Source organism: Maritimibacter harenae, from assembly GCF_009882975.1.
Taxonomy (GTDB): Bacteria; Pseudomonadota; Alphaproteobacteria; order Rhodobacterales; family Rhodobacteraceae; genus Maritimibacter; species Maritimibacter harenae.
In genome coordinates this window covers 1-53,032 of sequence record NZ_WTUX01000019.1, presented here as the reverse complement: position 1 = coordinate 53,032, position 53,032 = coordinate 1, and the positions used below count along the sequence as shown (strand labels likewise).

66 protein-coding genes and 2 tRNA genes (1 of these 68 cut by a window edge) are annotated in these 53,032 nt (G+C 63.8%); 25 read left to right on the top strand and 43 right to left on the bottom strand.

The window, feature by feature from the left end:
- A protein-coding gene (locus GQE99_RS15000) for a plasmid recombination protein (protein WP_161352457.1) crosses the window boundary here: on the bottom strand, positions 1 to 1,588 show its 5' portion. 65 nt of this gene lie to the left of the window's left edge; the window shows 1,588 of its 1,653 coding nt (coding positions 1-1,588); its start codon is at positions 1,586 to 1,588; its stop codon lies beyond the left edge, outside the window.
- 514 nt (positions 1,589 to 2,102) lie between these two features.
- On the opposite strand from GQE99_RS15000, the gene GQE99_RS14995 reads away from it, so the two are divergent.
- The 4 genes from GQE99_RS14995 (at position 2,103) to GQE99_RS14980 (ending at position 4,392) form a co-directional block, all read left to right on the top strand.
- On the top strand, positions 2,103 to 2,480 hold the full coding sequence (locus tag GQE99_RS14995) for a hypothetical protein (protein WP_161352456.1): 378 nt from the start codon (positions 2,103 to 2,105) through the stop codon (positions 2,478 to 2,480).
- Between the two features lie 89 nt (positions 2,481 to 2,569).
- The gene (locus GQE99_RS14990; RefSeq protein WP_161352455.1) at positions 2,570 to 2,896 is read left to right on the top strand and encodes a hypothetical protein; all 327 of its coding nucleotides are present in this window, start codon (positions 2,570 to 2,572) and stop codon (positions 2,894 to 2,896) included.
- 201 nt (positions 2,897 to 3,097) lie between these two features.
- Positions 3,098 to 3,337, top strand: coding sequence for a DNA-binding protein (locus GQE99_RS14985; RefSeq protein ID WP_161352454.1), 240 nt, complete (start codon positions 3,098 to 3,100; stop codon positions 3,335 to 3,337).
- On the top strand, positions 3,334 to 4,392 hold the full coding sequence (locus tag GQE99_RS14980) for a tyrosine-type recombinase/integrase (RefSeq protein WP_161352453.1): 1,059 nt from the start codon (positions 3,334 to 3,336) through the stop codon (positions 4,390 to 4,392). Before GQE99_RS14985 ends, GQE99_RS14980 begins: the two co-directional genes overlap by 4 nt.
- A 211-nt stretch (positions 4,393 to 4,603) precedes the next feature.
- Here the strand turns inward: GQE99_RS14980 and GQE99_RS14975 are convergent.
- The 4 genes from GQE99_RS14975 to GQE99_RS14960 form a co-directional block, all read right to left on the bottom strand.
- Positions 4,604 to 4,680, bottom strand: a tRNA-Arg gene (locus GQE99_RS14975).
- Between the two features lie 56 nt (positions 4,681 to 4,736).
- Complete coding sequence (locus GQE99_RS14970) at positions 4,737 to 6,158, bottom strand: sensor histidine kinase (RefSeq protein WP_161352452.1); 1,422 nt, start codon at positions 6,156 to 6,158, stop codon at positions 4,737 to 4,739.
- Between the two features lie 15 nt (positions 6,159 to 6,173).
- The gene (locus GQE99_RS14965) at positions 6,174 to 7,541 is read right to left on the bottom strand and encodes a dihydrolipoyl dehydrogenase family protein (RefSeq protein ID WP_161352451.1); all 1,368 of its coding nucleotides are present in this window, start codon (positions 7,539 to 7,541) and stop codon (positions 6,174 to 6,176) included.
- A complete protein-coding gene (locus tag GQE99_RS14960) occupies positions 7,538 to 8,251 on the bottom strand; it encodes a TVP38/TMEM64 family protein (protein ID WP_235917256.1) in 714 nt (237 codons plus the stop codon). The genes GQE99_RS14965 and GQE99_RS14960 overlap by 4 nt, the downstream gene beginning before the upstream one ends.
- Positions 8,252 to 8,488: 237 nt before the next feature.
- Between GQE99_RS14960 and rpmH the strand changes: the two genes are divergently transcribed.
- The 11 genes from rpmH to GQE99_RS14905 all read left to right on the top strand — a co-directional run bounded on the left by rpmH (position 8,489) and on the right by GQE99_RS14905 (position 18,194).
- Complete coding sequence (gene rpmH, locus GQE99_RS14955; RefSeq protein WP_161352449.1) at positions 8,489 to 8,623, top strand: 50S ribosomal protein L34; 135 nt, start codon at positions 8,489 to 8,491, stop codon at positions 8,621 to 8,623.
- Between the two features lie 26 nt (positions 8,624 to 8,649).
- Positions 8,650 to 9,072, top strand: a complete 423-nt coding sequence (rnpA, locus tag GQE99_RS14950) for a ribonuclease P protein component (protein ID WP_161352448.1) — start codon at positions 8,650 to 8,652, stop codon at positions 9,070 to 9,072.
- Positions 9,073 to 9,104: 32 nt separating this feature from the next.
- Positions 9,105 to 9,350, top strand: coding sequence for a membrane protein insertion efficiency factor YidD (yidD, locus tag GQE99_RS14945; protein ID WP_161352447.1), 246 nt, complete (start codon positions 9,105 to 9,107; stop codon positions 9,348 to 9,350).
- A 12-nt stretch (positions 9,351 to 9,362) separates the two neighbouring features.
- The gene (locus GQE99_RS14940; protein ID WP_161352446.1) at positions 9,363 to 10,187 is read left to right on the top strand and encodes a hypothetical protein; all 825 of its coding nucleotides are present in this window, start codon (positions 9,363 to 9,365) and stop codon (positions 10,185 to 10,187) included.
- A 102-nt stretch (positions 10,188 to 10,289) separates the two neighbouring features.
- A complete protein-coding gene (locus GQE99_RS14935; RefSeq protein WP_161352445.1) occupies positions 10,290 to 11,111 on the top strand; it encodes a LytTR family DNA-binding domain-containing protein in 822 nt (273 codons plus the stop codon).
- 337 nt (positions 11,112 to 11,448) lie between these two features.
- The gene (ttcA, locus tag GQE99_RS14930) at positions 11,449 to 12,312 is read left to right on the top strand and encodes a tRNA 2-thiocytidine(32) synthetase TtcA (RefSeq protein ID WP_161352444.1); all 864 of its coding nucleotides are present in this window, start codon (positions 11,449 to 11,451) and stop codon (positions 12,310 to 12,312) included.
- A 145-nt stretch (positions 12,313 to 12,457) separates the two neighbouring features.
- Positions 12,458 to 13,960, top strand: coding sequence for a GGDEF domain-containing phosphodiesterase (locus GQE99_RS14925; RefSeq protein WP_235917255.1), 1,503 nt, complete (start codon positions 12,458 to 12,460; stop codon positions 13,958 to 13,960).
- A gap of 152 nt (positions 13,961 to 14,112) precedes the next feature.
- Positions 14,113 to 15,951 (top strand): membrane protein insertase YidC, encoded by a 1,839-nt coding sequence (gene yidC, locus GQE99_RS14920; RefSeq protein WP_161352442.1) that lies wholly within the window; start codon positions 14,113 to 14,115, stop codon positions 15,949 to 15,951.
- The gene (yihA, locus tag GQE99_RS14915) at positions 15,948 to 16,604 is read left to right on the top strand and encodes a ribosome biogenesis GTP-binding protein YihA/YsxC (protein WP_161352441.1); all 657 of its coding nucleotides are present in this window, start codon (positions 15,948 to 15,950) and stop codon (positions 16,602 to 16,604) included. Before yidC ends, yihA begins: the two co-directional genes overlap by 4 nt.
- 84 nt (positions 16,605 to 16,688) lie before the next feature.
- Positions 16,689 to 17,552, top strand: coding sequence for an acetylglutamate kinase (gene argB / locus GQE99_RS14910; protein WP_161352440.1), 864 nt, complete (start codon positions 16,689 to 16,691; stop codon positions 17,550 to 17,552).
- Between the two features lie 93 nt (positions 17,553 to 17,645).
- Positions 17,646 to 18,194 carry a SixA phosphatase family protein gene (locus tag GQE99_RS14905; protein ID WP_161352439.1) on the top strand — a complete coding sequence of 183 codons (549 nt, stop codon included), beginning with the start codon at positions 17,646 to 17,648 and terminating at the stop codon, positions 18,192 to 18,194.
- A gap of 72 nt (positions 18,195 to 18,266) precedes the next feature.
- Here the strand turns inward: GQE99_RS14905 and GQE99_RS14900 are convergent, their stop codons facing one another.
- The 9 genes from GQE99_RS14900 to GQE99_RS14860 form a co-directional block, all read right to left on the bottom strand.
- The gene (locus GQE99_RS14900; protein ID WP_161352438.1) at positions 18,267 to 19,058 is read right to left on the bottom strand and encodes an amino acid ABC transporter ATP-binding protein; all 792 of its coding nucleotides are present in this window, start codon (positions 19,056 to 19,058) and stop codon (positions 18,267 to 18,269) included.
- A 12-nt stretch (positions 19,059 to 19,070) separates the two neighbouring features.
- Positions 19,071 to 20,372, bottom strand: coding sequence for an amino acid ABC transporter permease (locus tag GQE99_RS14895; RefSeq protein WP_161352437.1), 1,302 nt, complete (start codon positions 20,370 to 20,372; stop codon positions 19,071 to 19,073).
- A gap of 1 nt (position 20,373) precedes the next feature.
- Complete coding sequence (locus GQE99_RS14890) at positions 20,374 to 21,678, bottom strand: amino acid ABC transporter permease (RefSeq protein ID WP_161352436.1); 1,305 nt, start codon at positions 21,676 to 21,678, stop codon at positions 20,374 to 20,376.
- Positions 21,679 to 21,798: 120 nt separating this feature from the next.
- Positions 21,799 to 22,833 carry an amino acid ABC transporter substrate-binding protein gene (locus GQE99_RS14885; RefSeq protein ID WP_161352435.1) on the bottom strand — a complete coding sequence of 345 codons (1,035 nt, stop codon included), beginning with the start codon at positions 22,831 to 22,833 and terminating at the stop codon, positions 21,799 to 21,801.
- Positions 22,834 to 23,045: 212 nt separating this feature from the next.
- On the bottom strand, positions 23,046 to 23,762 hold the full coding sequence (locus GQE99_RS14880; RefSeq protein WP_161352434.1) for an ATP12 family chaperone protein: 717 nt from the start codon (positions 23,760 to 23,762) through the stop codon (positions 23,046 to 23,048).
- A complete protein-coding gene (locus GQE99_RS14875; protein WP_161352433.1) occupies positions 23,759 to 24,433 on the bottom strand; it encodes an HAD-IA family hydrolase in 675 nt (224 codons plus the stop codon). The genes GQE99_RS14880 and GQE99_RS14875 overlap by 4 nt, the downstream gene beginning before the upstream one ends.
- Positions 24,421 to 25,470 (bottom strand): RluA family pseudouridine synthase, encoded by a 1,050-nt coding sequence (locus GQE99_RS14870; protein ID WP_161352432.1) that lies wholly within the window; start codon positions 25,468 to 25,470, stop codon positions 24,421 to 24,423. The genes GQE99_RS14875 and GQE99_RS14870 overlap by 13 nt, the downstream gene beginning before the upstream one ends.
- Positions 25,467 to 25,844: a fluoride efflux transporter CrcB gene (crcB, locus tag GQE99_RS14865; protein ID WP_161352431.1), complete on the bottom strand. Its 378-nt coding sequence runs from the start codon at positions 25,842 to 25,844 to the stop codon at positions 25,467 to 25,469. The genes GQE99_RS14870 and crcB overlap by 4 nt, the downstream gene beginning before the upstream one ends.
- Before the next feature lie 31 nt (positions 25,845 to 25,875).
- On the bottom strand, positions 25,876 to 27,186 hold the full coding sequence (locus GQE99_RS14860; RefSeq protein WP_161352430.1) for a replication-associated recombination protein A: 1,311 nt from the start codon (positions 27,184 to 27,186) through the stop codon (positions 25,876 to 25,878).
- Positions 27,187 to 27,362: 176 nt separating this feature from the next.
- Here GQE99_RS14860 and GQE99_RS14855 point away from each other — a divergent pair, with 176 nt between their 5' ends.
- Positions 27,363 to 27,551 (top strand): hypothetical protein, encoded by a 189-nt coding sequence (locus GQE99_RS14855; protein WP_161352429.1) that lies wholly within the window; start codon positions 27,363 to 27,365, stop codon positions 27,549 to 27,551.
- Between the two features lie 95 nt (positions 27,552 to 27,646).
- On the opposite strand, the gene rplQ is transcribed toward GQE99_RS14855, so the two are convergent.
- The 20 genes from rplQ to GQE99_RS14755 form a co-directional block, all read right to left on the bottom strand.
- A complete protein-coding gene (gene rplQ, locus GQE99_RS14850) occupies positions 27,647 to 28,075 on the bottom strand; it encodes a 50S ribosomal protein L17 (RefSeq protein WP_161352428.1) in 429 nt (142 codons plus the stop codon).
- A 135-nt stretch (positions 28,076 to 28,210) separates the two neighbouring features.
- Entirely contained in the window at positions 28,211 to 29,227 is a 1,017-nt protein-coding gene (locus tag GQE99_RS14845) for a DNA-directed RNA polymerase subunit alpha (RefSeq protein ID WP_161352427.1), read from the bottom strand.
- 112 nt (positions 29,228 to 29,339) lie between these two features.
- A complete protein-coding gene (gene rpsK / locus GQE99_RS14840; protein ID WP_161352426.1) occupies positions 29,340 to 29,732 on the bottom strand; it encodes a 30S ribosomal protein S11 in 393 nt (130 codons plus the stop codon).
- A 14-nt stretch (positions 29,733 to 29,746) separates the two neighbouring features.
- Positions 29,747 to 30,115, bottom strand: coding sequence for a 30S ribosomal protein S13 (gene rpsM, locus GQE99_RS14835; protein WP_161352425.1), 369 nt, complete (start codon positions 30,113 to 30,115; stop codon positions 29,747 to 29,749).
- Positions 30,116 to 30,427: 312 nt separating this feature from the next.
- The gene (locus GQE99_RS14830) at positions 30,428 to 31,069 is read right to left on the bottom strand and encodes an adenylate kinase (protein WP_161352424.1); all 642 of its coding nucleotides are present in this window, start codon (positions 31,067 to 31,069) and stop codon (positions 30,428 to 30,430) included.
- Positions 31,066 to 32,442 carry a preprotein translocase subunit SecY gene (secY, locus tag GQE99_RS14825; RefSeq protein ID WP_161352423.1) on the bottom strand — a complete coding sequence of 459 codons (1,377 nt, stop codon included), beginning with the start codon at positions 32,440 to 32,442 and terminating at the stop codon, positions 31,066 to 31,068. Before secY ends, GQE99_RS14830 begins: the two co-directional genes overlap by 4 nt.
- Before the next feature lie 100 nt (positions 32,443 to 32,542).
- Positions 32,543 to 33,004: a 50S ribosomal protein L15 gene (gene rplO, locus GQE99_RS14820; RefSeq protein ID WP_161352422.1), complete on the bottom strand. Its 462-nt coding sequence runs from the start codon at positions 33,002 to 33,004 to the stop codon at positions 32,543 to 32,545.
- A gap of 235 nt (positions 33,005 to 33,239) precedes the next feature.
- The gene (locus GQE99_RS14815) at positions 33,240 to 34,028 is read right to left on the bottom strand and encodes an MBL fold metallo-hydrolase (RefSeq protein ID WP_161352421.1); all 789 of its coding nucleotides are present in this window, start codon (positions 34,026 to 34,028) and stop codon (positions 33,240 to 33,242) included.
- A 281-nt stretch (positions 34,029 to 34,309) separates the two neighbouring features.
- Positions 34,310 to 34,498, bottom strand: coding sequence for a 50S ribosomal protein L30 (rpmD, locus tag GQE99_RS14810; RefSeq protein ID WP_161352420.1), 189 nt, complete (start codon positions 34,496 to 34,498; stop codon positions 34,310 to 34,312).
- Positions 34,499 to 34,503: 5 nt separating this feature from the next.
- Positions 34,504 to 35,079 carry a 30S ribosomal protein S5 gene (gene rpsE / locus GQE99_RS14805; protein WP_161352419.1) on the bottom strand — a complete coding sequence of 192 codons (576 nt, stop codon included), beginning with the start codon at positions 35,077 to 35,079 and terminating at the stop codon, positions 34,504 to 34,506.
- 113 nt (positions 35,080 to 35,192) lie between these two features.
- Positions 35,193 to 35,552, bottom strand: a complete 360-nt coding sequence (gene rplR / locus GQE99_RS14800) for a 50S ribosomal protein L18 (RefSeq protein WP_161352418.1) — start codon at positions 35,550 to 35,552, stop codon at positions 35,193 to 35,195.
- An 11-nt stretch (positions 35,553 to 35,563) separates the two neighbouring features.
- The gene (gene rplF, locus GQE99_RS14795) at positions 35,564 to 36,097 is read right to left on the bottom strand and encodes a 50S ribosomal protein L6 (RefSeq protein WP_161352417.1); all 534 of its coding nucleotides are present in this window, start codon (positions 36,095 to 36,097) and stop codon (positions 35,564 to 35,566) included.
- A 12-nt stretch (positions 36,098 to 36,109) separates the two neighbouring features.
- Positions 36,110 to 36,502, bottom strand: coding sequence for a 30S ribosomal protein S8 (gene rpsH, locus GQE99_RS14790; protein ID WP_161352416.1), 393 nt, complete (start codon positions 36,500 to 36,502; stop codon positions 36,110 to 36,112).
- Positions 36,503 to 36,515: 13 nt separating this feature from the next.
- Positions 36,516 to 36,821 carry a 30S ribosomal protein S14 gene (gene rpsN / locus GQE99_RS14785; protein ID WP_161352415.1) on the bottom strand — a complete coding sequence of 102 codons (306 nt, stop codon included), beginning with the start codon at positions 36,819 to 36,821 and terminating at the stop codon, positions 36,516 to 36,518.
- Positions 36,822 to 36,838: 17 nt separating this feature from the next.
- On the bottom strand, positions 36,839 to 37,402 hold the full coding sequence (rplE, locus tag GQE99_RS14780) for a 50S ribosomal protein L5 (RefSeq protein ID WP_161352414.1): 564 nt from the start codon (positions 37,400 to 37,402) through the stop codon (positions 36,839 to 36,841).
- Positions 37,402 to 37,707, bottom strand: coding sequence for a 50S ribosomal protein L24 (gene rplX / locus GQE99_RS14775; RefSeq protein WP_161352413.1), 306 nt, complete (start codon positions 37,705 to 37,707; stop codon positions 37,402 to 37,404). The genes rplE and rplX overlap by 1 nt, the downstream gene beginning before the upstream one ends.
- Complete coding sequence (gene rplN, locus GQE99_RS14770) at positions 37,707 to 38,075, bottom strand: 50S ribosomal protein L14 (RefSeq protein WP_005621870.1); 369 nt, start codon at positions 38,073 to 38,075, stop codon at positions 37,707 to 37,709. Before rplN ends, rplX begins: the two co-directional genes overlap by 1 nt.
- 67 nt (positions 38,076 to 38,142) lie before the next feature.
- Positions 38,143 to 38,373, bottom strand: coding sequence for a 30S ribosomal protein S17 (gene rpsQ, locus GQE99_RS14765; protein ID WP_161352412.1), 231 nt, complete (start codon positions 38,371 to 38,373; stop codon positions 38,143 to 38,145).
- A 14-nt stretch (positions 38,374 to 38,387) separates the two neighbouring features.
- The gene (rpmC, locus tag GQE99_RS14760) at positions 38,388 to 38,591 is read right to left on the bottom strand and encodes a 50S ribosomal protein L29 (RefSeq protein ID WP_161352411.1); all 204 of its coding nucleotides are present in this window, start codon (positions 38,589 to 38,591) and stop codon (positions 38,388 to 38,390) included.
- A 161-nt stretch (positions 38,592 to 38,752) separates the two neighbouring features.
- Entirely contained in the window at positions 38,753 to 39,364 is a 612-nt protein-coding gene (locus GQE99_RS14755) for a cyclic nucleotide-binding domain-containing protein (RefSeq protein ID WP_235917254.1), read from the bottom strand.
- Positions 39,365 to 39,475: 111 nt separating this feature from the next.
- Between GQE99_RS14755 and GQE99_RS14750 the strand changes: the two genes are divergently transcribed.
- Positions 39,476 to 40,099: a TIGR02466 family protein gene (locus GQE99_RS14750; protein WP_161352410.1), complete on the top strand. Its 624-nt coding sequence runs from the start codon at positions 39,476 to 39,478 to the stop codon at positions 40,097 to 40,099.
- A 36-nt stretch (positions 40,100 to 40,135) separates the two neighbouring features.
- Here GQE99_RS14750 and GQE99_RS14745 read toward each other — a convergent pair whose 3' ends face one another.
- From GQE99_RS14745 to rplB, 6 genes are all read right to left on the bottom strand, one after another.
- Positions 40,136 to 40,621, bottom strand: a complete 486-nt coding sequence (locus GQE99_RS14745; protein WP_161352409.1) for a RidA family protein — start codon at positions 40,619 to 40,621, stop codon at positions 40,136 to 40,138.
- A 116-nt stretch (positions 40,622 to 40,737) separates the two neighbouring features.
- Positions 40,738 to 41,151: a 50S ribosomal protein L16 gene (rplP, locus tag GQE99_RS14740; protein WP_161352408.1), complete on the bottom strand. Its 414-nt coding sequence runs from the start codon at positions 41,149 to 41,151 to the stop codon at positions 40,738 to 40,740.
- Between the two features lie 12 nt (positions 41,152 to 41,163).
- Positions 41,164 to 41,871, bottom strand: a complete 708-nt coding sequence (rpsC, locus tag GQE99_RS14735; protein WP_161352407.1) for a 30S ribosomal protein S3 — start codon at positions 41,869 to 41,871, stop codon at positions 41,164 to 41,166.
- Complete coding sequence (rplV, locus tag GQE99_RS14730; RefSeq protein ID WP_161352406.1) at positions 41,871 to 42,251, bottom strand: 50S ribosomal protein L22; 381 nt, start codon at positions 42,249 to 42,251, stop codon at positions 41,871 to 41,873. Before rplV ends, rpsC begins: the two co-directional genes overlap by 1 nt.
- Positions 42,252 to 42,254: 3 nt before the next feature.
- A complete protein-coding gene (rpsS, locus tag GQE99_RS14725; protein WP_161352405.1) occupies positions 42,255 to 42,533 on the bottom strand; it encodes a 30S ribosomal protein S19 in 279 nt (92 codons plus the stop codon).
- A 3-nt stretch (positions 42,534 to 42,536) separates the two neighbouring features.
- Positions 42,537 to 43,379, bottom strand: coding sequence for a 50S ribosomal protein L2 (rplB, locus tag GQE99_RS14720; protein WP_161352404.1), 843 nt, complete (start codon positions 43,377 to 43,379; stop codon positions 42,537 to 42,539).
- Between the two features lie 277 nt (positions 43,380 to 43,656).
- On the opposite strand from rplB, the gene GQE99_RS14715 reads away from it, so the two are divergent.
- From GQE99_RS14715 to GQE99_RS21740, 4 genes are all read left to right on the top strand, one after another.
- Positions 43,657 to 43,730, top strand: a tRNA-Gly gene (locus GQE99_RS14715).
- A 162-nt stretch (positions 43,731 to 43,892) separates the two neighbouring features.
- The gene (locus tag GQE99_RS14710; RefSeq protein ID WP_161352403.1) at positions 43,893 to 45,077 is read left to right on the top strand and encodes a tyrosine-type recombinase/integrase; all 1,185 of its coding nucleotides are present in this window, start codon (positions 43,893 to 43,895) and stop codon (positions 45,075 to 45,077) included.
- A gap of 191 nt (positions 45,078 to 45,268) precedes the next feature.
- Entirely contained in the window at positions 45,269 to 45,724 is a 456-nt protein-coding gene (locus GQE99_RS21745) for a chorismate-binding protein (protein WP_268892751.1), read from the top strand.
- Positions 45,725 to 45,837: 113 nt separating this feature from the next.
- The gene (locus tag GQE99_RS21740) at positions 45,838 to 46,023 is read left to right on the top strand and encodes a chorismate-binding protein (protein ID WP_268892746.1); all 186 of its coding nucleotides are present in this window, start codon (positions 45,838 to 45,840) and stop codon (positions 46,021 to 46,023) included.
- Between the two features lie 147 nt (positions 46,024 to 46,170).
- On the opposite strand, the gene GQE99_RS14700 is transcribed toward GQE99_RS21740, so the two are convergent.
- The gene (locus GQE99_RS14700; protein ID WP_161352402.1) at positions 46,171 to 47,070 is read right to left on the bottom strand and encodes an HNH endonuclease; all 900 of its coding nucleotides are present in this window, start codon (positions 47,068 to 47,070) and stop codon (positions 46,171 to 46,173) included.
- 209 nt (positions 47,071 to 47,279) lie between these two features.
- On the opposite strand from GQE99_RS14700, the gene GQE99_RS14695 reads away from it, so the two are divergent.
- A complete protein-coding gene (locus GQE99_RS14695; protein ID WP_161352401.1) occupies positions 47,280 to 47,642 on the top strand; it encodes an H-NS histone family protein in 363 nt (120 codons plus the stop codon).
- Positions 47,643 to 48,126: 484 nt separating this feature from the next.
- Entirely contained in the window at positions 48,127 to 48,579 is a 453-nt protein-coding gene (locus tag GQE99_RS21975; RefSeq protein ID WP_407943799.1) for a thermonuclease family protein, read from the top strand.
- A 180-nt stretch (positions 48,580 to 48,759) separates the two neighbouring features.
- Here the strand turns inward: GQE99_RS21975 and GQE99_RS14685 are convergent, their stop codons facing one another.
- Both GQE99_RS14685 and GQE99_RS14680 read right to left on the bottom strand, forming a co-directional pair.
- Positions 48,760 to 49,191: a hypothetical protein gene (locus tag GQE99_RS14685; RefSeq protein ID WP_161352399.1), complete on the bottom strand. Its 432-nt coding sequence runs from the start codon at positions 49,189 to 49,191 to the stop codon at positions 48,760 to 48,762.
- A 194-nt stretch (positions 49,192 to 49,385) separates the two neighbouring features.
- Positions 49,386 to 49,985, bottom strand: coding sequence for a hypothetical protein (locus GQE99_RS14680; protein ID WP_161352398.1), 600 nt, complete (start codon positions 49,983 to 49,985; stop codon positions 49,386 to 49,388).
- A 779-nt stretch (positions 49,986 to 50,764) separates the two neighbouring features.
- Between GQE99_RS14680 and GQE99_RS14675 the strand changes: the two genes are divergently transcribed.
- On the top strand, positions 50,765 to 51,685 hold the full coding sequence (locus tag GQE99_RS14675) for a restriction endonuclease (protein ID WP_161352397.1): 921 nt from the start codon (positions 50,765 to 50,767) through the stop codon (positions 51,683 to 51,685).
- 3 nt (positions 51,686 to 51,688) lie between these two features.
- Positions 51,689 to 52,639 carry a hypothetical protein gene (locus tag GQE99_RS14670; RefSeq protein ID WP_161352396.1) on the top strand — a complete coding sequence of 317 codons (951 nt, stop codon included), beginning with the start codon at positions 51,689 to 51,691 and terminating at the stop codon, positions 52,637 to 52,639.
- The last annotated feature ends 393 nt before the right edge of the window (positions 52,640 to 53,032 follow it).

Below are 53,032 nucleotides of genomic sequence, written 5' to 3'. Positions count from 1 at the left end.
TGTGCTGGTGAGCCAGGGCCGGGTCTGTCGCCTTGTCGGGATCATGCCGCCCGGTCTCGAGGTCGAACCCGCGCATACCGGCGACAAGCCCGATGGCCTGCGCTCCGCGCCGGTATTCGAGTGCGAGGTCGGGATCGTCCTCAGTGAGTCTTGCCGCGTCGAAGGAGGCGCCGTGCCGCCGCTTGAGCTCCCGGTTGGACATGTTGGCCAACGTCTTTCTCAGGGCTTGATCCGTCATATTGAGCGGCACGCGGAACGCGTCAGGGAAGTCGTCGCCCGTATACTGGTCCGGCCGCAAGCCTTTCGTGATCCGTTCGAGCACGTTCGAGTGCTGTCCGCGAACCCGACGATCCTCGGCCGCCAGCTCCGCGGCCACCCGGCGGTTCTCGGCTTCTTGCATCTCGACGGCTGACATGCGCTCGAACAATTTCCGAGCGAACCCGACGAGCCGTTCGTAGGCCGGTCGGATCGTCTCACGCAGAGCCTTCCGAGCCCGCTCTTCTTTCGGCGCCTTCGGGCCATATGTGAGCCCATCACGGCGTGACTTGGACGCGGGCTTGTAGGCGATCTCCTCTTGCTCGAGGGCCTCCAGGCCGCGGGTCATGCCCAACATCAGCGCGTTCGCCTCTCGCTCTTTCCGCTGGGCCTCGGCGACCTTGTCCTCGGCTTTTCGATCCTTCGCCTTGGCGGCCGCTTCCAACTCCTCCGCCTCGAACAAGAGCTTCGCGCTCTCATCCGTCGCGTCAGCGACAAGCATCGCCGCGAGATCGCGGCCCCGCGATGGCCGCGTGTTCCTGCGCTTCGAAACCGCCTCGCCGCGCGCGATCTGTTCGCGCTCTCCGGCGACGCGGTTTTCACCCCGGCGCAGGTCAATGTCGAACGCCTCCGCAAAGTTCGCGACACGATCCTGAAACAGCTCGTAGCTCCGCTTCCGCCAGAGGTTTTCGTTCTCGGCCTCGTCTTTGCCTTCGATCGTCTCGATCTGGCCGAAAAGGCGATGTTGATGGTGGCTCAGCATCGGGTTGCCGGTTCGCCGCTCTTCGTGCTCCGGGGCGACGACGAAATGGACATGAGGGGTCTTCTCGTCGAGATCCGCCCGCGCGTAGAGCACTTCGCTGCCGAACTCGGTCTCGAGATATGCTTTCGCGAACGACAGGAACTCCTCGGTCTTTGCCGGGTCGACGCCCCCGCCCGCGTTCTGGAAGAACTCGTGGGAGGCCGAGAGAACGCCTTGCGTCCATGGTTTGACGTTCTTCGCGTCCCACGGCAGGCCGACGAGTTCCGCGAGCGCGTGCTTGTCGCCACCGGCGGCGTCGAGAGCCGCTTCGAGATCCTTCCGCTTTTTCGTATGCCGAGATTTTCTGAGCGACTCGATGCGTCGCCTGACGATCTTTTTCTGAAGCTCGACGATCCTTTCGTCGCACAGCGCGCGCAGATCTGGGTGACCGATGAGAAACCGGTTCTCATCGGTGCGCTCGCGGTCAACGTTGGGCACTTTGCCCTTCCGCTTGCCATGCGCCGCGATGCCACCGATTCCGTAATCGGAAGTCCGCTCGAAGCGCAGCACGATATAGCGAGAGCCGTCCATAGCGTGGACGTAGTCCCCGCTGATCCACCCCAGAAAAGGCTGAGCCAACCCGGGCGGAAGGAGCCGCCCAAACTCCCGAATCCAGGGATGCGGGAGGGTGTTCACTCACTATAGAGCCGCCCGCACCGGCGTTGCCTCCTTGCGGGCGGCTCTTCGTTCGCCCGGGGCGCTGCCCCGGGACCCCGCGCCTTCCGCGGGATCAGGAGGGCGCTCCGCCGCTCCTGAACCTCCCCGGCCAAGGGGGCGCTCGCCGCCCCCTCCTGGACTACCCCCGGCGTCTCTCGGGGCGGTCGTTCCGCACTCCTCCCCGCCGACAGCTCCCCCACCTGCTCGCGATCCTCGCGGCGAGGAAAGGGACGCCCTCTCCTCGACCTCTCCCAAAAAAGAAAACCGCGGGGTCTTCACGCCGGGGCCGGGTCCTCTGAGCGAGACCCGGCCCGGCCCGAAGACCGGGAACGCGGCAAGAAGCTTGACCCGGGCATCGACCCGGACCCCAGACCCAAGGACATGTGCCATGAACATGATGATGAACGTTCCGACATCTGCGACGCCGCTCCACGCGTTCTGCGCGAACCAGGCGGATGCACTTCGAAACGCAGCGACCCTCCTGGCCGGGCCACGCGGCGATCGACTCGTTGAGGATATCGCCGAGGCTCTCGCGCGATCGGGAACGCTCAGCCGGCGCACGCTCCGAAATCTCCTCGCACTCCATCGTTTGCTTACGCTGCAAGGCACGGAGGATCCCACATCGGATCAGGCCGCTCGCTTCGCGATGGTCGAGCCCGATGACCCGGTCGTGGCGGAAATCTGTCTCGTCAGCGACGGCCTTCTCGACGCGTTGCGCGCCTACGCCGACCTCGAACCGGATTTCGAGCTCGACGTCGCCGCATGACATTCCCCGCCGCCGCTCGGCGGCGGTCTTGACGAGCCGGGTCGAACAATTCGCGGCAAACGCCGCAGCCCGTGCTCATGAGGTCACTCATGAACCAGTTTTCTCCCGTGCGCACGCAGACCGAAAATCCGCTTTCGGCCTTCCTGGATCAGCATGGCGCGGGCCTCGCGCGCCTGCTCGAGCACATTTACGGCCCGCTCGGTGCGGCCGCGTTCCGAGAGCTGTCGCGCTTTGGATCAGCACCACCGCAGGCGCGCGACGCTTCGCTGGTCACTGCCCTGGAGGAGGCGACCGGGTTGCTCCTCGATTTCGTCGGGATGCCGCTCAGGGCGCCGGACAACATTCGCCCGCAGGAATTCGACCAGGCGCTGCGGTGGTATGCGGCGCGGCTCCGGGATCTTCGGCTCCGGGGCTGAGGTCCGTCCAAGGTAGTTCCCGCGCTGGGGCTGTGCGAGCGGGAAGACTGGGCGCCCCCGCCTCTACAGAGGTGGGGGCTAAAAAATTCACATGAAATCAGTGCCTTGAAAAATTTGTGTTGTATTTCCGCACCAGCGTTTCTTTCGCGACGCGGATCGCAACACGTTCCCGGAGAACAGCAACACGAACCCCGGACGCACATGTCGAAGAATTTCGCTTTCGCACCTCGGATGATGCAGGAAACCGCTGCGGCGTATTACATCGGGGTTTCCCCGAGCAAACTGCGCACGCTCGGGATTCCGCGGAAGATTTCCGGCGGAAACTTTCTCTTCGACATTCGCGATCTGGACGCCTGGGCGGATGCGCTCGATTATGAAGGAGACGAGGGATGGGAAGACACAAGCGAAGTGGACAGGGCCTTCGGGATCGCGGCGGAGTGAAGAAGTTAAAGGGGCTCAAGCGCTATCGCGTCGGCGGCAAATACTACGTCTACCACCGCGCGACGAACACACCCCTGCCCGGCCATTTGCCGGAAGATCATCCGGATTTCCTCGATGCATACTTCGCCGCCCAACACGGCCTCGCGAACATGCAGCCGAAGACAATCGTTGCAAAGAATTCGGTGGAGGATGTGGCCCGGCAATACCTGAACTCGCACACGTTCCTTGGGCTCTCAAAGAGCTATCAGGGGGTCCGCCGCAACGACATCCTGCGGCTCCTCCGGGACAAAGATGGTGCGATCGCACGAGCCCCCTTTCGCAAAGTTCGAAGCATCCACATCAAGGCGCAGATGCGGGCGATGGCGCCGAATCCTGCAAATGAACGGCTGAAGACGTGGCGCGCGCTCGGCGCTTTCGCCGTCGACGACCTCGAACTGATCCAGTCGAACCCGAGTGTCGATGTGAAAAAGGTGAAGGCACCGAAAACGGACGGACACACGCCGTGGACCACCGCGCAGATCCAACAGTTCCGAAACCACTGGGCGATCGGCACGAAGCAGCGGCTCGCGTTCGAGCTGTGCTTCTGGCTTGGCTGCCGGATTTCGGATGCGGTGCATCTCGGCAGGAAAGACATCAGCGACGATGGCTGGCTCGAATACGTGCAGCAGAAGACCAAGGGGCAGGTCGCTGTCCCGGTCAACCGCGCGCTGCCGCGGTTTGCCGTGGCGAGCGACCTCGAGCACTTCAGACGCGCGATCAATGCGATGAACCAGCCCGGTGAGACTTTTCTCGAAACGGAACTCGGCGAGCAACGGTCTGCAAAGGCCGCCCCGGGCTGGTTCTCGGAGGCCGCGCGGGCAGCCGGGCTGCCCCCCGGGCTGACATCGCATGGTCTGCGAAAGAGCCGCATGATCCTGCATGCCGAGAACGGCGCGACCGTGCACCAGATCGCAGCTTGGAGCGGACATGAGAGCCTGAAGGAGGTCGAGCGCTACACGCGCAAAGCCGACCAGAAGAAGATCCTGTCCGTCCTGGACACCGGCAACTTCTACTGAGGTCACGGCACCGGAAAGAAAGGCCAACGGCCCCGCGCGCACGCGTGGGGCCGTTGCGCATGCGCAACCCCCAAGCAGATTTTTCCGGCGGAATCGGCAGGCATCGCGGTCACGGGAAAAATTCCGCGCGGACCGGAATTGTCTAACACCCCGATTTCTTAGACAGGAAATCGGCCGATACCCTGCATAGCAAGAGTTTCTGGAGGAGATGTGGCGCTCTGGGGAGGATTCGAACCCCCGACCCCTTGATTCGTAGTCAAGTGCTCTATCCAGCTGAGCTACCAGAGCGCGGTAGGACGCGATCTACCGTCTGTGTCGGGGCGATGCAAGAGGCATTCGGGGAATTATTGTGCCGCTTCCGCGGTTGCCGTCGGGTCGGCCAGGGTTTCCAGCCCACGGGGCAGGTGGATCGCGAAGGTCGTGCCCTCCGGCCCGGTACGTTCGAGCTCCAGCCGGCCGCCGTGGCCGCGCACCAGTTCGGCCGCGATGGCAAGGCCCAGGCCCGAGCCGCCCTTGCGCCCGCCGGCCGCGAAAGGCTGGAACAAGAGCTCCTGTGCCTTGGGCGGCAGGCCCGGGCCGGTGTCCTCGACGCGGATCGTCCATTCGTCGGGCGCCTCGAAGGCCGAAACCATGATCTCGCCCCCCTTTCCCGTGCCCTGGATCGCCTGGCGGGCGTTGCGCACGAGGTTGCGCAGGATGCGGTAGAGTTGCTCGGGATCGGCGCGCACGGAGAGGTTGGCCGGCACGTCCTCGGAATAGGACAGGTCGTCCTCGCCGGAGGCCAGCCGTTCGCTGTCCATCACGTCTGCGACGACGTTGGCCAAGGGGAATCGGTCGAGCCGCGGCGCGGGCTCCTCGGCGCGGCCGAAGGCGAGGGTCGATTCGCACAGGTTCACGGCGCGGTTGATCGAGCCCATGAGCTTTGGCACCGCCTTCTGCACGCCCGGGTCTTCGCTCATCTCCACCCGGTCGGCGAAGAGCTGTGCGGTCGTGAGGATGTTGCGCAGGTCATGGCTGATGCGTGCCACGGCACCGCCCAGCGCGGCCAGCCGTTCGCGTTGTTTGAGGGCGCCGGAGAGCTGCTCCTGCAGGTCGTGAAGCGCCTCCTCCGCCTCGCGCAGCTCGCGCACGTTCGACGACGGCGCGATGATCTGGCGGGCATCCTCCGGCGCGCGGGCGAAGCCCATCATGTTGTGCACGACCTTCTTGATCGGCCGCACCATGAGCCGACGCACGGCGAGGAACAGGAGGAGCGCCGTCGCGACCGAGATCAGGGCCGACAGCAGAAGGATCCGCTGGCCGTACTCCAGCATTGCCGCGCGCAGCGGCGCGGTCTCCATCGTGACCTCGATCACGAGCCCGCCCTCGCGCACCGGGTCGCCGATCACGCGGATCACCTCGTTGTCCGGGTTGATCAGGCGGGCGAGCGCATCGCGCATCATCATCACCGCGCTCTCGTCGCGCAGGTCGATGCTCATCGCAACGGGGCCGGGCACCGGCGAGGACAGCATGAGTTCGCGCGCCTCGTCGCGGCGCAGGACGACGTTGAACACCTCGGCGTTCTGCAGAAGCTCCTGTTCGAGCTCCGCGTCGATCATGTCGTCGGCAAGCAGGACGAGCGACGCGATCTGCGCGCGTTCCAGCCGGTTCTGCAGGTAGTCGTCCCGGAAGCGCGCGATCGACGGGACAAAGATCAACACTTCCGCCAGCATCACGAATGCGACGGTCAGTATGAGGAACCGACCCGAAAGCGAGTTCAAATGCATCTCGTCCCTATCGGCCTATGGCACGATCCTCTGGAGAATACGGACCACACGCTTCAGTGTTTCATTTTCAAATAGTCTTGGCGAGTAGAAGTTCCCAGAGGCGCGCTTGGATATTTCCGACATCGTCGGATAGGGCAGAACCATCCCGGAAATCGCCGACAATTTGAGCCCCTGCGACAGTGCGAGCGACCACGGCGCGATCAATTCGCCGGCGTTCCTGCCGACGATGGTGACTCCCACGGGCTTCGACCCCGCGACATGGACCTTGATGAAACCCTCGGTGTCTCCGGTCGCGATCGCACGGTCGTTGCCGGAAAACTCGGCCCGCACGGTTTCCAGCCGGCCGCCGTAGACCGCGCGCGCCTCCGGTTCGGTGAGACCGACATGCGCAAGCTCAGGGTCCGTGTAGGTGCACCAGGGAATGTGGTCGGTGCGCGCACGGGCCGGCAGGCGCAGCACGGCGGGCCGGATCGCGACCCCGCCCTGGTAGCCCGCGACATGGGTGAACTGGGCGCCGCCATTGATGTCACCCACGCCGAAGATGCGGCGGTTTGTGGTGCGCAGGCGGGCATCGGTCTCGAGCCCCTTGTCGGTGTAGGCGACACCGGCGGCCTCGAGCCCCAGGTCCTCGACATTGGCCTTGCGCCCCACGGCGATCAGAAGATGGGTGCCGGTGACCGTGTGCCCGCCCTCGGTCGCGACGTCGATCCGGCCCGCTTTGCCCGACACGCCGGTGACAGGGGCGTCCTCGAGGATCGCGATGCCCTGGTCCCGCAGGCGCGCCAGCACCAACTCGGCCGCCTCGCGGTCGTCCTTGCCCAGCGCCTTCGCGCCCTCGATCACGGTGACCGAACAGCCCAACCGGCGGTGGGCGAGCGCCATTTCGATCCCGATCGGCCCGCCCCCGATGATGACGAGGTGCTCGGGCTTTTCGGCCAGATCGAAGATCGTCTCGTTCGTCAGGTAAGGCACGTCCGCAAGCCCCGGGATGTCCGGCACGAAGGGGCGCGAACCGGTGGCGATGACGAAGCGCCTGGCGCGCACCGTGGTGCCGCCGGCTTCGAGGGTGCGCGGGCCGGTAAAGCGGGCATGGGCACGCAGAACGGTGCAACCAAGACCCTCGAACCGCTCCTGGCTGTCGTGCGGGGCGATGGTGTCGATCGCGCGGCGCACGTGGGCATGGGCCGCGTCCCAGTCCGTCCCCTGCGCGCCGGCCGCCAACAGCGCCTTCGAAGGCACGCAACCGGTGTTGAGGCAATCGCCCCCCATCTCGCCCTTCTCGATCAATACGACCTTCGCCCCCATCTGCGCCGCGCCGGAGGCGACGGAAAGGCCGCCGGAGCCCGCGCCGATCACGCAGATGTCGGTGTCGGTACGGGTCATGCGATGGGCTCCTTGCGGGCGAGTCGAATGAAGATCGGCAGAACGGCGAGCGCGCAGAGGCCGATGATGGGTCCCAGAATGTACGGTTTGAAGATCACATCCAGATCAGGCGTGCCGCCGCGTTCGAACACTTCGCCCAGTCCCGCGCCCACCGAGGTATAGACCAGGGCGCCCGGGATGATGCCGAACACGGTCGTGACGATGAACACCCCGGTCCGAACGTTGACGAGCGCGGGGACCACGTTCGCGACGAAGAACGGCACCACCGGCGTGAGGCGGATGAGAAAGAGCACCGACCAGACGTTCTTGTCGATCGCCGCCTTGAGCCGCGCGATGCGCCCCGGGCTTGCCTCCATGCGCGCGGCCAGGCGTTCGCCCAGCCCCAGCCGGGCCGCCGAGAAGATGATGAGCGCGCCCATGCTGGCGGCCGCCACGTTATAGAACACACCGGGAAAGAGGCCGAAGAGGAAGCCGCCCGTCAGCGTCGCGATGGTCGCGCCGGGCAGGGAAAAGCCGACGATGGCGGTGTAGGCGGCAATGAAGGCCAGGACGGACAGGGCGTAGTTCTCGTCCCGGAACGCGATCAGCGCCTCGCGATTCTCGGAAAGCGCCGCGAAGGTCAGCCGGTCCCCGAACATCACGTAGCCCGCCACCGCCACCACGGCGATCACTGCCAGCGGCAGCAGGCGTTTGAGGCGATCTGCGGACATGGGTGCTCCCGTCAAAGGTCCAATGCAACATGACCGCCGCGCCGATCGGCCGCCAGCCCCCTCACGGTGCATTGATTCCCCGCAGGGAAATGTTTCAAAACAGCGATTGCGCGTTTGACTTGCGCCGGAACGCTCCTTATAGACCGGGCTTCAAAGGATTTCGCCCCGATTCCAGCGGGATTACGGGGCTTGAGATGAACACCGGCCGCTCGCGGCCTGAACCAACGGAGATGGGCGATGAAACGCACCTACCAACCGTCGAACCTGGTTCGCAAGCGCCGCCACGGCTTCCGGGCGCGCATGGCGACCAAGGCCGGCCGCAAGATCCTGAACGCGCGCCGTTCGAAGGGCCGCAAGTCGCTGAGCGCGTAAGCGGTCTCGACATTACGGATCAAGGAATGACACCGCCGGAGGCGCCCGCGAACGGCCATGAGGCCGGATCCGCGGATACGCCTCCGGCGGTTTCCGTTCGTCTGGAAACCCTGAAGAACAGGCCGGACTTCCTGGCTTGCGCGCGCGCGCGCAAGGCACCGATGCCGGGTTTCCTGCTCCAGGGCCGCGACCGCCGCGACGACGGCGACGTGACCCGCGTCGGTTTCACCGCGTCCAAGAAGATCGGCAACGCCGTGACACGCAACCGCGCCAAGCGGCGGATGCGGGCCTTGGCGCGCGAAGTGATCGCGACCCACGGGCGTGCCGGATGGGATTACGTGCTCGTCGCCCGCCCCGGGGCCACCGTGTCGCGCGATTTCGCGGCGATGCGCGACGAGCTCGCGCAGGGACTCGGCCGTCTCCATGCGCCCAAATCGCGCAGGGACTGACGCTGGCCGCCCGGCCACCCTATATTCAGCCCATGTCGCCGCTCGCCCATATCATCGCCCTGCCCGTCCGGGCCTACCGCATGATCCTGTCGCCCTGGGTCGGACATTCGTGCCGGTACCAGCCGACCTGCTCGGCCTATGCGCTCGAGGCGCTAGAAAAGCACGGCGCGCTCAAGGGCAGCTGGCTGGCCGCGCGCCGGATCGGGCGCTGCCACCCGTTCGGCGGCTCGGGGTTTGACCCGGTTCCCGACCCCGGTAGAAAGGGCGAAGAGCGGTAACCGGAGGGCGCGATGCCCCGACAATTCCTCTTCCCCCTGACCACGGGGCGCTCCGGCACCGTGTTCCTCACCGAGCTTCTGCGCCTCAACTGGTCCGGGGCCGAGGTCCACCATGAACGGCTGGGCTACACAGCGCTTGGCGTCGACACGCCGGACGCGTCCCATTTCACCTTCTTCAACTCGGTCGGCAACGTGGAGCACGTGCAGGACTTCTGGCGCCGCAAGCTCGCCCGCGTCCTGGAAAGCCCCGCCGCGCGCTATGCCGAAGTGTCGCATTTCCTGTTCAAGGCGGGGCTGGTCGAGAACATCGCGCCGCTGGCCGAGGCGGGCGAGGTCCACCTGGTGATCCTCACCCGCGATACGTTCAAGATCCAGTGGAGCTACGTGAACCGCTTCGAGTTCGCCAATTTCGGCTACACGTGGCTCTTCGCGCTCGACCCGCGCTATCCCAACACGGTGGTGCGGTCGGACCCGTTCATGAAACACGGCGTGGCCGGAAACGCGCTGTGGTACGTGCACGAGGTTTTCGCGCGGGCCGAATACTATGCGCTCCTCACCGCCGACATGCCCAACGTCCACATCCACCGCGTCGACCTGTCCGAGATAACCAGGCCAGAGGGGGCCGCACGTCTCCTGCGCGCGCTGGGCGAAGAGATTGACCCGGACGACGTGCGCATGCCGCCGCGCCAGAACGCCACGAAGCAGACCATGTTCGACGACAAGATGAAGGACTTCTGCAGGCGGCTCGCAAAGGGTACGCCGCTGCAATCCGAGACGATGGCGCGCCGGTTTTTCGACAGTGGCCGGCGGCTCTCCGACGGTCGGGCGCGCCGCTGAACACGCCCCCGCGCAATTGAACATGGACAGGGAAACCCTACCGTGGATAATTGTCTGCATCTGGCGCGCGTCCGCGCGCGCGGAGGGGGCACATTCCAGACCATGCCAGGCAAGGCAGCACACCGCGCGACCCGCGGTCAGGAAATCGAGACGGTCCTGCGCCGCTATATCCGCTCGCCCTATTGCATCGGGACGGCGCTGGCACTCGCGTTGTTCGTCACGTTCTTCGTGCCCGGCGGGCTCCTGATGGACGTGCCACTGTGGCAGCGCGCGGCGATCCACCTGTTCGACACCGTGATCTTCCTGGGCCACAGCTACGTGGTCCTGCCCCGCGCGTTTCGCCTGGCGCTCGACCGAGGATGGCCGGTGCTGGGTGTGCATGTCGCGGTCTACCTGCCGCTGGCCCTGATCCTCGCTGCCGCCTTCGCGCTGGTCGAAACACAGGCTTTGAGCGGGATCGAGTTCCTCTGGGACACGTGCATCATCGTCTCGTGGGTGGTGCTCTCGGCCGTGATCGGGCTGTTCCTCTTCTGGGTGGTCTTCCTGCCCTACACCGGCATCGACGTGACGCCCGACCAGATCTGGTCCTTCCGCCGCGACCAGGGCTGCAGGCTGCAGGAGCACCTGTCGCCCGAGGTGCGCGGCCGGGTGCTGCACATCCTGGCCGAGAACCAGTACGTGCGCGTGATCACCGAGGCCGGGGAAGAGCTGATCCGGATGACACTGTCGGAGGCCGCCGCGCTCGTCCCCGAGGACGCGGGGCTGCGCGTCCACCGCTCCCACTGGGTGGCCCGCGACCGCGTGGCCGGGTTCCAGTTCGAACGCGGAAATCCGAAACTCACGACCATCGACGGCGCCCGTATTCCGGTCAGCCGCAAGCGCGTCGACGCGGTCCGCCGGCTCCTGTCGCTTCGTGAAACGTAACACCGGGTCAATTGGCGAAACGAACCGCGTCATTCGCTCCATATTCCGCGTCGGTCGCTCCACACGCCACACAAGCCCCTGAAATGACTGTAGGTTTCGGGGCGTGGCTCCGGACCCGAATTTGCGGGAAAATCATGCAGGCAGCACCGATTGAACCGGGGTCATGGGCGTCGTGCATCCGTGAGCGCGCGGCGCCAATTTCAAAGCCGCATCGTGCATGACAGCTGCGCGGTGCGGCCCATTCCCAAACGGCACGGCGGGCCGATGCATTCTCCATCGAACCCCGCCGTGCCACCCCTCTCTTGCCAGACGCGGTCGCGCCGCCTAAACCGCGCCCATGCTCGACGAGTCCGACGATATCCACCCGCTGTTCCGCGGCGCCCCCTCGACCACGGAGTTCAAGAAGCTCCGCAAACGCATCCTGCGCCAGGCGCGTGAGGCGGTGGACCAGTACGGCATGGTCGAACGTGACGAGGCGGGGGCACCCAGACCCGGGCAGAAATGGCTCGTCTGCCTCTCGGGCGGCAAGGACAGCTACACCATGCTCGCCGCGCTCTACGAACTGAAGTGGCGCGGGCTTCTGCCGGTGGAGCTGCTGGCCTGCAACCTCGACCAGGGGCAGCCGGGCTTTCCGGCCACCGTGCTTCCCGAATTCCTCGAGGACCGGAAGGTGCCGCACCGGATCGAGTACGAGGACACCTATTCCATCGTCGTCGACAAGGTGCCGCAGGGGCGCACCTTCTGCGCCCTGTGTTCGCGGCTGCGCCGCGGCAATCTCTATCGCATCGCGCGCGAGGAAGGGTGCAACGCGGTCGTGCTGGGCCACCACCGCGACGACATCCTCGAGACGTTCTTCATGAACCTCTTCCACGGCGGGCGGCTGGCCACCATGCCGCCGAAGCTGGTGAACGAGGAGGGTGACCTCTTCGTCTTCCGCCCGCTGGCCCACGTGGCCGAGGCGGATTGCGAGAAATTCGCCCGCGACATGGGCTACCCGATCATTCCCTGCGATCTCTGCGGTTCGCAGGACGGCCTTCAGCGCCAGCAGGTAAAACAGATTCTCGACGGCTGGGAGGCCAACAGCCCCGGACGCCGGCAGGTCATGTTCCGTGCGCTGATGAACGCCCGCCCCTCGCACCTGCTCGACCCGGAGCTCTTCGATTTCGCGGGACTCGTGCGTCCGAACCCGGCCGAGGACTGACCCGCCCGCGTTAACGCCCGATTGACTCGTGGCCGCTATGGTCCGACCCCGTTGGGGGCAATCGGCCCCGTGATCCGGGGGCGACCACATGGGCTTCATATCACCGGAATGGCGCACTGCATTGCGCAGGTGGCTTGCGGGCCTGATGGCCCCCCAGATGCTTGCCTTCCTGCCCGCCGTCATGCTCGGCGCATTCTGGTTCGGGGGCGAAGGGTTGCTCCTGGTGATCGCGCTCACCCTGCCCGGGCTCCTGGTGGTGACCGGTCTCCTGCCGGTGCGCCCCTGGCAGCGCGCGCACCGGGCAACCGGCGCACGCGGCCGGCAGGGTTTCCTCGCCCACCTGTCGCGCGGGCTTTCGCGGGGGACGAACGCGCAGGGCGACCCGCCGGTCTGCGTCGTGCTGTCGATCTGCGATGCGGGCACGCTCGAAGCGCAATTCGGCGCGATCGGCACCGACAGTATCCTGCACGACTGCGCCGAGCGGCTGCGCGATGTGCTGCGGGACGACGACCTGCCGTTCACGCTCGCCCCGGGCCGTTTCGGCATTGCCGTCCCGCGCACGCCCCACACGGACCTGGAGGCCGTGATCCAGCTGGCCGGCCGGTTGCAGTATGCCGTGAACCGTCCGGTGATGCTGGGCGCCACGCGCGTGCACCTGACCACCTGTGTCGGCTTCGCGATGCCGTCACGCGTGCCGGACCAGGTGGGGGAAAGCCTGCTCGACGCCGCCGAAAGCGCGCTGGACGCGGCGGTCCGGGCCGGGCCCGGGTCGATCCGCGCCTATTCGCGCGGCATGCGCCCACGCGCGCCCGTGCCCGGCAACCTCGCCCGCGACGTGGCCCGCGCGCTGGAGGACGGTGAGATCCGGCCCTGGTTCCAACCGCAGGTGTCGACCGATACCGGCGAACTCAGCGGGTTCGAGGCGCTGTCGCGTTGGGAACATCCCCAGAAGGGCCACATTGCCCCGGCTGCCTTCCTGCCCGCGATCGCCGAGGCCGGGCTTCTGGAGCGGCTGGGGGAGGTGGTTCTCTACCACACGCTTACCGCGCTCAAGGCCTGGGACCGCGCGGGGCTCCATGCCCCCAACGTCGCCGTGAATTTTTCTCCATCCGAACTCGCCAACCCACGCCTCGTCGACAAGCTCCAGTGGGAACTCGACCGGTTCGACCTGGATCCCGCCCGGCTGGTCGTCGAGGTCCTGGAAAACGTGGTCGCACAATCCGAGGACGACACCACCAGCCGCAACATCGCGGCGCTGTCGCGGCTGGGCTGCGGCATCGACCTGGACGATTTCGGCACGGGCCATGCCTCGATCGCCAACATCCGGCGCTTCGACGTGACCCGCATCAAGATCGACCGCTCTTTCATAAGCCGGGTGGATACGGACCGCGACCAGCAGAACATGGTGTCCGCGATCCTGACGATGGCGGAACGGTTGAACCTCGACACGCTTGGCGAAGGGGTGGAAACGCATGGCGAGCATGCGATGCTCGCCCAATTGGGCTGCGGCCACGTGCAGGGATACTCCATCGCTCGCCCGATGCCGTTCGAGGACACCCCGGCCTGGATCCGCGCCCACGAAGCGCGACTTTCCACCCTGCCGCGCCTCACGCACGGGGCCGGTGGCCAAGGGCGCTCTACCGGGTGAGTGAAAAGCCGCGCATCCGTCCTTCGAGCGGGCGAAACACCAAGCGTCAAGGGGCCGCGACACGCCGCCCCACGCGGGAAAACTGCTTGACCTTTGGCCCTCCGGGCGTTTGAACCCACCTGACCCGAAAGAGACATCAGTGGTGGGCCTTCATGGAAAACCAGAACAAGAACCTCCTCATCGCGACGGTGTTGAGCTTTGTCGTCATCACCGCGTGGATGTTTCTGTTCCCCCCGGCCGAGCCCGAGGCGGTCCAGCCCGAGGAGGTTGCGGAAACCCTGGCCCCCGGCGCCGATGAAGAGACCGCAACGCCGCCCTCGGCGGCCGACGCGACCGGTGACACCCCGGGCGACGCGCCCGGGGCCCCGGCCGTGTCCGAGGCGTTTGCCGAAAGCGCCCGCATCGACATCGAGACCCCCAAGCTTTCGGGATCCATCTCGCTCGTCGGGGGCCGGATCGACGACCTGCACCTGACCGACTATCAGGTAAGCCTCGACCAAGGCGCCGAAACCGTGACGCTGCTGCGGCCGGCCGGAAACGAAGCCGCCTATTACACGCTTTACGGCTGGGCCCCCGGCGGCAATCTCGGCGGCGACGACGTGCCCGGCGCGCTCACCACCTGGACGCTCGAAAAGGGCAGCACGCTCACGCCGGAGACCCCGGTCACGCTGGCCTGGACGAACGAGGCCGGCATGACCTTCCGCCGGACGATTTCGGTGGACGAGGATTACATGTTCTCCGTGACCCAATCGGTCGAAAACCGGTCGGGCGAGACCCAGCGCATGGCGCCCTACGGGATCGTCGCGCGCCACGGCGAGCCGCAGGATCTCAAAGGGTTCTTCATCCTGCATGAGGGCGTCATCCGCCAGACCGACGAGGAACTGGCGGAAATCGACTATGACGACGTGACCGACCTCGAGCTCGACCCGCGCGAAAACGCCCCGGCCGAGGCCACGGCAATCACGCAGAACGGCTGGGTCGGCTTCACCGATCATTACTGGGAGACGATCCTGATCCCGCAATCGGGGCAGGCCTTCACCTCGGTGGTGAAATATGTGCCCAACGCGGATATCTACCAGACCGAAATCCGGCTCCCCACCGTCGAACTCGCCGCCGGTGAAACCACCGAGGTCACGACCCGCCTCTTCGCGGGCGCCAAGGAATGGGACACGATCCGCGACTATCAGAACGAAGACGGCATCTACCGCTTCCTCGACTCGATCGACTGGGGGATGTTCTTCTTCCTGACCAAACCGATCTTCGCGGTGCTGCACTGGCTGCACTCGATCATCGGCAATATGGGCTGGGCCATCATCGGCCTGACGTTTATCATCAAGATGGTGCTCTTCCCACTCGCCTACCGCTCGTACGTGTCGATGGCGAAGATGAAGGAACTCCAGCCCGAGATGGAGAAACTGCGCGAACAGGCGGGCGATGACCGCATGAAGATGCAGCAGGGCATGATGGAGCTGTACAAGCGCGAGAAGGTGAACCCCGCCTCGGGCTGTCTGCCGATCCTGCTCCAGATTCCGATCTGGTTCTCGCTCTACAAGGTGATCTTCGTCACGCTCGAACTGCGCCACGAACCCTGGTTCGGCTGGATCCGCGACCTCTCGGCCCCGGACCCGTCCTCGATCCTGAACCTGTTCGGCGCCCTGCCCTATGACGCACCTGACCCGACCAGCTGGATCTACTTCTTCTCGCTCGGCATCCTGCCGATCCTGCTGGGCGTCTCGATGTGGCTGCAGCAAAAGCTGAACCCGGCCCCGACCGACGCAACGCAGGCGACGATCATGAACTGGATGCCCTGGGTCTTCATGTTCATGCTGGGCCGGTTCGCGTCCGGGCTCGTGATCTACTGGATCGCGAACAACACGCTGACCTTCATCCAGCAATACACGATCATGCGCAGCCACGGGGCAAAGCCGGACATCTTCGGCAACATCAAATCGAGCTTCAAGAAGAAGCCCAAGGAAGAAAAGAAGGGGTGAGCACGCCCCTTCCCTTCCCCGAGGCGGACGCGCCCGACGATGCGGCCCGCGAGGCGGGCCGCAAGCTCTTTGCGGGTCAGACCGACTTCCTCAAGGGCGTCGTCGCCATGTCCGGCCTGCCGCCCGACGACCGGCTCGAGGTCTGCTTCGCGGGCCGCTCGAACGTGGGCAAGTCCAGCCTGATCAACGCCCTGACGGGCCGCAAAGGGCTGGCACGCGCGTCGAACACGCCGGGACGCACGCAGGAGATCAACTACTTCACGACGACCGACGGCCCCTACCTCGTCGACCTGCCGGGCTACGGCTATGCCAATGCGCCGCTCCCGGTGGTCGAGAAATGGCAGAAGCTGCTCAAGTCCTACCTGTCGGGCCGCGCCACGCTGCGCCGCGCCTTCGTGCTGATCGACGCGCGCCACGGCGTGAAGGACGTGGACGAAGAGATCATGACGCTGCTCGACCGCTCGGCGGTGACCTTCCAGGCGGTCCTGACCAAGACCGACAAGGTGAAGGCCAAGGATCGCGACCGTGTGCTGAAGCAGGTGCGCGAAAAGCTCTCCAAGCATCCGGCCGCCTACCCGGAACTGGTCCTTACCTCTTCGGAAAAGGGCGATGGGATCGCCACGCTGCGCGCCATCATCGCCAGCCTCGACTGAGCGAGGTCGCGCGGATGAGCGTCACCCTTGCCGCCCTTGCCCCTTCCGCGTAACACGTTTGCCGAGCGCCCCGAGGGACACGACATGAGAAAGCAGACGATGAACCGCGACTGGATCGCCACCGCCCGGACCCTGAACGAAGCCCTGCCCTACCTGCAGCGCTACGAAGGGGCGACCGTCGTCATCAAGTTCGGCGGCAACGCCATGGGCGACGACGCGGCGATGGAAAGCTTCGCGCGCGACATCGTCCTCATGCGCCACGTCGGCGTGAACCCGGTCGTGGTCCACGGCGGCGGCCCGATGATCAACGAGATGCTGGCAAAGCTCGGCGTCGAAAGCGACTGGGTCGGCGGCAAGCGCGTCACGGACGCGGCCACCGTCGAAGTCGTCGAAATGGTGCTCGCCGGCCGCGTGAACAAACGTATCGTGCAGGCAATCAACGCCGAGGGCGGGCGCGCCGTCGGGCTGTCGGGCAAGGACGCGAACCTCATGGTCTGCGAACCCACCGATCCCCGGCTTGGCTTCGTGGGCACCCCGGTCGAGGTCGACCCCTTCGTGCTCAAACGTCTGGCCGAGGCCGAGACGATCCCGGTCATCGCCCCGATCGGCGTGGGCCGCGATGGCGAGACGTTCAACGTCAACGGCGACACCGCCGCCGGCGCGATCGCCGCGGCGCTGAAGGCCGATCGCCTGCTGCTGCTCACCGACGTGGCCGGCGTGAAAAACGCCGACGGACAATTCGTCACCGAACTCACCGCCATGCAGATCCGCGACATGACCCGCGAGGGAATCATCTCGGGCGGCATGATTCCCAAGACCGAGACCGCGCTTTCAGCGATCGAGGGCGGCGTGCGCGCCGTGGTCATCCTCGACGGACGGGTCGAAAACGCTTGCCTGCTTGAGCTTTACACCGAACAGGGGCCCGGTTCGATCATCCGGCAGGGTTAGACCAAAGTCGTATGCTGCAGCGCGGCTTGCCCGCCTGCCCCCCCGTCGGGTAGAAAGGCCGGGCACCCTGAAAAAGAGAGCTGCCCGCATTTCATGACACTGCGCCTCATTCTGACCCGTCACGCCAAGTCGAGCTGGGACGATCCCCATATGTCCGATCACGATCGCCCGCTGTCCAAGCGGGGTCGGGACTCGGCCTCGGCGCTCGGGCGTTGGCTCTCGGCGACGGCTTTGTGTCCTGACGAGGTCATGGTCTCGTCCGCGGAGCGCACCCGCGAAACCTGGGACCTCATCTCGCGCGAAGGCTGCGCGCCGGTGGAGGCGGACATCGCGCCGTCGCTCTACCTGGCCGAGCCGGACGTGATGCTGAACGCGCTCAAGGGCGCGACGGGGCGCACCGTGATGATGATCGGGCACAACCCGGGCACATCCTTCATGGCCCACGGGCTTCTGGACAACCCGCCGGCGACACACCTGTTCGACCGGTATCCGACAGGCGCGAGCGCGGTGATCGACTTCGACATCGATGACTGGGAGGACCTCACGTGGCGAATGGGCCGCCTGCACGACTTCGTCGTGCCGCGCGACCTGCTTGCCGCCGAGGATGCGATGGCAAAGGAACCGCGCCCCCTGTCGGCTTGATCCGGGGATCAACTCTCCGGACAACGGAAGGCCCCCGCAGCGCGGGGGCCTTCTTGTTTTCGGGGCCGGCGCTCAGTGCCCGATGATCTGGCTCAGGAACTGCTTGGTGCGCTCCGACTTCGGGTTGTTGAAGAATTCCTTGGGCTCGTTCTGCTCGACGATCTGACCGTCGGCCATGAAGATCACCCGGTTCGCCACCGCCTGCGCGAAGCCCATCTCGTGGGTCACGCAGATCATCGTCATCCCCTCTTCGGCGAGCTCGATCATCGTGTCGAGCACCTCCTTGATCATCTCGGGGTCGAGCGCCGAGGTCGGCTCGTCGAAGAGCATGATCCGCGGCATCATGCACAGCGATCGCGCGATGGCGACGCGCTGCTGCTGACCGCCTGACAGCTGCCCGGGATACTTGTCCGCCTGCTCGGGGATCTTCACCTTCTCCAGGAAATGCATCGCCCGTTCGACCGCTTCCTTGCGCGGCACCTTGCGTACCCAGATCGGGGCGAGCGTGCAGTTTTCCAGCACCGTGAGATGCGGGAACAGGTTGAAGTGCTGGAACACCATGCCGACCTCGGAGCGCACCTTGTCGACGTTCTTGAGGTCCGAGTTCAGCTCGGTCCCGTCCACCACGATCTGCCCCGCCTGGTGTTCCTCCAGGCGGTTGATGCAGCGGATCAGCGTCGACTTGCCCGATCCCGAGGGCCCACAGATGACGATCCGTTCCCCGCGGTACACGGTCAGGTCGATGTCGCGCAGCACGTGGAACGTGCCGAACCACTTGTTCATGTCGGCGATCTGGATCGCCACCTCGTCGGAGATCTGCATCTTCGACGTGTCGACGGTCGGTTCGATTTCAAGCGTGGACATGTCCGTGCATCCTTATCGGTGTTCGGTGCGCAATTTCTTCTCCAGCCACATCGAGTAGCGCGACATGGAGAAACACGAGAGGAAGAACAGGAGCGCGATGAAGCCGTAGAGCTCCCACACGATGCCGTTCCAGTTGGCGTCGGCCCGGATCGATCCGGTCAGCCCGATCGGATCGAGAAGCCCGATGATCGACACCAGCGTGGTGTCCTTGAAGAGGCCGATGAAGGTCGACACGATGCCGGGGATCGAGATCTTGAGCGCCTGCGGCAGGATCACCAGCCGCTGCGCCTTCCAGTAATCCAGCCCCAGCGCATCCGCCGCCTCGTACTGCCCGCGCGGCAGGGCGGCGAGCCCGCCCCGCACCACCTCGGCGATGTAGGCCGAGGCGAAGAGCGTCGCCATGATCATCACGCGCAGGATGATGTCGAAGTTGGTGCCCGGCGGCATGAAGATGTTGAGAAGCGTCGAGGCCACGAAGAGAAGCGTGATCAGCGGCACGCCCCGGATGAACTCGATGAAGCCGACGGACAGGTACTTCACGATCATCAGGTCGGACTGACGCCCCAGCGCCAGCACGACACCAAGGACGAGCGAGATGGCGATCGCCACCACGCCAATCCACACCGACAGCATGAAGCCCCCGAACAGGCGGCTCTCGACCAGCTCGATCCCGAGCGGGACGACGGACTGGATCGCGCCCGCAACCGGCCCCACGGCCAGAAGCCACCACAGGATCGGGACCAGCCCCGCGGCGATCACGCCCGCAAGGGTGCCCGCGGCGCGGGCAACGAAGCGAAACGCGACGAACCCCAGCGCGGGGCCCGCGGCCACCAGGAGCGGCGTCCAGATCGGCCCGCCCCACATGAGCCACGGGGCGAGGAACAGGTAGGCCCCGGTGAACCACAGCATCTTGCGCGGGAAGGCGTCGGTGAACAGGACCGGCGCCAGCGCCACGAAAAGCCCGACGAAGGTCAGGATCGGCCTCCAACGGAGTTCCTCGGGGTAGAAACCGAAGAGCAGCTGCTGCCAGCGCTCCGTGATGACACCGTAGCACGCGCCCCCGTGTTCCTTGCCCAGCTCTGCCACGATGTCGCGACATTCGCTGAGCGACCCGGCCCCCCAGGTGGGCGACCAGAGCCAGGGCACGATCGCCGCGAGGATCAGGTAGATCAGGACGACCGAAACGACCGTGAGGATCGAGTTGAACCAGCCGGAAAACAGGTTCTCGCGCAGCCAGCCGATCACCCCCACCTCGCTGGCCGGAGGCTCGCGTTCGGGGAGCATTTCCTTGCGGACATAGGAATAGTCGGCCATGTCAGCGCTCCTTCAGCTTCACGCTGTTGTTGTAGACGTTCATCCCGGCCGAGATCAGGAGCGAGATTCCGAGGTAGATGAGCATGGTCATCATCACCGCCTCGAGCTCGCGCCCGGTCTGGTTGAGGGTGATCCCCATCAGCGTGCCGGTCAGGTCCATGTAGCCCACGGCGATCGCGAGCGAGGAATTCTTGGTCAGGTTCAGGTACTGCGAGATGAGCGGCGGGATGATCACCCGGAGCGCCTGCGGCAGGATCACCAGCGACATGATCCGGCGGGGCCGGATGCCCAATGCCGCCGCGGCCTCGGTCTGTCCCTTGGAAATGGCAAGGATGCCGCCGCGCACGATCTCGGCGATGAAGGCGGCCGTGTAGAGCGAGAGCGCCAGCCACAATGCGATGAAGGAATTGCGCAGGTGCGTGCCGCCGCCGAAGTTGAAACCCCTGAGTTCGGGCTTGCCCAGGTAGAACCCCATCAGCCACAGCACGATCGCGGTGGGCACGATGATGACGCCGGCGCGCCAATACCACGTGGTCGGCCTGAGACCGGTCGCGTTCTGTATCCGGTCGGCCCGCGTCTTGATCAGGCCCGACACCATGATCCCCGCGATCAGCGTGGCAAGGATGACGATCAGTTCCAGGCTCACGTCGAAGCGGATCCAGCTGTCACCGAACAGGTGCACGTCGCCCAGCCCCTGCCGCCAGGACAGCGCGTTGCCTTCTTCGTCCACGCGGCCGAAGAGCGGCTCGGGTACGTAGATGCCCCGGTTGGTAAGCGCTACGCTGTCGCCCACGAGCATACTGGCCGACGGCTCGTCGCCGCGGAAGGCGCTGGGGGGTGGCAATGTTTCGATCAGGATCGCCATCGAGAAGACGATCCAGAGCAGGACAGGCACGTTGCGGAACATCTCGACGTAGACCGTCATCAGCCGCGCGACGAGCCAGTTGTTGGACAGGCGCAGGACGCCCACGATGACGCCGACGATCGTGGCGAGCACGCAACCCGCGACGGCCACGAGCAGCGTGTTGAGCAGACCGATGAGGCCCGCACGCGCATGCGTGTCGCGCGAATCGTAATCCAGAAGCCGCTGGTTGATGTCGTAGCCCGCCGGTTCACCCAGGAAGCCGAAGCCCACGGATTTGCCCAGCGTCGCGAGGTTCTGCGCCGTGTTGGAAACCAGCCATCCGATGAGCAGCAGGAACCCGATCAGCGCCACGATCTGGATCGTGGCCGAGCGGTAGCGGCTGTCGTAGATGAGCATGGACAGTCGGAAGGATCGGCCTTCCGGTTGCGTCACCGTCGTCATGAATTTTCCCTGTTGGCTCCGGCCGTCACCCCGGGCGGTTGGTCCGCCTCTGTGGCTTCGGGCATGCCGTGTGTCCCAAAGAAACGGGCGCGGGGATCAACCCGCGCCCGACTTGGTGTCTTACCGGAACGGCGGTGCGTAGAGCAGGCCGCCGTCGGTCCACTGTGCGTTCAGACCGCGCGCGAGCCCGATCGGCGTCGATTCCCCGATGTTCTTCTCGAAGATCTCGCCGTAGTTGCCTTCGGCCATGATCGCCCGCATCGCCCATTCGGCATCGAGGCCGAGCATTTCGCCCATGGTGCCCTCGGTGCCCAGGATACGGTTGATCTCCGGGTTGTCGGTGCCGTTGGCCAGTTCCTCGATGTTGGTCGAAGTGATGCCGAACTCTTCGGCCGCGATCAGCGCGTTGAGCGTCCAGCGCACGATATCGGCCCATTCGTCGTCGCCGTGGCGCACGAGCGGCCCGAGCGGCTCTTTCGAGATGATCTCGGGCAGGATCGCGTGATCGCCCGGATTCTCGAACGAAGCGCGGGTCGCGGCAAGGCCGGAGGCGTCCGTCGTGTAGGTGTCGCAGGCGCCGGCAAGGTACTGCTGCTGGGCTTCGGCGTTGGTTTCGATCGGCACCGGCTCGTAGCTGATGTTGTTGACGCGGAAGAAGTCCGCGAGGTTCAGCTCGGTGGTGGTGCCGGTCTGGATGCAGACGGTCGCGCCGTCCAGCTCCTTGGCCGAGCTCACGCCCAGCGCCTTGGGCACGATGAAGCCCTGGCCGTCATAGTAGTTCACGCCGAGGAAGGTGAACTTGAGGTCCACGTCGCGCGTCAGCGTCCACGTCGTGTTGCGCACGAGCAGGTCGACTTCGCCCGAGGCCAGCGCGGTGAAGCGCGTCTTCGGGGTGGTCGGCACGAATTCCACGGCCTCAGGGTCGCTCAGCACGGCCGCCGCAACGGCACGGCAGACGGCGACATCGAAGCCTTCCCAACGACCGTTCGCATCGGGGGCGGCGAAGCCGGTCAGCCCCGAGTTGACGCCGCATTTCAGAACACCCGCGTCCTGCACGGCCGCGAGCGTCGAGTCGGAATCGTCCATTTGCGCGAACGCGGCACCTGCGATGACGCCAGCCGTAGCAAGGGCGCCAACGAATACGGATTTTTTCATATTTACCTCTTCCTGTTGTGCGCCCACACGAAGACAGGCGCTTTTTGCCGGACGTTCTTTGCCGGTCGATGGTTCAGGACAGGGGGATACACCCCACCCGTGAGGATATTCTGGGCAATATGACGCAAGCCCGTCAAGCCTGACGCGGTTAGGGGCTGATCGCTAACCCCACGTAACACCTTGGGATTTGGTCAATCCGGCCGATTCCGGGGTCAGGAATCGTGATCGGCGAGTCGAAAAAACAGCGCCGCATCGAGAAATGCCTGCCTTTTCAGCGCCGCGTGTTCGGCCGCTTCCTCGTCCTCGCCCCATTGCTCGATCTGCCAGGTTTCATCGATCCGCGACAGGGCCCAGGCGTCCTCGGGCGACAACCGTCCGTGCTGAACGGCGAGCGCGATGACCAGCGATCCGGAGAGTGAGACGAGGTCGTGGAACGCGGCCAGCCGGAACGGGTCGAGCGTGTGGACGGCTTCGCGCAGCCGGGCGAGTGCCACGGCATCCTGCGGGGCGTGCATGATCCCCGTACGCGGTGCGATGCGCGCGCCATGGGTCTCTTCCAGCCAGTCGAGCAGCGGATCCCACGCCTCCGACTGGCGCGCGACAAGCTCGGCCGGGGTATCGGCGCGGTAGCACGTCAGGTCGCTGTCGCCGTAGGCCGCCAGGAGCTCGGCCACCTCGCCGTGCTGGACGCGGACCTTGTCGATGGCGGAATTGGCGGTGCGCGTCATCGGCATCGCCGACGGGTCGATCTGTTCGCCCTGGGCGTCCCATTCCGCGGCGCAGGCTTCGGCCAGCGCGCGCGTCGGCAGGACGAAGCGGGCCTTGGCGGGTGTGCGCACGGTGCGGGTGTCGAGGTAGACGGTGAACCCGTCATCGCACGCCTCCGCGCGCGTCTCTTTCCAGAACCGTTTCGGTGCCCAGTCGCTCATGTCTCGCTCCACAGCCTGTCGATGGTCGGAACGAGCGCGTCGACGGTGTCGATCACCGCGTCCGCCCCGGCCCGTTCGAGGTCGTCGGCGGCGTGATAGCCCCAAGTGACCCCGATGGTGAAGACCCCGGCGGCCCGCCCCGCCTGGATGTCGTACGCGGTGTCGCCCACGAAGACCGCGTGGCGCGGCGCGACGCCCGTCTCGCGCAGCGCGGCCAGCACCATCGCGGGATCGGGCTTCGACGGATGGTCGTCCGCGGTCTGCGTCGTGGCGAAGAGGCGCTCGAGCCCGTAGGTATCGATGATCCGCCGCATTCCCCGGCGCGACATGCCGGTGGCGGTGCCAAGGAGCACCTCGTCGCGCTCGGCCAGTTTTCGGACCACGTCGAGGATGCCGTCGTAGAACGGCGGCGCGCCCTCGCGGTCGCGGCCGGTCATGTAAGCGCGCCGGTAACTCTCGACTGCGCGCGCCTGAACCTCTTCGGGGTGATCGGCGAAGAGCCTGCGGACCGCCTCCACCAGCGACAGGCCGACGACGCTCAGCGTGTCGGCACGGGTGGGCAGCGGCAGGTCGGCCTCGTCCGCCGCGGCCTCCATCGCCGCCACGATCGCGTGCTGGCTGTCGATCAGGGTGCCGTCGACGTCGAACAGAACGAGCTTCAGGGGGCCCATTCGTCCTCCTCGAACGGATCGTCCGGCGCCTCGTTCGCGTTGAAGCCGAGCTGCTCCCACGTGCGTTTCATGTGCTCGGGCAGCTCGGCTTCGATGAAGATCGTCTGCCCGGTCACCGGATGCTCGATCTCGATCGAGCGGGCGTGAAGGTGCAGCTTCTTGGAAATCTCGCCGCCCAGCATCGCGCCCCAGCCGTCGCCCAGGTTCTCCTGCCCCGAGCCGCCATACTTGCCGTCACCCACGATAGGGTGGCCGAGCGCGGCCATGTGGGCGCGCAGCTGGTGGGTGCGCCCCGTGACGGGCACCAGCCCGACCCAGGCCGCACGCTGCGCCAGCGCCTCGATCACGACGTAGTCGGTTTCGGCGCGCTTCGCGCCCTCGGTCGCGCGCACTTCGTCGGGGTGGACACAGAGCATCTTCTCGCCCTCGCCACGCCCGCCGCCGGGGGCCTTCACGAGTCCCCATTTCACCACACCCATGCGCGGTGTCGGCACGCCTGCGACGACGGCCCAGTATATCTTGCGCGTGTCACGATGACGGAACGCGTCCGACAAGGACTTTGCCACCGCGCGTGTCCGCGCAAGCAGCAGGACACCGGAAGTGTCCTTGTCCAGCCGGTGCACCAGCCGCGGCTTTTCCTCGAGCCCGAATTTCAGCGCCTCGGCCAACCCGTCGACATGGCGGGTCTGTTTCGACCCGCCCTGCGTGGGCAGCCCCGGCGGCTTGTTCAGAGCGATGATGTGGTCGTCGCGGTAGATCACGCAGTCGCGGATCATCTGCGCGTCGCGTTCACTCACCGAGGGTTTCGGCGCAGGCGGCGCGTCGCCCGGGTCCGGCAGCGGCGGGATGCGCACTTCCTGCCCGGCCTCGACGCGGGTCGAGGCCTTCACCCGCCCGCCGTCGACGCGGATCTCGCCCTTGCGGCACATCTTCTCGATCCGGCCCTGGGGCACGTGCGGGAAGAGACGCTTGAACCAGCGGTCGAGGCGCTGGTCGCCGTCGCCCTCGGCAACCGTGACGGTCTGAACCCGGCTCATGACAGCACCGCCCGGGTGAGCATGGCACCCACCACCAGCGCGATCAGCGACAGCGCGACCGACGCGACGACGTAGAGACCCGCGGTCCCTGCCTGCCCGCGCTCGAACAGGACGAGCGTATCGAGCGAGAAGGCCGAGAAGGTCGTGAACCCGCCCAGCACGCCGGTCATCAGGAAGGGCGCATAGGCGTTGCCGCCTTTCCTGGCCAGCACCACGAAGAGCACGCCCATGAGAAGCGATCCCAGGACGTTCACGATCACCGTGCCCGCGGGAAATCCGTGGCCGAACGCACGCGTCGCCCCGACGTTGACGAGATAGCGCCCCGAGGCGCCGAGAGCGCCGCCTGCGGCGACCGAGAGTATTGTCCCAAACATGCCCCTGCTCTCTCCCTGACCGGCGCCAGAGTCAACCTTGCCGCTTCGCGCGCAACCCGGCGAAGAAGTCCGCGCGCTTCTTCAGCTCGCGTTCGAACCCGCGCTCGACGGGGACGTAGTAGACAGGCCGCTTCAGGTCGTCGGGGAAGTAGTCCTGACCGGAGAACCCGTCCTCGGCGTCGTGGTCGTACTGGTAGCCCGCGCCATACCCCTCGTCTTTCATGAGCCGGGTCGGCGCGTTCAGAATGTGCTTGGGCGGCGGCGCGGAGCCCGTTTCGCGCGCCTGCGCGCGCGCGGCCTTGTAGGCCACGTAGCCCGCGTTCGATTTCGGCGCGAGCGCGAGATAGATCACGGCCTGGGAGAGCGCGAGCTCTCCTTCCGGCGAGCCCAGGCGTTCGTAGGTCTCCCAGGCATCGACGCAGATCGCGTTGGCCTGCGGATCGGCCAGCCCGATGTCCTCCACCGCCATGCGGGTGAGCCGGCGCGCGAGGAACCGGGGATCCTCGCCCCCTTCAAGCATCCGCGCGAACCAGTAGAGCGCGGCATCCGGATCGGAGCCGCGGACGGATTTGTGGAGCGCCGAGATCAGGTTGTAGTGACCATCGCCCGACTTGTCGTACTGCGCGGCGCGGCGCATGAGCCGGGTGGAAAGCGCATCGCGGTCGAGTTTGCCGTCGACCTGCCATGCCATCACCTGTTCGATCAGGTTGAGAAGCGCGCGGCCATCGCCATCGGCCATCTCGATCAGGGCGTCGCGCGCATCTCCGGTGAGCGGCAGGGGTCGGTCGAGCTCTCGCTCGGCCCGTTGCGCCAGCCGCTCCAGGTCGGTCGCGTCGAGCCGTTTCAGGGTGATGACCTGCGCCCGGCTCAGGACAGCCGCGTTCAGCTCGAAGGACGGGTTCTCGGTCGTGGCCCCCACGAGCAGGATCGTCCCGTCCTCCATGTGGGGCAGGAACCCATCCTGCTGGGCCTTGTTGAAACGGTGAATCTCGTCGACGAAAAGCAGGGTGCCCTTGCCGTTCTGCCGGCGCATCTTGGCCGCCTCGAAGACCTTGCGCAGCTCCGGCACGCCGGTGAAGATCGCGCTGATCTGCACGAAATGAAGGTCCGTCTCGTCCGCCAGCAGGCGCGCGATGGTGGTCTTGCCCACCCCGGGCGGACCCCAGAGGATGAGGGAGCCCAGCGAACCGGAGGCCAGCATCGTGCCGAGCGGCCCGTCGGGGCCCAGGACGGCCTCCTGACCGATCACGTCGGACAGGGTGGCCGGGCGCAGCCGGTCGGCCAGGGGGCGCGGCCCGCCGCCCTTCGCCTCAGGCGTCACGCTGTCGAACAAATCGGTCATGCCCCCAATTTAGGGTCCGCGCGCGGGCTCCGCCAGCACCCCCGGTGCCGGACGCAGGGCCGACCTGGCCAACCGCCCCGGCAATAACAATTTCGCCATGTATACCGGTGACTTTTTGACAACCCTAGATTGTATTGCCAATATGGACAAAACGGCAGACAACGGGGAACGCTGCATTGAAGAAAGACGACGACCTGGTTGCCTGGCTGAACGCGCTGGATGATCAACAGCGCCGCACGCTCGCGCGCCATCTCGACATGACACAGGATGAGTCCGGCGACGACGAGACGCGGACGAACCTGATCGAAGCCGCCTTGGCCATGTTGAAATCCGACCCTGTCGGGAACCCGCCGCGCGTGAACTGACCCGGTCTCGCGCTGGTTTCGAATGAAAAAGCCCCGCCGGGCGCATCGCCGGGCGGGGCTTCGTGTCGATGGGCACCCTTGGGTACCTCTATCGCTTATTCCTCGGCGAAGGCCGCCTCTTCCTCGGCCGCCACGCGGGCCTTGTCGGCCGCGCCCTTGGCGTCGACGTCGCGGTCGACGAACTCGATGATCGCCATCGGGGCCATGTCGCCGGTGCGGAAGCCAGCCTTCAGAACGCGGACGTAGCCGCCCTTGCGCTCCGCATAGCGGGGGCCGAGCACGTCGAAGAGCTTCGCGACATAGGCGTCCTGCTTGAGCTGGCTCGCGGCCTGGCGGCGGGCGTGCAGGTCACCGCGCTTGGCGAGGGTGACGAGCTTCTCGATCACCCGGCGCAGTTCCTTGGCCTTGGGCAGGGTCGTCTTGATCTGTTCGTGCTCGATGAGCGAGCCTGCCATGTTCGCGAACATCGCCTTGCGGTGTTCGTGGGTCCGGTTCAGGCGGCGGTAACCACGTGCGTGACGCATTTTGTGTCTCCTATCTCAGGTTTTGCTTTGTCCGGCGACCATGCGTTTCGGCCGCTCTCCTTGGGGCATCATCGCCCTGCTGTTCCCCGGCATTCCGGGCATTTGCGAGGGGGTGGGCTCTCACCCACCCCGATCTCAGAACTGGTCTTCGAACTTCTTGGCGAGATCCTCGATGTTCTCCGGCGGCCATTCCTCGACATCCATGCCGAGGTGCAGACCCATGCCCGAGAGCACTTCCTTGATCTCGTTCAGCGACTTGCGGCCGAAGTTCGGGGTGCGCAGCATCTCGGCTTCGGTCTTCTGGATCAGGTCGCCGATGTAGACGATGTTGTCGTTCTTCAGGCAGTTGGCCGAACGCACCGAAAGCTCGAGCTCGTCGACCTTCTTGAGAAGCAGCGGGTTGAATTCCAGCCCGTCGTCCTCGTCCTGGCGGCCCGCCGATTCCGGCTCTTCGAAGTTCACGAAGATCGACAGCTGGTCCTGGATGATCCGCGCGGCGAAGGCCACGGCATCGTCCGGGGTGATGGAGCCGTCGGTTTCCACCTTCAGCGTCAGCTTGTCGTAGTCGAGCACCTGGCCCTCACGGGTCGGCTGCACGTCGTAGGACACCTTCTTGACCGGCGAATAGATCGCGTCGACCGGGATCAGGCCGATCGGCGCATCTTCCGGCTTGTTCTTGTCGGCAGAGACATAGCCCTTGCCGGTGTTGACGGTCAGTTCCATGAACAGGTCGGCGCCGTCGTCGAGGTGGCAGATCACGTGATCCTTGTTCAGGATCTCGATGCCCGCGCTTTCCGAGATGTCGCCGGCGGTCACGACCATCGGACCCTTGGCGGAGATCGACAGGCGCTTGGGCCCTTCGACTTCCATGCGGATCGCGACGCCCTTGAGGTTCAGGACGATGTCGGTCACGTCTTCACGCACACCGGCCACCGACGAGAATTCGTGCAGCACGTTGTCGATCTGGACGCTGGTGATGGCCGCGCCTTGCAGCGACGACAGCAGAACGCGGCGCAGCGCGTTGCCCAGCGTCAGGCCGAAGCCACGCTCAAGCGGCTCGGCCACGACGGTGGCCTGGCGCGACGGGTCATTGCCCGGCTTCACGTCAAGCTGCGTCGGCTTGATCAATTCGGCCCAATTTTTGTGGATCATGCGTCCCTCCATTCCTGTTCTGCCTCCATGTCCAAAAGGCAGAACGCCCGAGGTTCAAAAATGACGTACTCGGGCCAGGGTATTCCCCGGCCCGAGCGAATAACGTGCTGTATCAGACGCGGCGGCGCTTCGGCGGACGGCAGCCGTTGTGCGCGATCGGCGTCACGTCACGGATCGACGTGATGTTGAAGCCGACGGCAGCCAGCGCGCGCAGCGCGGATTCACGGCCCGAACCGGGGCCCTGCACTTCGACTTCCAGCGTGCGAACACCGTGCTCCTGCGCCTTCTTGCCGGCGTCTTCCGCGGCCATCTGGGCGGCGTAGGGGGTCGACTTGCGCGAGCCCTTGAAGCCCATGGTGCCGGCGGACGACCAGGAGATCGCGTTGCCCTGCACGTCCGAGATCAGGATCTTGGTGTTGTTGAACGAGCTGTTCACATGCGCCACGCCAGCGGCGATGTTCTTGGAGACCTTCTTCTTGCCTCCGCGACGGGTATCACGTGCCATTGGTCAGACCTCCCTTATTTCTTCTTGCCAGCGATGGGTTTCGCCGGGCCTTTGCGCGTGCGCGCATTGGTGTGCGTGCGCTGACCGCGCACGGGGAGGTTGCGACGATGGCGCAGGCCGCGGTAGCAGCCCAGGTCCATCAGGCGCTTGACGTTCATCTGCACTTCGCGGCGCAGGTCGCCTTCGACCGTGAAGTTCGCGTCGATGTGTTCGCGGATGGCGAGCACTTCGGCGTCGGACAGTTCGTTGACCCGGCGGGTCTGGTCGATGTTCGTCGCCTCGCAGATGTCCTTGGCCGACGAATGGCCAATTCCGGTGATGTAGGTGAGGGCGATCGGGACGCGTTTGTGCGTCGGGATGTTCACGCCGGCAATACGTGCCAAGGTCTATATCCTTTCGTTGCGGACCCGTAGCGCCAGGTCCTTTTTTCACAACGTAAGCCCGCCGGGGTCATCCCTGCGGGCCGCAGCTGAATCTCTGGTCTGGTGGCTGTCGAGGTGCGACCCCGTGCTACCGATTCCCGTATCGGGATGCGGTGCTTTACGAGGGATTCTCCGCCACGTCAAGGGCCGGGGCAAGCATGCGGGTTCATTGGAGAATTGCACCGCCGGAGAGGGCCGCCCTGCCCCGCTGTCGAAAAGACAGGGCCCGGCGCAAAGGGATGCGCCGGGCCCTACAAATCCGTGCCGGTCAGGTCAGCCCAGAACGGCGTTGATTTCTTTCGCGACCGCGTCGATCTCGCCCAGCCCGTCCACGGTGCTGAGGTCGCCCTTGGCGTAATAGTAGCCGATGAGCGGCGAGGTCTTCTTGTAGTATTCCATCAGGCGGGTGCGCAGGCTTTCCTCGTTGTCGTCGGCCCGGCGCTTGAACTCGGTCCCGCCACAGTTGGTGCACTTGCCGTCTTCGGGGATCGGCTTGGTGATGTCGTTGTAGACCTCACCGCAGTTGGCGCAGGTCGAGCGCGCGGTGATGCGCTCCACCAGCGCGTCGTCGTCGACCTTCATCTCGATCACGGCATCCAGTTGCGCGCCGTGCTTCTTGAGCAGGTCACCCAGCGCGTCGGCCTGGCCCAGCGTGCGCGGAAAGCCGTCGAAGATGAACCCGCCGGCATTGTCGCCCTCGAGCTTCTCCTCGATCAGGCCGATGACGATCTCGTCGGTCACGAGCTCGCCGGCGTCCATGATCGCGGCAACCTTGTTGCCCATCTCGGTCCCCGAGGAACGCGCCTCGCGCAGCATGTCGCCCGTCGACAGCTGGATCATGTTGCGTTCTTCCACGAGTTTTCGCGCCTGGGTGCCCTTGCCGGCTCCAGGCGGTCCAAGAAGAATGATATTCATCGTCTGGCTGGTCCCTTCCGTCCCTTTTTCGCAGCGCTCCCACCGCGCTTGCCGCGCAGCTGCGATTTCTCGATCAGGCCTTCGTATTGGTGTGCAAGCAGGTGGCTCTGGACCTGCTGGATCGTGTCCATTGTCACGGACACGATGATGAGGATCGACGTACCGCCGAAGTAGAACGGCACCGCGAGTTGGGCGCGCAGAATCTCGGGCAGGAGGGCGACGGCCGCTAGGTAGAGCGAGCCGAGCACCAGGATGCGCGTCACCACGTAGTCGAGGTATTCGGCGGTCCGCTTGCCCGGGCGGATGCCCGGCACGAAGCCGTTCTGGTTCTTCAGGTTGTCGGCCACGTCGTCCGTCTTGAACGCCACTTCCTTGGTGTAGAAGAAGGTGAAGAAGATGATCATGACCGCGAAGAACAGCAGGTAGAGCGGCTGACCCGGACCGAAGTAGGCAAGGATCGTCGACATGACCGGCCCGGTCGAACCGTTCGTGCTGAACGTCTGGAGCGTCGTGGGCAGCAGCAGCAGCGCCGAGGCGAAGATCGCCGGGATGACGCCGGCCGGGTTGACCTTGATCGGCAGGTGGCTGGTGCCGCCGTCGTACATCTTCATCCCGACCTGGCGGCGCGGATACTGGATGTGGATCTTGCGCAGCGCGCGTTCCATGAACACCACGAAGCCGATCACGGCGACGAACATGACGATCACGCCGATGATCACGACCGGGCTGACGGCGCCCGAGCGGCCCTGGCTGAAGAACTGGGCGAAGGCGGCCGGAAGCTCGGCCACGATGCCCACGAAGATGATGAGCGAGATACCGTTGCCGATGCCGCGCGCGGTGATCTGTTCACCGAGCCACATCAGGAACATGGTGCCGCCGACCAGCGTTACGACGGCCGAGGCCACGAAGTAGGGGCCCGGTGTCGACACGAGGTCGCCCGCCTGGAGGCTGTTGGCGAGCGCGAAGGCCTGCCCGGTCGCAAGCGCCACGGTGCCGTAGCGCGTGTACTGGTTGATCTTCTTGCGTCCCTGCTCGCCCTCTTTCTTGAGCTGCTTGAGCGGCTCCCACATGGAGGCCAGGAGCTGCACGATGATCGAGGCCGAGATGTAGGGCATGATGCCCAGGGCGAACACGCCCATCCGCCCCAGCGCGCCGCCGGTGAACATCGACAGGATGCCGCCGATGCCGCTGGCCGCCTGCTCCATGAAATCGCGAAGCGCGCCCGCATCGATCCCCGGCACCGGGATGTAGGTCCCGATCCGGTAGATGATCAGAAGGCCGATCGTGTAGAAAATCCGTTGGCGAAGTTCGGTCGCCTTTCCCAGCGTGCCCCACGAAAGGTTGGCCGCCATTTGTTCCGCTGCAGATGCCATAAGGCCCCCTGTTCAGAGAAACGCCGCCGAACCGTTCCCCGGCTTCGGCGGCGCTAAGGTCCGACGCTTATCTAAGGCGCAAGGCTGCGCCGAACAAGCGTTACTCCGCCGCGGCCGCCGTGGTCAGCTTGCCGCCGGCCTTTTCGACCGCTTCGATGGCCGACTTGGAGGCGCCGGTCACGGTGATGTTCGCCTTGGCCGAGAAGTCGCCCTTGGCGAGAACGCGGACACCGTCGAGCTTGCGGCGCACGACGCCGGCTTCGACCAGCGCGTCCTCGGTGATGTCACCGGACAGCTTCTTGGCATCGATGAATTTCTGGATGATGCCCAGGTTCACGACAGCGTACTTCTTGCGGTTCGGCTTGTTGAAGCCACGCTTGGGAAGACGCTGGTAGAGGGGCATCTGGCCGCCTTCGTAGCCGGCGATGGCCACACCGGAACGCGACTTCTGGCCTTTGATACCACGGCCGGCGGTCTTGCCCTTGCCGGAACCGGGGCCACGGCCCACGCGCATACGTTTCTTGGCGGCACCGGGATTGTCCCGGAGTTCATTGAGTTTCATATCGCTTCTCCTGTGCCGGATGTGACCCCCGAAGCGAAATCGGGCCAACCACGGCGTGTCTTGATGTGAGTCGTGACCCATCGCGGGCCACCGGGCGCGTATAGACGGTCCCTCAACATGAAACAAGCCCCGGCCGGGAGCCGGGGCTTGGAGCGGCATCGTGTCGCGCGCCCCGATGGTCAGCGGGATACGCGACGCTCAGGCGGTGCGCTGTGCACCCGGGAGGGGGTGGGCGTCAGCCCAGCTCGCCTTCGCCGTACCAGCCGCCCATTTTCACTTCGGTGGCGTCGCCGACCATTTCGGCGAACTCGGCGGGGTCCTGGGTGCCGCCGTCGCGCCCGCGGTAGTGGTACGGGTAGACGTAGGCGGGCCCGAACTCCTCGACCGCGCTCGCGGCCGCGCTCGCGTCCATCGTGAAGGGCAGGTTCATGCAGATGAAGGCAAGGTCGATGTTCTCGAGCGCCCGCATCTCCGGGATGTCCTCGGTGTCGCCCGAGATGTAGACCCGGAAGCCGTCGAAGCTCAGCACGTAACCGTTGTCGCGGCCCTCGGGGTGGAAATTCTGCCGACCCTCGGTCGTGTTGTAGGCCGGGATCGCGTCGATCGTGAGGCCGTTCCAATCCATGCTGTCGCCATTGGCCATCGACACCGCGCCGTCCGATATCTCGGCGGGCAGCATGCCGTTCACGGCCGGGTTGGTGACGAGCGACGTCTCCCCACCGATGAGCGCGGTGAGCACCTCGGCGTTGTAGTGGTCGCCGTGCTCGTGCGTGATGAGGATCAGGTCGGGGGCCGGGAAATCGGAATAGTCTTCGGCGGCGCCGACCGGGTCGACGTAGATCACACCCTTGGGCGTCTCCATCACGAAGGAGGCGTGAGAGACGGGGTGCACGATGATGTCGCCCGCATCCGTCTGGAACATGTTGGAGCTGTGCGCTGCGGCCATGCCGGCATAGGGCAGGATCGTGACCGCGCCTGCGCTCGCGGCGGCGGTGGCGAGGAACGTGCGGCGTGTCGTTTTCATGATGTCTCTCCCTGTTTCGCATAATCAGGAAGACTACGCGCGAGTTGACGCAAGGTTCAGTCACAAGGGGCCAGAGAGATCACGATGGGGTGAGGGTCCGCCCGGACGGGAGGCGCGCGCCGGGGCCGAGGGCGCAGCTTTCAACGCGCGAGCGGGGTCGCAGGCGACAAGCCGGCACACGTAAAACACCCCGGCCATTTCTGACCGGGGTGCCAATTCTGTCAACCGTGGTGGGTTTCACCCACCCAACGTGGGCCGGGCTTCAGCCCGGCACGTGGGTCTCAGCCGCGCTCTTCCACGATCTCCACGAGGTGCGGGATCTTGGCGACCATGCCGCGGATCGAGGGGGTGTCCTCGAGCTCGCGGGTCTTGTTCATCTTGTTGAGGCCAAGGCCGATCAGCGTCTGACGCTGGATGCCCGGGCGACGGATCGGGCTACCGATCTGTTTCACGACGATGGTTTTTGCCATTTTCCTCAGGCCTCCTCAGCAACCTGGCTCGACTCGGCCGGCGCTTCGTCGCGGTTCGGCAGGATGTCGGCGGTTTTCTTGCCGCGACGCTGGGCAACCGAGCGCGGGCTCTGCTGCTTGGTCAGACCGTTCAGCGTGGCGCGGATCATGTTGTAGGGGTTCTGCGAGCCGACCGATTTGGCGACCACGTCCTGGACGCCGAGCATCTCGAACACGGCACGCATCGGGCCACCGGCGATGATCCCGGTACCTTGCGGGGCGGTGCGCAGGACGACGCGGCCGGCGCCGTGGCGCCCGTCGATGTCGTGGTGCAGGGTCCGGCCCTCGCGCAGCGGCACGCGGATCATGTTGCGCTTGGCGGCCTCGGTGGCCTTGCGGATCGCCTCGGGCACTTCCTTGGCCTTGCCCTTGCCGAAGCCGACACGGCCCTTCTGGTCGCCCACGACGACGAGAGCGGCGAAGCCGAAGCGCTTACCACCCTTCACGGTCTTGGACACACGGTTGATCGCGACAAGGCGATCGGCGAATTCCGGGGTCTCGTCGCGATCGCGGCGATTCCGGCGGTTGTCACGTTCTGCCATCAGGCATTCCTTCACTTGGGTGGTGCGCTCGGGCACCGGTTCAACTCGATCCTCGGTGGGGCGATGCCCCCCGGATCATCGGAGGGGCGCCGGAGCGCCCCTCTCAAAGGTCATCAGAACTTCAGGCCGCCTTCGCGGGCCGCCTCGGCAAGGGCTTTCACCTTGCCGTGGAACAGGAAGCCGCCACGGTCGAAGTAGCACTCTTCCACACCGGCCTTCTTGGCGCGCTCGGCAATCGCGGCGCCCACCTTCGCGGCGGCCTCCACGTTGTTCTTGCCGGACAGGCCCAGGTCCTTGTCGAGCGAGGACGCGGAGGCCAGCGTGCGGCCGTTCACGTCGTCGATCAGCTGGACGCTGATGTTCTTGTTGGAGCGGTGAACCGACAGGCGAAGCTTGCCGGGGTTCACTTTCCGCTGCTTGTTCCGAACGCGCAGACGGCGCTTCAGAAACAGGTCTCGTTTGCTGTTTGCCATTGTTCGCGTCCTTACTTCTTCTTGCCTTCCTTGCGGAAGATGTACTCGTCTTTGTACTTGATGCCCTTGCCCTTGTAGGGCTCGGGAGCACGCCATTCGCGGATGTTGGCCGCGACCTGGCCGACGAGCTGCTGATCGGCGCCCTCGACGACGACTTCGGTCGGCTTCGGCGCCGTGATGGTCACCCCTTCCGGAACCTCGAAGTCGACCTCGTGCGAGTAGCCGAGGTTGAGCTTGAGCGTGTTGCCCTGCATCTGGGCGCGGTAACCGACGCCCGAGATTTCCAGCTCTTTCTTGAAGCCGTCCGTCACACCCTGGACCATGTTGGCCACCATGGTGCGCGACATGCCCCACTGCTGGCGGGCGCGCTTGGACTTGCCGCGCGGCTCGACCGACACGAGCGTGTCATCGATCGAGATCGTGACATCGTCGGTGGCGGTGAACGTGCGGGTGCCCTTCGGCCCCTTCACCTCAACGGTCTGGCCCGACAGCGTCGCCGTGACGCCAGAGGGGAGCTCGACCGGACGTTTGCCAATACGAGACATTACCAGACCTCCTTAGAATACCGTGCAAAGCACTTCGCCGCCAACATTCTGGCTGCGAGCGTTTGCATCGGACATGACGCCTTTCGGCGTGGAGACAATCGAGACACCGAGGCCCTGGCGGACCTGCGGGATCTCCTTGGCGCCCATGTAGACGCGGCGGCCGGGGGTCGAAACCCGCTGCAGTTCGCGAATGACGGGGGTGCCATCGAAGTACTTGAGGCTGATCTCAAGGGTCGGGTGACCGTTGACATCGGTCCCGGCTTCGTAGCCGCGGATGTAGCCTTCGTCCGCGAGCACGTCGAGCACCCAGGCGCGCAGCTTGGAGGCCGGCGTGGACACGGTCGACTTGCCGCGCAGTTGCGCGTTGCGGATACGGGTGAGCATATCGCCGATAGGATCGTTCATCGTCGTCTCTCCCTTACCAGCTCGATTTCACCAGGCCGGGGACCTGGCCATTGGAGCCAAGATCCCGCAGCGCGATCCGGCTGACCTTCAGCTTGCGGTAGTACGCATGCGGACGGCCAGTCAGCTGGCAACGGTTGTGAAGACGGGTCGGCGAGGAGTTGCGGGGCAGCTTCGCCAGCTTCAGGGAGGCGCGGAAACGCTCTTCCATCGGCTTGGACTCGTCGTTGATGATTTCTTTCAGCGCGGCACGCTTTTCAGCGTATTTTTCCACCAGCTTCTGACGCTTGGCTTCACGCGCGATCATGGATTTCTTAGCCATTACTCGGTCTCCAAGGATCAGCTGTTGAAGGGCATGTTGAAGTGCTTCAACAGGCTCTTGGCTTCCGCGTCGGTTTTCGCGGTGGTGGCGATCACGATGTCGAGGCCCCAGACTTCATCGACCTTGTCGAAGTCGATTTCCGGGAACACGATGTGCTCTTTCATGCCCATGGCGTAGTTGCCGCGGCCATCGAAAGAGGTGCCCGGCACGCCGCGGAAGTCGCGGATGCGCGGCATGGCGATCGTGATCAGGCGGTCGAGGAATTCATACATCCGGTCGCCGCGCAGGGTGACTTTCGCACCGAGCGGCATGTCCTCGCGAACACGGAAACCGGCGATGGATTTCTTCGCCTTGGTGACAACAGCCTTCTGGCCCGAGATCTTGGTCAGGTCTTCCTGGGCGGCCTTGGCTTTCTTCGAGTCCTTAACGGCCTCGGCGCCGCAGCCGATGTTCAGGACGATCTTGTCCAGACGCGGGATCTGCATGTCGTTCGTGTAGCCGAACTCTTCCTTGAGGGCCGCCTTCACGGTCTCGCGGAAGTGGGTGCGCAGGCGCGGGGTGTAGTTTTGTGCGTCGAGCATCAGATCACCTCCCCGGTGGTCTTGGCGTAACGAACCTTCTTGTCGCCTTCCATCTTGAAGCCGACGCGGGTCGCCTTGCCGTTCTTGTCGAGCAGCGCGAGGTTCGAGAGGTCGATCGGCATCGCCTTCGGCAGGCGGCCGCCCTGGCTCTGCTGGCTCTGGCGGGTGTGACGGATCGCCATGTTCACGCCGTCGACGACCGCTTTGCCGGTCTTCGGGGACACCGAGGTGATTTCACCCTGCTTGCCCTTGTCCTTGCCGGCGAGCACGACGACCTTGTCGCCCTTCTTGAGTTTCGCAGCCATCAGAGCACCTCCGGAGCGAGCGAGATGATCTTCATGAAGTTCTTCGCGCGCAGCTCGCGAACCACCGGCCCGAAGATACGGGTGCCGACCGGCTCGTTGTTGTTGTTGAGGATCACCGCGGCGTTCCGGTCGAAGCGGATGGCGGTGCCGTCTTCGCGACGGACTTCTTTGGCGGTGCGCACGACGACGGCCTTGCGGACGTCACCTTTCTTCACGCGGCCGCGCGGGATGGCTTCCTTCACCGAGACGACAATGATGTCGCCGACGGAGGCGTATTTACGCTTGGACCCACCCAGGACCTTGATGCACTGCACCCGGCGCGCGCCGGAGTTGTCAGCAACATCCAGATTGGTCTGCATCTGGATCATAGGGTTTCTCCTGACCTTTGGGGTTACGACCCCATGGTTTCGATCGAGCTAGGTTGTCACCCCGCCATCAGGCGTTGATGACCTCCCAACGTTTCGTCTTCGACTTCGGCGCGCATTCCTGGATGCGGACGAGGTCACCAACCTTGAACTGGTTGTTCTCATCGTGAGCCCGGTACTTCTTGGACTTACGGATGGTCTTCTTCAGAACCGGGTGCGTGAAGCGGCGTTCGACGCTCACGGTGACGGTCTGTGCGTTGGCGTCCGAGGTCACGGTGCCTTGCAGGATACGTTTGGGCATCTGTCAGGCCTCCCTCAGTTGCCGGCCGCGGCAGCGGCTTTTTCGTTGATGATGGTCTTCACACGGGCCACGTCACGCTTGACCTGGCGCATCCGCGCGGTGTTTTCGAGCTGGCCGGTGGCCTGCTGAAAGCGCAGGTTGAAGGCCTCTTTCTTGAGATCCGACAGCTGTTCGTTCAGCTGGTCGGCGCTTTTGTCACGCAATTCGCTGGCGTTCATCGCCTATCTTCCTTTCCAACATCACCAGTCGGCCCCCTATCCGGCGTTCAGGCACGTTTCGGGGTCACCGCGAATCTGGTGGAGTTCGTGATGAGCGGCTCCAATAAGCCCTTGCGGAATACAAAGCAACCCCTTGGCGGGAAACACCCGCGAAAAGGGGCTCAGGCCGGGGCGGCCGCGGCGCGCGTGTTGGTCGCGATGACCTTCGCACGCAGGTCGAGCGCGATGCCCGCCTCGATCAGCGCGAAGAGCTTCGGCTGCTGGGTGCGCATGCGCTCGAGCCGGTCGCGGTCGATGCGCCAGACCCGCGCGGGTTCGGCCACCGTGACGTCGGCGCTGGCCAGCCCGTCGCCCATCAACGACATCTCCCCGACGAAATGGCCGGGCTCCATGCGCGCGACTTCCGTGTTGCCGGTGTCGATCCTGGCCGTGCCCTCGGACAGGTAGGTGAGGAAGCCGGGGCGCTCTCCCTCCTCCGTCAGCCGCGTGCCCTCGGGCACGCTCTCCCATCGCCCCTGGTCCAGAAGCCGGTCGCGGGTCCAGAGCAGGATGATCTGGACCACGTTCACCGCGATCAGGAGGACCTGCCAGAACGCGCCCACTACGTTCCCGATCATCACCCAGTCGTAGATGATGCCGGAGACCGCAGATACGATGACAAGGAGGCGCAGCCAGAGCATGCGCCGCATCATCATCGACACGATCATCAGGACGTAACTCAGGTGGCCAAAAAAGCCGTGGGTCAGGAACCCGGCATCGAAAAGGTCGGTCAAAACGGTACTCGGTCAGGTATCTCACCGAGGCTAGGGCATGGCTGCCGGGGTTTCAAAGGAAAGCCGCCTCCCGCTCTCGCCAAGCGATCGGGTTTGACGTATCGAGGCCACATGGCCGATATATCCTCCCTCTTCGTGACCCGCCTCTACCGCGCCCGGCTGAACGAGCTGGGCGACGACATCTCGACCGACGAACTCGAAGCGTCCTGCTGGGCGATCTACGAGGACGACGAAGCGGGGCAGCGCTGGTGCGAGACGGAAGGGTATCCCGGCTACACCTCGTATGCCTCCCTCACCGACCTGCCCTGGCGGTTCCCGATCTTCGCCGACGTGGTCGCAGCGCTCGACAAGCACGTGGCGGCCTTCGCCGAGGATCTTGAATTCGACCTGGGCGAGGGCAAGCTGGTGCTCGAGGACATCTGGATCAACATCCTGCCGGAGGGCGGCACCCACAGCTCGCACCTTCACCCGCATTCGGTGATTTCCGGGACGACCTACGTGTCGATGCCCGACGGCGCTTCGGCCCTGAAACTGGAGGATCCCCGGTCAGCCCGCCTGATGGCCGCGCCCCCGCGCCGCAAGTCCGCACGCGAAGACCTGCGCACCTTCGTCTACGTGGCCCCGCAGGTGGGCGACGTGCTCCTGTGGGAAAGCTGGTTGCGCCACGAGGTCCCGATGAACCAGGCCGAGGACGAACGGATCTCGGTGAGCTTCAACTACAAGTGGGAGGGTTAAGGCCCCACTGGCCGCCCCCCCCCGGCGTTGGTGATCCTAGGATTTCAGGATCACCTCGCCCTCGATCTCCATCGCGAACCCCATTGGCAGGGCGACGACACCGACAACCGAGCGGGCATGTCGGCCGACCTCCGGGCCGAAGACGGATATGACGAGGTCGCTGAACCCGTTAACGACAAGGTGCTGGTCCGTGAAGTCCGGCGTGGATGTGACCATCCCGAACACGCGGCCCCATCCTTCAATACGGGACAAGTCGCCGAATTCGGCCTTCAGGTTCGCGAACACGGACAGAGCCACGCCCCGCGCGGCGGCGTAGCCCTCCTCGATTGTGATGCCATCGCCCAAACGGCCAAACGGCCCGTCGACGCGCCCGTTCATGTCGTTGCGCGGGTGTCCCGAGAAGAACGCGCGTCTGCCTCGGACGTTTACGAAGGTGAATGGCAGCTCCACGCCGGGCGGCTTAATGCCGGGCGGCGGCAGGGTGATCCCCAGCGCCGTCAGGTGGTCTTCCGGTGTCGTCATGCCATATTCTCCACCATTCAGGATAATCCTTCGCAGCGAACCGGCATAGAAAAACCCCCGACGTCTTCACGCCGGGGGCTCTCCGATTTCGTAGGGTGGGTGTTAACCCACCACCCTCACCAGTCCTCGCGGACCACGGTGCGGGTCTTGATCGGCAGCTTCATCGCGGCCAGGCGCAGGGCCTCGCGGGCGATGTCTTCCGACACACCGTCGATCTCGAACATGACGCGGCCCGGCTTGACCTTGGCGGCCCAGCGGTCGACCGAACCCTTACCTTTACCCATCCGAACCTCGATCGGCTTGGCCGACACGGGGACGTCCGGGAAGATGCGGATCCAGACGCGGCCCTGACGCTTCATGTGGCGCGTCATGGCACGACGGGCGGCTTCGATCTGGCGCGCGGTGACGCGTTCCGGTTCGAGCGCCTTGAGGCCGTAGGTGCCGAAGTTCAGGTCAGAGCCACCCTTGGCCTGGCCCTTGATCCGGCCCTTGTGCATCTTGCGGAATTTCGTGCGCTTCGGTTGCAGCATATCAGTTCCTCCTTAGCGGCGGCCACCGGCGCCACGCGGGGCCGGACCGTCCTGGAGCTCTTGTTGCTTGCGATCACGCGCAGCGGGATCATGCTCCATGATCTCGCCTTTGAAGATCCAGACCTTGATGCCGATGATGCCATAGGGCGTTTCGGCTTCGGCCAGCGCGTAATCGATATCGGCCCGCAGGGTGTGCAGGGGCACGCGGCCCTCGCGCAGCCATTCGGTCCGCGCGATTTCAGCACCGCCCAGACGACCCGCGCAGTTGATGCGGATGCCCTGGGCGCCCATGCGCATGGCGTTCTGGGCCGCGCGCTTCATGGCACGGCGGAACGACACACGACGCTCGAGCTGCTGGGCGATGGATTCAGCGACCAGCTGGGCGTCGAGCTCGGGCTTGCGCACTTCGACGATGTTGAGGTGCAGTTCGCTGTCGGTCATCTTGGCGAGCTTCTTGCGGAGCACTTCGATGTCCGCGCCTTTCTTGCCGATGATGACGCCCGGACGCGCGGTGTGGATCGTGACGCGGCACTTCTTGTGCGGACGCTCGATGATCACACGGCTGACGCCGGCCTGCTTGCACTCTTTCTTGATGAAATCACGGATGGCGACGTCTTCCAGAAGAAGATCACCGTAATCCGCGGTGTCGGCGTACCAGCGGCTATCCCAGGTGCGGTTGACCTGGAGGCGCATGCCGATCGGATTGACTTTCTGACCCATTAGGCTTGCTCCTCAACTTGACGCACCTTGATGGTGAGTTCCGAGAACGGCTTGTTGATGCGGCCAAAGCGGCCACGGGCACGCGGACGACCGCGCTTCATCACAAGGTTCTTGCCCACGAACGCTTCGGCGACGACGAGCTCGTCGACGTCGAGGTTGTGGTTGTTCTCGGCGTTCGCGATGGCCGACTGAAGGCATTTCTTCACGTCGAGCGCGATCCGCTTCTTCGAGAAGGTGAGATCGGACAGAGCCTTGTCCACCTTCTTGCCACGGATCATCGCGGCCACGAGGTTCAGTTTCTGCGGGCTGGTGCGAAGCATGCGGGTTTTCGCCATCGCTTCGTTCTCGGCCACGCGGCGGGGGTTCTTTTCCTTGCCCATGACTTACTTCCGCTTCGCTTTTTTGTCGGCAGCATGACCGTAGTAGGTCCGCGTCGGCGAGTATTCACCGAACTTCTGGCCGATCATTTCCTCGGTAACCAGCACGGGGATGTGCTTGTGGCCGTTGTAGACGCCGAACGTCAGGCCCACGAACTGGGGCAGGATCGTCGAGCGGCGCGACCAGATCTTGATGACTTCGTTGCGGCCCGACTCGCGAGCCTTTTCAGCCTTCTTGAGGACGTAAGAGTCGACAAAAGGCCCTTTCCAGACAGAACGTGCCATATCTTAGCGGCCTTTCTTCTTGGCGTGACGCGAGCGGATGATCAGCTTCTGCGACGCCTTGTTCTTGTTGCGGGTGCGCTTGCCCTTGGTGTCCTTGCCCCACGGCGTAACCGGGGTGCGGCCACCGGAGGTGCGGCCCTCACCACCACCGTGCGGGTGATCGATCGGGTTCATCGCGACACCGCGGACGGCAGGGCGCTTGCCCTTGTGGCGCATGCGGCCGGCCTTGCCGAGATTCTGGTTCGAGTTGTCGGGGTTCGACACCGCGCCAACCGTCGCCATGCATTCCTGGCGCACCATGCGAAGCTCGCCCGACGACAGGCGGATCTGCGCGTAGCCACCGTCACGACCGACGAACTGGGCGTAGGTGCCCGCGGCGCGCGCGATCTGGCCGCCCTTGCCCGGCTTGAGCTCGATGTTGTGGACGATCGTGCCGATCGGCATGCCGGCGAACGGCATCGCGTTGCCCGGCTTGATGTCGACCTTGGTGCCCGAAACGATCTTGTCGCCGACGGCGAGACGCTGCGGCGCGAGGATGTAGGCCTTTTCGCCGTCTTCGTAGGCGATCAGGGCGATGAAGGCGGTCCGGTTCGGGTCGTATTCGATCCGTTCCACAACAGCCTGGACGTCGACCTTGCTGCGCTTGAAATCGACGATACGGTAGAGACGCTTCGCGCCACCACCGCGGCGGCGAGAGGTGATCCGTCCGGTGTTGTTCCGGCCGCCCGACTTCGTCAGACCCTCGGTGAGGGACTTGACGGGACGTCCTTTCCAAAGCTCCGAACGGTCGATCAGAACCAGCCCACGCTGGCCCGGCGTCGTCGGCTTGTACGACTTGAGTGCCATGCTTTCTGTCTTCCGTTGCTTTGCGGCGGGTTCCCCCGCCTGTCTGTTATCGGCCGATCGGACCTTGGTCCTCAGGCCGGGATGTAGGCCCCCGGAGGTGCCCGAATTCAATATGTCAAAGACCCCGGAACGAATCCCGGGGTCGCGGACTGGCGCTCTATAGCGGTGTTGGAGGTACCTGTCCAGTGGCGCGCGCCACCCTTTCACCTCGCCGTCCCGCGCGGCCGCGCATGGACCTTGACCGCGCCGCGACCTTGTCATAGGCAACCTTCATCGGGCGGGTATGGTGAAATGGTATCACACGAGCCTTCCAAGCTCTTGGTGCGGGTTCGATTCCCGCTACCCGCTCCACTCCAACATGCAACGGGATGCAGCAGTGTGAAATAGCGCTCTATTTTCAAGGCTGGTTGACTCCCGCACTTCCGGCGCTCTTTCTGGTAAGGGTTAGCACCACAAGCTTTTTGTTGGTATGCTCCTCCTGAGTACCAACAGACGAATCTGCGATACCAACACATGCCTCTCACCGACGCCGCCGTGAAAGCCGCTCAGCCCGGTCCCAAACTCAGAAAATTGAGTGATGGGGAAGGCCTGCAACTTCACATCCAACCGACCGGATCGAAGCTTTGGCGCCTCGCCTACCGTTTTCAGGGAAAACAGAAGACCCTCGCTCTCGGAAAGTATCCGGACGTCTCGTTGAAAGCGGCGCGCCTCGCGAAAGGCGTCGCCCGGGCGACCCTCGCAAGTGGCCTTGACCCGATGGCGGAACGCAGAACCGCGGAAGCACCGCAAGGTGCAACTTGGCGGGATGTCGCCAGTGAGTATGTTCAGCTTCAGAGGGACCGCGACCGAGCTCCGAAGACAATCGCCAAGCTGGAGTCGCAGCTTTCACGAGCGGACAAAGCTTTCGGGTCCAAACCCGTTCGAGACATCAAAGCATCTGACGTTCTGGCCATGTTGAGAGGAATTGAAGCAGAAGGAAAGCATGTGACGGCCGCCGGTACACGATCAGCCTGCAGCCGCGTTTTCCGGTATGCCGTTGCCACCGACCGCGCGGAGGTCGATCCGTCTGCCGCACTGATCGGAGCGTTGGTCGGCGTTCAGTCGAAAGGCTATCCGGCCATCGTGGCCCCTGAAGAGGTCGGCGGCCTGATCCGTGCCATTCGAGACTACCCGGGCGACCCCACCACGCGGGTCGGCCTCAAGCTCTGCGCCTATACCTTTTTGCGGCCCGGAGAGGTGACCGGATTGCGCTGGGCGGATATCGACTGGGAAAGCCGGCAAATCAACATTCCAGGGGAACGTATGAAACTCCCGCGCCCCCATGTCGTACCGATGAGCGTCCAGGTGGAAAGCTTTCTGCGCGAGGTGCTGCCCATCTCCGGCCGCAATAAGCACGTTCTATCAAGCCTGCATGCGACCCACCGGCCCCTAAGCAACAACACATTGAACGCCGCCCTGCGACGTCTGGGATACTCGAAAGAGGAAATGGTTGCGCATGGGTTCCGCAAGACGGCCTCGACGCTCTTGAACGAAGCTGGCTTCAACAAGGACTGGATCGAGCGACAGTTGGCCCACGCCGAGACAAACGCTGTGCGCGCTGCTTACGACAAGTCGGAACACATCGCAGGGCGAACCAAAATGATGCAGACGTATGCGGACATGCTGGACGAGTTGGCTGAGAGGCAAACGAAGAAATAACCAGCCAAATTCAAGTCTTGCAGATAACGGGCTCTCGCTTCGACGCGCCGCGGGAGCGCCCGGTCACGACAGCTCAGACGTCCGACGCGGCGCTCACGGCTTTTGACCCCGTTTGGTCCTACGAGGCTCATACGCCGCGCTCCTAACAGGTACACCGGCACCTCTGCGCCGGGGATTGCTACCAGGCGAACCTGACCTTTCCGATCACCGCCCGGTGGCAGGGGTCACCCGCGGCGCTCTTCGATGCCATGACCGCTCGGCACCCCGTCCGCTACGCGGCGCTCGTCGACCTGGGTGGCCCCGTCATCCTGTCGCGCTCACCGGAGCTCTTCTTCGATGTCGACGATACCGGCCGGATCGAGACGCAGCCAATGAAGGGCACCATCCGCCGCGGCGGCACGCCGCTAGAGGATGCTCGGCTCGCCGAGGCGCTGCGCCAGGATACCAAGTGCCAGGCGAAGAACCTGATGATCGTCGATCTCCTGCGCAACGATATCTCCCGCATCTGCGAGCTGGGCACGCTGCAGGTGCCCGAGCTCTTTCGACTGGAAAGCTACCCGACGGTGCATCAGCTGGTCAGCCGCATCCGGGCCAATCTGGTGCGTGGCGTGGGGTTCGCCGAGATCATCAAGCCTCTCTTTCCTTGAGGCTCGATCACCGGCGCTCCGAAGATACGGGCCATGCAGATCCTTCGCGGCTTTAGGAGAGCCCACGCGACGCCCATTGCGGCGCGATCGGCTATCTCGCCCCCTCAGGCCGGATGCGCTTCAACGTGGCCATCCGCACCATCACCCTGCACGAAGGCGGCGAAGCAGTGCTCAATGTTGGTGGCGGCATCGTCTACGATTCCGAAGCGCGCGCGGAATACGAAGAGTGCCTGCTCAAGGCGCGCTTCGCTGGCGGGGTGGCACAGAAGATGGGAGACTTCGAGGAAGTGCGATCCTGATGAGATGCGACGGCTATCCTCCCGCGGACGTTCGCACTGCGCCACCTACCTGGGCAAAACGAAATGGCGCTGGCGGCGGGCAACACTGCGAGCCGACAAGCGGACCTGAGCCTGCATGGCCACCTCCTGGCGCAGTGCGAACCGCTGTCAGCTTTGCTGGAAGATCTCGGTCCGATGATATGCCATATAGACCGCTTGGCGCTGGGTGAGCGGCTTTGGCTCTATGCCAGCCGCCAACCCCCATGCATCGGCCACCTCCTTGGGGAGCGAAGGGCTCAGCAACAGGGTGCCGCCGTCCTCAAAAGAGATGTACCCTCGGTCGAACAACCGATCGACGTGCGGGGAGAGCAAGAGACCATTGTTGCCGTCGAGTTTCTCGTAGTCGCTGCTCTGCGCCCAAGGCTTGATGTGGCTCGCCGTGAGAAACCGCCCGTCCGTGATCCCGGTGATGCGGCACCCCGCCTCATGGCGCTCGAGGTTCTTGCGGTACTGCCCCTGCCCCACACGTGACTTTGCCAGCTGGTACTTCTCCGTCGTACCGATATCGGTCCGATTTCGGATTTCCCGCTCTTGGCCGTCCCCGATCGTCATCTCCAGCTGGCGGCCGATGAGCGACAACAGAGCTTGGCCCATGCCTTCAGAGATCTCGGCCAAGTAGACCTGGTTGCCGTCACCGTCGGCGCGGATGGGAGAGTATTTCTCGGGAAGGAGCGGCGCCAATAGACCCATGTGGTCCTTGGGCCGAATTGGGCTTACGAGCTCCTCGTACTCTACCTGTACCAGCCAACCGTCCGCGTCCCACGCCTCGCCAGCCTTTCCGAACTCTTGCGGCTTCTCCGCGGACTGCGCCGGTGCTTCCACCACACCCACCGCCTTAATGAGCGTATCCGCAAACGAGAACACGAAATCCCCAGGACGGGTCTGCGTCATGTTGTGATAGAACTGGCTAAAGCCGCCGTCCTTGTTTGTCTTCGGCGACCACATATAGCCGCCACCAACTTCTGCTTTGTAGGTTTGGTTTTGGTTGACCCACCAATAACGCGCCATGCTGGAAATCCTTAGACGAACAAATATGGGCCAGAGGGTAATTGCTCGACCATGAATGGCAATAGATGCCGGCCCAGACAACGTCTGACACACCGCTAATAGAAACCAAAACCCGCGGACGTGGCAGGACCTTCCCACCTATTTCTCCGAAGGTCTTGTTATGACTTCTGTTTTCGCTAGTCTCACCTCGAACATTTAGGGATCGTGATATGAAGCCAAACCTCAAGAAAATGAATCGTAAGGAGCTGGAGAAGCTCAAGGTAGATATCGACAAGGCGCTTTCGCGTGTTGAAGAGGAAGAAAAGAAGGCCGCAAGGCTCGCTGCTGAGAAAGCGGCAAAGGCTATGGGGTATTCGCTCGAGGACCTGTCTGACGTGAAACCGGCCAAACGCGCGCCCAAGAAAAAGGACGCGCGCACGAAGGTCGCACCAAAATTCGCCAACCCGAATGCGCCTGAACAAACCTGGACGGGACGGGGCCGCAAGCCGAAGTGGGTTGAGGCGCATCTCGAGGCAGGCGGCACGCTTGAGGATATCGAAATCAAAAAAAATGAGCAGCCGCCGGCGAGCTAAGTCTCAGCCAACCCACCTAGTCTTGTGCGAAGGGCGGCCCTACGCTGGGCGTGCCCTCCGGTCCGTGTGGACGTATTGGTTCGACACGACAGGCTTCTTTGAAAGGACCAAGAGTGCAGTTCATAGTGAAATGGTTAACCGCGATCGGGTTTGCTCTAACGCTTGCGGTGAGCGCCCAGGCAGAGACGATTACGCCCCGGGACGCCTCGCGATATGTTGGAGACTACGTCACGGTGGCTGGGGTGGTGAGCCAAGTGTCGCGGAGCAATGGTGGCACGACCTTCATTAACTTCGGCGGACGGTTTCCAAACCATGTCTTCTACGCCGTCATCTTCAGAAACCGGACCCAGTGCCTTTCCCGGTGTTTTGGACCTCCAGGGGCGAAACGTCGCAATTACCGGGGAAATATCTCTCTACAACGGCAAACCTCAGATCATACTGAGCTCGCCTGGCCAGCTTCAGGTTCAATGAAGGCTGCTGGGTAATGAAGACGCGACCTCAAAGCCGACGGTGGCACATAGCATCTTTACTTTCCGTCGTCGCCCTATTCGGTATCACGACAGTATCCCCGGTCGACGCACAGCCCCGGGAGATCAAAGGACGGGTCCAAGTGGTTGACGGCGACACATTGTGGCTCGGACGTATCAAGGTACGCCTCAATGGGATCGATGCCCCGGAGCGGGGACAGCCGCGATTTGCTGCCGCCACGCGCGCCCTACGAGATGTCACTAGGGGACAGGTGGTGACGCGCCGTCTCAACGGTGAGAAGAGTTACGATCGATACATCGGAAGTTGCTTTGTTGGTTCGGTAGACGTCGCCGCATTTGTCATCGCAAGTGGGAATGCCCTGGACTGCGCGCGGTACTCGGGCGGGCGCTATCGGTCACTCGAGACGCAAGAGGCACGGAGATACATCACGCAGGCCCCGTATTGCTGAGGCTGCAATCGTCCAGCGGCTCGTTTCGTCCGTTTCCGGCCCATTCCGGACCTTCGCGCGGCACGCCATCTATGTGGCGCAGCTTCCCCGAACCGGCCCTTCGTGGCGTCACGTAGCATTTTCCTATGATCCAACGCCTGCCATGCGCATTTCGCGCACATGAGCGATGAACGTTTGCCACTAGTCGCTTGGAGTAAGGGGCCTGGGCAATACCCTGCTAACGTCCATGCGAACTCCCACCGGTGCGACTTCGACGGTGACGATTTCACCGGGTATGGGCCAATCCGGCAGATGGTATTCGAAGATGGTCTTATCCGTGCCGCCGCTATTCAAGAACAAACCCGACACCGTGAGCTGGCCACCTACAGCGATTGGCCCAATCTCGTTTTCCAGAGCCGCAACAGTAGCTCGGTTGAGGGCCTCAATATCGGTTGTCGGACCCTCCGCAAAGGTCCCAAAGTAACAGTAGACGTAGGTTCGGTCTTCGATCGCAGCGACATTTATGGCGAACATCTGAGTCATTTCCATCGATACGACGGTATAGACGGACTTATCGTCGCTCACCCCCACGGCGGTCGGACTCATGTCCCCGGCAGAAATGCGGTCGTCCAAGTATTTTTCCGGAGCGGACAAGACTACACCGCAGTTGCTTTCAAATTGTTCTATCAGGCTCGAAATCGCGTCTTGCCCTTGGGCGTTTGCACCAACCGTGCCGGAGACTAGAAAACATGCGGAGCCGAGTAGTCTTAGGAGTGGGCGCGGGGACGTCATTTAAAAAATCTCCCATTTTCGAAACAGATGCAATGTCACTCTACCTGCGATAGATTTTCGTCTACGGTTGTTTCGGCATAGATTTCATACATATTTGTCTGAATTGCGACCTGCGCTAGCAAGTCGCTCTGCGACCATCCGACGACCACATGGTTATATAACTGAGCGATTTGTTTCACCATCATCCCGGTCTGGCTGGCGCCTCCAGCGAGCAAGCTCTTCATGCCGGATGCGCCCCCCACGGCCTTCAACCGATCATCCGCTTCGATGACCTTGTTGAAGGCATCCTCGGTAGCCGCAGCATCGAGCAGTGCCGCATCATTGAAATGCGCGACCTGGCAAAAGATGCGCATCCTGTCTGCTGCAATCTGGCCGAAGCGGATTCCGATTTCACCGGGCGGATCGGTCTTTCGCACGAACACGACAGTGCCGCTCGGATCTTCGGTAACTTCGACCGTGCCCGACCCTAAAGCAGCGCGCGCCTCGGCCAGATAGGTCTTGGGGGCAGCAACAGCATCATTACAGGCTTCAAAAAACTTGGTCGTGAGGTCTTGAACAAGTTCGGTGGGCTGGGCTGGCGCGAGGCCCGGCAATGAAGCGCCCACTGCCAGAACCCCTAGGAAAACGGCGCGCATAAGATCTCCAAGGCAAAAAGTACGAAATGATAAGAGCTTCTTCGGAAGCCACCGTCCATGTCAAGCTTTGCTTCCAGTGAAAGCGGCACCGAGGCTAGCACTGGTGCGGCCAGTAGGAGACAACTTTTCCAGCCTGCGCAATCGCACCACAACCAAATTTATGAAATTTTTTCTTTCCAGCATTCGAGCCGTGTGGCCCATCGCCGATAGGTTTCATTGCTTACCGTATTTTGGATGCTAGAATACTAGCGGTCCTCATGTATCGGGCTCCACTCCTCCCAACGAGCGGAGCGGAAGCACAGCCAGCGAATTGACCTCAAATGGAGCTTGTTCTGTTGATTTCTATACACGCTAAAACAAAGTGTAAGATAGACTACTCGAGCCTGTAGAGAGTGTTTGCATGCTCCGCTGGTTGGAATCTAACGCTCAGATGTAGGATTTCCGCGCCTCGCTGCCGTTCGTGGTCGCCGCAACGAACGTCGGATCTTTCGCCCAAAGCGATTAAAACGGCTCCCGGCCCAAACCGGTCTTTCGATCGATGCCCTGGATGCAGCGTTGCGGCCGGTCGAAGCCGCCCTTCGATTCGAGGGTATGGCCAGCGTCTAGACTGAGGCCTCCGGAGAATGCGTTGGCAATAGCAATAATCGGTCAAGCTCACGGATTGAAACCGGAAAGCAGGTGCAGATCGGGTTGTTTTACGTGCCGCTCCGCACATCGGAGGTTTATGCGCGGCGCTTGCCGCCCTAAGATGCGCACAAAGAATTTGTAGGTGAGCCCTTATGATCCCTGACTACCAGTCGCTTATGCGCCCAGTATTAGAGTGCGCTCGAAATGAGCCACGGAAAATTTCCGACGTGGTCGAAGAGATTTCAGATCGCCTCGAATTGAGCGAAGAAGAGCGCCAAAAAATGCTACCGAGCGGAAGGCAGACGACAATTGCAAACCGTGTTCATTGGGCACGCTCGTATATGAAGCAAGCGGGCTTGGTGCGAAACATCCGGCGCGGGTGGTATGAGTTAACAGACCGCGGGATGTCGGTATTGGACGACCCGACTATTTCTCTAGACTCCAAATATCTGGAGAAATTCGACGAATTTCAGGAATTCAAATCACGCGGCAAAGAGAGTGACGAAGGAACAGCCGCGCAGGTAGAAAGCGAAATCCCCGCCAATACACCCGACGAAAATTTGCAGGCGGCGCATAAGAAATTGGAGGCGGCCCTTGCCGCCAACCTGCTCGACTATGTGCGGTCGGCGTCTCCTCTTTTCTTCGAGAACTTGATTGTGGACCTACTTATCGCGATGGGATACGGAGGCACGTCGGAGGACGCAGGGCGTGCGCTCGGCCAATCGGGCGACAACGGCGTGGACGGGGTCATTGACCAAGACCCACTTGGCGTTGACCAAATCTATCTTCAAGCGAAGCGTTACGGTCCCGCGAACAGCGTTGGGCCAGGCGATATTCGCGACTTCTACGGCGCTTTGAGCATCAAGAAGGCAACGAAGGGTATCTTCGTGACCACTTCGCACTTCACGGGCTCAGCTGAACAGACAGCCAAGGATTTGGGATCTCGGATCGTGCTTATCGACGGCCCACAACTCGCTAAGCTGATGATCAAGTACAATATCGGGTGCCGGGACAAGGACGTTCTGCATATTAAGCAGATTGACGAGGGTTACTTCGACGAGGCGGCTGACTGACAGATGAACGATAGCGAAGAGACACTGCCTGAGGTCGTTGATGAGCAGGTGCCACAGCAGGCATCGTTGCCTGCAGACCAGCCGATCCGTGTGCCGCTGTATCGACGCGACCTCAATCCAACCAACCTCGTACTGTCGGCGGAGGATTTGAAAGAGTTCTGCGAACTCCTCGTCGAGGCGAACGAAAAAGCCAAGGAGATCGAGTATAGTAAACTTGACCTCAGCACCTTTGATAGCCCGGAGCAGGCAAAGGCGCGCGTGAATGAACTCATACCCATCGAGTACAACTATGTCGCCGGCAATGGCGACTCAATGCAGGGGCTTGGCATTCCGAAGACTGACGAAAGAGCTTTCCCGGACGACTTGCAGTCGCTGTTCGCATCAAACGCCGCATATGTCGAGCGAGCAATCAACCTCCAGCCCTTGAATACCGTCGAAGTATTCCTCTGCTTCGAGAAGCCTTCATTGAAGATCGACTTGCAGACGTTGCCATCCAATCCGACCGAGAACCGCAGTGTGATAAATGTCGCCGGGCGAGACGAGGATTGGGTAATCTCAACCGCCCAGAAGATCGACGACTTCTTCAGAAAACGGAAGGCGACCCGCCCAATCATCCACGGTTCGGGAGCCTATGACTACATCATCTATCTCGCGTTCCTGCCTGCGGTGATTTGGCTATTCTACAAGTATGCGGCCCCTGTCAGCGGTTGGCTTGAACAGCAGACAATCTTCCTTAATGTCATCCTTGGCATCTACGGGTTGCTGTTGTCGTTGCTATTCGCAAGGTTCCTATTTCAGTATGCCCGGTGGCTGTTTCCACCGATGGAATATTACAAACGAAGCCGATTGGGGGCGTTCATCCACCGGAGCATTGCAGCAGTCGTCGTGAGCGGAGTTGGCGTCAGCGCGATCTACGACTTGGTGAAAGCGGCAATCGCGTCATTGGGACCATGAGGGCGACCCAATCTTGGCCTGAAAAGGTGGTTCTGCGTGGATGTGTAGGGCGTCCAACCGACCAATTGGTGAACGTCGGTGCCCGATTAATCTAGACGCCAAAGTGGCCATTCATCAAAGATCCGGTATCGGTCACTTGGGCTGGTAAGAGATCATGCGACGCTGCAGAGTGAAGCCCAATTTAGGGGTTGCTTGAATGTCGGCTTCCACGGCTTCGGTTTTGATGGCTCGCAGTTTCAGAGAATGACCGCTTCCCGCCCTTTGCGGTCAATCGAAAGCGTCGCAGAGAATGTCCGGTTTCAGGTAAGCATCCGGCGTGGGCCGCGGTTAGGCGGCTTGTCGGAGTTCCAGGGGTTGCCAGTTCCAGGGTAGTAGGTCCGGCACCTGCGAGGC

Excerpts from the sequence above, each read along its gene's own strand:
- rplX (WP_161352413.1), bottom strand. The coding sequence starts at position 37,707 with ATGGCTGCGAAACTCAAGAAGGGCGACAAGGTCGTCGTGCTCGCCGGC.
- GQE99_RS14970 (WP_161352452.1), bottom strand. The coding sequence starts at position 6,158 with ATGCATTTGAACTCGCTTTCGGGTCGGTTCCTCATACTGACCGTCGCA.
- GQE99_RS14890 (WP_161352436.1), bottom strand. The coding sequence starts at position 21,678 with ATGACGACGGTGACGCAACCGGAAGGCCGATCCTTCCGACTGTCCATG.
- rpmD (WP_161352420.1), bottom strand. The coding sequence starts at position 34,498 with ATGGCAAAAACCATCGTCGTGAAACAGATCGGTAGCCCGATCCGTCGC.
- rpsS (WP_161352405.1), bottom strand. The coding sequence starts at position 42,533 with ATGGCACGTTCTGTCTGGAAAGGGCCTTTTGTCGACTCTTACGTCCTC.
- GQE99_RS14700 (WP_161352402.1), bottom strand. The coding sequence starts at position 47,070 with ATGGCGCGTTATTGGTGGGTCAACCAAAACCAAACCTACAAAGCAGAA.
- rplR (WP_161352418.1), bottom strand. The coding sequence starts at position 35,552 with ATGGCAAACAGCAAACGAGACCTGTTTCTGAAGCGCCGTCTGCGCGTT.
- GQE99_RS14960 (WP_235917256.1), bottom strand. The coding sequence starts at position 8,251 with ATGTCCGCAGATCGCCTCAAACGCCTGCTGCCGCTGGCAGTGATCGCC.
- rplB (WP_161352404.1), bottom strand. The coding sequence starts at position 43,379 with ATGGCACTCAAGTCGTACAAGCCGACGACGCCGGGCCAGCGTGGGCTG.
- rpsE (WP_161352419.1), bottom strand. The coding sequence starts at position 35,079 with ATGGCAGAACGTGACAACCGCCGGAATCGCCGCGATCGCGACGAGACC.
- GQE99_RS14680 (WP_161352398.1), bottom strand. The coding sequence starts at position 49,985 with ATGCGCGCCGTTTTCCTAGGGGTTCTGGCAGTGGGCGCTTCATTGCCG.
- GQE99_RS14750 (WP_161352410.1), top strand. The coding sequence starts at position 39,476 with ATGGCCGATATATCCTCCCTCTTCGTGACCCGCCTCTACCGCGCCCGG.
- rpmC (WP_161352411.1), bottom strand. The coding sequence starts at position 38,591 with ATGAACGCCAGCGAATTGCGTGACAAAAGCGCCGACCAGCTGAACGAA.
- rplF (WP_161352417.1), bottom strand. The coding sequence starts at position 36,097 with ATGTCTCGTATTGGCAAACGTCCGGTCGAGCTCCCCTCTGGCGTCACG.
- GQE99_RS14985 (WP_161352454.1), top strand. The coding sequence starts at position 3,098 with ATGTCGAAGAATTTCGCTTTCGCACCTCGGATGATGCAGGAAACCGCT.
- rpmH (WP_161352449.1), top strand. The coding sequence starts at position 8,489 with ATGAAACGCACCTACCAACCGTCGAACCTGGTTCGCAAGCGCCGCCAC.
- yidD (WP_161352447.1), top strand. The coding sequence starts at position 9,105 with ATGTCGCCGCTCGCCCATATCATCGCCCTGCCCGTCCGGGCCTACCGC.
- rplE (WP_161352414.1), bottom strand. The coding sequence starts at position 37,402 with ATGCTCGACGCACAAAACTACACCCCGCGCCTGCGCACCCACTTCCGC.
- GQE99_RS14925 (WP_235917255.1), top strand. The coding sequence starts at position 12,458 with ATGGCCCCCCAGATGCTTGCCTTCCTGCCCGCCGTCATGCTCGGCGCA.
- argB (WP_161352440.1), top strand. The coding sequence starts at position 16,689 with ATGAGAAAGCAGACGATGAACCGCGACTGGATCGCCACCGCCCGGACC.
- ttcA (WP_161352444.1), top strand. The coding sequence starts at position 11,449 with ATGCTCGACGAGTCCGACGATATCCACCCGCTGTTCCGCGGCGCCCCC.
- GQE99_RS14880 (WP_161352434.1), bottom strand. The coding sequence starts at position 23,762 with ATGAGCGACTGGGCACCGAAACGGTTCTGGAAAGAGACGCGCGCGGAG.
- rplQ (WP_161352428.1), bottom strand. The coding sequence starts at position 28,075 with ATGCGTCACGCACGTGGTTACCGCCGCCTGAACCGGACCCACGAACAC.
- rplP (WP_161352408.1), bottom strand. The coding sequence starts at position 41,151 with ATGCTGCAACCGAAGCGCACGAAATTCCGCAAGATGCACAAGGGCCGG.
- rpsQ (WP_161352412.1), bottom strand. The coding sequence starts at position 38,373 with ATGCCCAAACGTATCCTGCAAGGCACCGTGACCTCGGACGCCAACGCA.
- rpsN (WP_161352415.1), bottom strand. The coding sequence starts at position 36,821 with ATGGCTAAGAAATCCATGATCGCGCGTGAAGCCAAGCGTCAGAAGCTG.
- GQE99_RS14710 (WP_161352403.1), top strand. The coding sequence starts at position 43,893 with ATGCCTCTCACCGACGCCGCCGTGAAAGCCGCTCAGCCCGGTCCCAAA.
- GQE99_RS14695 (WP_161352401.1), top strand. The coding sequence starts at position 47,280 with ATGAAGCCAAACCTCAAGAAAATGAATCGTAAGGAGCTGGAGAAGCTC.
- GQE99_RS14965 (WP_161352451.1), bottom strand. The coding sequence starts at position 7,541 with ATGACCCGTACCGACACCGACATCTGCGTGATCGGCGCGGGCTCCGGC.
- rplN (WP_005621870.1), bottom strand. The coding sequence starts at position 38,075 with ATGATCCAGATGCAGACCAATCTGGATGTTGCTGACAACTCCGGCGCG.
- GQE99_RS14885 (WP_161352435.1), bottom strand. The coding sequence starts at position 22,833 with ATGAAAAAATCCGTATTCGTTGGCGCCCTTGCTACGGCTGGCGTCATC.
- GQE99_RS14860 (WP_161352430.1), bottom strand. The coding sequence starts at position 27,186 with ATGACCGATTTGTTCGACAGCGTGACGCCTGAGGCGAAGGGCGGCGGG.
- GQE99_RS21975 (WP_407943799.1), top strand. The coding sequence starts at position 48,127 with ATGAAGACGCGACCTCAAAGCCGACGGTGGCACATAGCATCTTTACTT.
- rpsK (WP_161352426.1), bottom strand. The coding sequence starts at position 29,732 with ATGGCACGTGATACCCGTCGCGGAGGCAAGAAGAAGGTCTCCAAGAAC.
- GQE99_RS14875 (WP_161352433.1), bottom strand. The coding sequence starts at position 24,433 with ATGGGCCCCCTGAAGCTCGTTCTGTTCGACGTCGACGGCACCCTGATC.
- rplV (WP_161352406.1), bottom strand. The coding sequence starts at position 42,251 with ATGGGCAAGGAAAAGAACCCCCGCCGCGTGGCCGAGAACGAAGCGATG.
- GQE99_RS14995 (WP_161352456.1), top strand. The coding sequence starts at position 2,103 with ATGAACATGATGATGAACGTTCCGACATCTGCGACGCCGCTCCACGCG.
- GQE99_RS14935 (WP_161352445.1), top strand. The coding sequence starts at position 10,290 with ATGCCAGGCAAGGCAGCACACCGCGCGACCCGCGGTCAGGAAATCGAG.
- GQE99_RS14895 (WP_161352437.1), bottom strand. The coding sequence starts at position 20,372 with ATGGCCGACTATTCCTATGTCCGCAAGGAAATGCTCCCCGAACGCGAG.
- GQE99_RS14675 (WP_161352397.1), top strand. The coding sequence starts at position 50,765 with ATGATCCCTGACTACCAGTCGCTTATGCGCCCAGTATTAGAGTGCGCT.
- GQE99_RS14670 (WP_161352396.1), top strand. The coding sequence starts at position 51,689 with ATGAACGATAGCGAAGAGACACTGCCTGAGGTCGTTGATGAGCAGGTG.
- GQE99_RS14845 (WP_161352427.1), bottom strand. The coding sequence starts at position 29,227 with ATGATCCACAAAAATTGGGCCGAATTGATCAAGCCGACGCAGCTTGAC.
- GQE99_RS21740 (WP_268892746.1), top strand. The coding sequence starts at position 45,838 with ATGCGCTTCAACGTGGCCATCCGCACCATCACCCTGCACGAAGGCGGC.
- GQE99_RS14990 (WP_161352455.1), top strand. The coding sequence starts at position 2,570 with ATGAACCAGTTTTCTCCCGTGCGCACGCAGACCGAAAATCCGCTTTCG.
- GQE99_RS14830 (WP_161352424.1), bottom strand. The coding sequence starts at position 31,069 with ATGAATATCATTCTTCTTGGACCGCCTGGAGCCGGCAAGGGCACCCAG.
- GQE99_RS14870 (WP_161352432.1), bottom strand. The coding sequence starts at position 25,470 with ATGAGCCGGGTTCAGACCGTCACGGTTGCCGAGGGCGACGGCGACCAG.
- GQE99_RS14940 (WP_161352446.1), top strand. The coding sequence starts at position 9,363 with ATGCCCCGACAATTCCTCTTCCCCCTGACCACGGGGCGCTCCGGCACC.
- secY (WP_161352423.1), bottom strand. The coding sequence starts at position 32,442 with ATGGCATCTGCAGCGGAACAAATGGCGGCCAACCTTTCGTGGGGCACG.
- GQE99_RS14905 (WP_161352439.1), top strand. The coding sequence starts at position 17,646 with ATGACACTGCGCCTCATTCTGACCCGTCACGCCAAGTCGAGCTGGGAC.
- rpsC (WP_161352407.1), bottom strand. The coding sequence starts at position 41,871 with ATGGGTCAGAAAGTCAATCCGATCGGCATGCGCCTCCAGGTCAACCGC.
- crcB (WP_161352431.1), bottom strand. The coding sequence starts at position 25,844 with ATGTTTGGGACAATACTCTCGGTCGCCGCAGGCGGCGCTCTCGGCGCC.
- rnpA (WP_161352448.1), top strand. The coding sequence starts at position 8,650 with ATGACACCGCCGGAGGCGCCCGCGAACGGCCATGAGGCCGGATCCGCG.
- yidC (WP_161352442.1), top strand. The coding sequence starts at position 14,113 with ATGGAAAACCAGAACAAGAACCTCCTCATCGCGACGGTGTTGAGCTTT.
- GQE99_RS14745 (WP_161352409.1), bottom strand. The coding sequence starts at position 40,621 with ATGACGACACCGGAAGACCACCTGACGGCGCTGGGGATCACCCTGCCG.
- GQE99_RS14815 (WP_161352421.1), bottom strand. The coding sequence starts at position 34,028 with ATGAAAACGACACGCCGCACGTTCCTCGCCACCGCCGCCGCGAGCGCA.
- GQE99_RS14900 (WP_161352438.1), bottom strand. The coding sequence starts at position 19,058 with ATGTCCACGCTTGAAATCGAACCGACCGTCGACACGTCGAAGATGCAG.
- rpsH (WP_161352416.1), bottom strand. The coding sequence starts at position 36,502 with ATGAACGATCCTATCGGCGATATGCTCACCCGTATCCGCAACGCGCAA.
- rplO (WP_161352422.1), bottom strand. The coding sequence starts at position 33,004 with ATGAAACTCAATGAACTCCGGGACAATCCCGGTGCCGCCAAGAAACGT.